A 57,671-nucleotide genomic window follows, 5' to 3' on the forward strand; every position below is an offset into this window, starting at 1 on the left:
TCGGGTAAGTTCCGACCTGCACGAATGGCGTAACGATCTGGGCGCTGTCTCAACGAGGGGCACTGCGAATTTGTGGTACCGGTGAAGACGCCGGTTGCCCGTGGCAAGACGGAAAGACCCCGTGCACCTTTACTACAACTTAGTAGTGAGTGTTGGCGCGTTATGCGCAGGATAGGTGGGAGACTTTGAACCGGGCCTCTTGGGGTCCGGGGAGTCATTGGTGAGATACCACCCTTAGCGCTCCGGCGCTCTAACCTCGGCCTGTTAGCCAGGTCAGGGACACTGCTAGGCGGGTAGTTTGACTGGGGCGGTCGCCTCCTAAACTGTAACGGAGGCGTGCGAAGGTTCGCTCAGGCTGTTTGGAAATCAGCCGTAGAGTGCAAAGGCAGAAGCGAGCTTGACTGCGAGACCTACAAGTCGAGCAGGTGGGAAACCAGGCCTTAGTGATCCGGTGGTTCCGCATGGAAGGGCCATCGCTCAACGGATAAAAGGTACGCCGGGGATAACAGGCTTATCTTGGCCAAGAGTTCATATCGACGCCAAGGTTTGGCACCTCGATGTCGGCTCATCGCATCCTGGAGCTGTAGCAGGTTCCAAGGGTTAGGCTGTTCGCCTATTAAAGCGGTACGTGAGCTGGGTTTAGAACGTCGCGAGACAGTTCGGTCCCTATCTGCCATGGGCGCAGGAAATTTGAGGGGGGCTGTCCCTAGTACGAGAGGACCGGGATGGACGGACCTCTGGTGTACCAGTTGTCGCGCCAGCGGCAGCGCTGGGTAGCTATGTTCGGACGGGAGAAATGCTGAATGCATCTAAGCGTGAAACCCTCCCCAAGATGAGATTTCCCGAGCCGTAAGGCTCCTGAAGGCTCCTGGAAGATTACCAGGTGATAGGCCAGGTGTGTAAGGCCAGCGATGGTCTAAGCTAACTGGTACTAATCAGCCGTGAGGCTTGACCTTTTTACTTTTTTCATGCGACATCTGTGGTTGGGAACACTACCGTTTGTAGGGTATTTGGTTGTCGGTGCAGTGCTACCGTATGTGTAGGCTGCATCACGTTCTTTGATAACGTGCTCGTGCCATGTCCAGTGTTGACGTGCGCTCGACCCGCGACTTCTCATGGGTCGGGTGAGTTCGCGTGACGAGGCCGGCGCGGGTCAAGATTCCCGGTGGTCATAGGAGAGGGGTCACACCCGTTCCCATTCCGAACACGGCAGTTAAGCCCTCTACCGCCGATGGTACTGCGGGGGCAACCTCGTGGGAGAGTAGGTCGCTGCCGGGATTATTCTGCGGGCCGGATGCGAGGGATCGCATTCGGCCTTTCTTTTTCTTCCGACGGTTTAAAGCGCAAGGGCGTGCTGGATAGCATCGATTATGGCCGAAGTAACACTTTCAGTTGGTTACGAGCTGCTTCGAACGCGCTCTCATAATCCTCGAGCCCGAAGGTGCCAGCGATAAGTGGCGTGGTGTCGACACGGCCAGAAGCGAGGTGGTCGATTGCAGGCGGGAACGGTCCACAGCGAGATCCGATGATCTTGAACTCATCGATGACGGTTGGCCAGAGGGACATACTTGTCTCACCGTGAAACGTTGACTTCAGGACGACGGACCCCCTCGGTCTCAAAAGTTTTAAAGCGATTGGGAGCCCGTCTGGTCGACCGGTCGCTTCCACAACAACATCCACTTTCCGACTTCCGTCAAGAGAATCGACATGTACGGCGTTGAGTCCTAATCTTCGTGCGACTTCCAATTTATTTTCATGCTTTCCCGCGATCGTAACTTGGGCGCAGGTGGTCGCTAGTACCTGCCCGATGATGAGACCCATGCGACCGTCGCCGAGCACGATCACGTGGTCACTGCGGGTCATGTCAGTTTGCGTCAAGATTTGACATGCGGCCGCGGTGGGTTCCACGAAAACCGCGGCTGATTCACCGAGCGATTCTGGCAGTACGTGAAGATTGGAAGTGGGTAGCCATAGATATTCTGCAAAGGCTCCAAATCGGCGCCTGATACCGAGCACGGAACGAGCAGGACAGTGCTCTTTGATCCCGTTTTGACACCACCTGCAATTGTCACAGCCAACATTGATTTCGCCAACAACCCGACGCCCGACCAAAGGGCCATCAGCATCACTTGATACATCCTCCACGATGCCAACGAACTCGTGTCCTGGCACGCCTTTAAAAGCGGCGTAGCCGTTTAGGATTTGCAGGTCGGTTCCGCATATGCCCGCTAGAAGCACACGGACCCGGCATTCGTTTGGGCGCGATGGGAGCGGCACATCGCGGAGTTCCATCACACGGTTGATATAAAGAGCCTTCACAGGAGGGCTATGATATGTCGTTGCCTTCGATTCGGAGACCACAATCGGTGTCGGTAGCTCGTGAGGGATGGCACGGGTGGGACGACTATGCACAGTTCTATGACTGGGAGAGTGCACAAACGGTACAACGTCGGGACGTTGGATTTTGGCAGCGGCTGGCCGATCGGATTGGTGGCCCGGTACTAGAACTTGGTTGTGGAACCGGCCGTGTATCCTTGCCGGTAGCACGGACAGTTGAGATGGTTGTCGGCGTGGACCGGTCTAGCGAAATGCTTGACCGGGCACGGAGCAGGCTTCGCCGGTCAAGGTACGGCCCGCGTGTCAAACTAGTACGAGGTGACATTCGGGCGTTGCCGGTTCTTGACTCGGGACCGTTCCGACTAGCTATGGCTCCGTACGGGATCCTGCAATCGCTTCTGCGGGACCGCGATTTGCGAGAGACCCTATGTTCAGTGGCGGGGGTGCTACAACGAGGTGGCACTTTTGGCATTGACCTAGTGCCTGAACTACCCACTTGGGGTGAATATCAACGCCGCGTTAGTCTCCGGGCTCGGCGTGGCGCGCGTGGTGGACAGCTGACGTTGATCGAATCGGTTCGTCAGGACCGAGACCGTGGAATCACGACGTTCGATCAAGAGTTCATCGAACGGAAGGGCGCGCGACGTTCAAGTCACCAGTTTTCGATCGCTTTCAGAACATTGTCGATTCGAAAGATGCGGAACCGGCTTGAGCGAGCGGGGTTCGATATTGAGGCCGTCCTTGGGGATTATCGCGGGCGGGCTTGGGATTCACGCGCCCAGGCTTGGATCATTCTCGCTAGACGACGATGACTATTTAGGTTGCGCAGGTTGATGGAGTCCCGGGTTCTCATTTTCAACCTGCATAACGCGTTCGAGTTTCAGCGATTGACACACCCAGCACACCTCTCTCGTTACTAGTCTCGGGTTCGCCATTCACTATGTAGAGTTCCCTGGAAGCCCTAGATATTGGGAAGAGTAGCCAGATAACTAGGCGGAATAGAGGACCATCCACGCTGGGTGCCGACCCGTTCGATATGCTAAGCTTTGCTTGATTTTCTACTTTGTACTACAAAGGATTCCTGCCATGTCTGGCCATTCTAAGTGGCATTCGATCAAGCACAAGAAGGGTGCGGCCGACGCCAAGCGCGGGAAGGTTTTTACCAAGATTATTAAAGAGTTAACTGTCGCAGCACGGGTTGGTGGCGGTGACCCTGACAGTAACCCGAGATTACGAACGGTTATTGCCGAGGCCAAATCCGTCAATATGCCGGCCGGCAATATAGAACGAGCAATTCGTCGGGGCACTGGAGAAGAACCTGGTGTGTCTTACGAAGAAGCCACATACGAAGGCTACGGTCCCGGAGGCGTGGCATTGATGGTTGACGTACTTACTGACAACAAGAAACGCATTGTCAGTGAGATCCGCCACCTGCTATCGAAGCACGGAGGCAACCTGGGTGAGGCGAACAGCGTGGCCTGGATGTTTACGAAGCAGGGATGCATAGTAGTTGCTAAGGATGCTGTCGAGGAAGAGGCACTGATGGCTGTCGCGCTTGAGGCCGGCGCTGATGACCTTCGGGACGACGAAAGCCACTGGGAAGTTGTGAGCGACCCTGAGACGTTCGATTCTGTGCTCGTTGCGGTCAAGCAGTTGGACGTTGAACTGCTGTCGGCCGAGATTGTCATGATGCCCCAGAACTACGTGAAGCTTGAGGGCAAGGTTGCCCAACAAATGCTCAAACTCATGGAGTCTCTGGAGGACAACGACGACGTGAAGAACGTCTGGTCCAACTATAACATCGAGGAAAAGGAGATCGAGGCTTCGCTGGCGTGAAAATCTTCGGGATTGACCCCGGCTCCAATCGCACCGGTTATGGCTGTATCGACTATTCTGGCAGCCAGCACCGGCTGGTTACGTACGGCGCAATCGCTACTCCGCCACGCGCATCATTCCCCGAGAAGCTCCGTTGCATTCACAGTGAACTTGTGACGCTTCTGGCTACGCACCAACCCGCATGTGTTGCGGTAGAGAGCCTTTTTCACGCGCGTAATGTGCAGAGTGCTCTGAAGTTGGGACATGCGCGCGGCGTGGCCGTCCTGGCCGCGGCGCAGGCCGGAGTCACCCTTGTCGAATACACTCCGAGTGAAATCAAAAGTGCTGTTGTGGGTTATGGCCGTGCTGAAAAGCAGCAAGTTCAGCAAATGATTAAATTGCTTCTCGAGTTGGATGACATACCAACTCCGCACGATGCGGCTGACGCGCTCGCGGTAGCTATATGTCACGCCCACCAACTAACACCGTCGGGCACGGTTAGCGCTGATTCAGTAGCTGGGCGACCGAAACAGCGGAGCTGGCGGAAAGTTAAACCAGAGAATCTTACGACACGGGGGCCGTCGTGATCGCGGCTTTGGAGGGAAGGCTTGCGGAAAAGCACCCCAGTCGTATCGTCGTCGATGTGCAAGGGGTTGGCTATGAGGTGCATGTTCCCTTGTCGACCTTTTACGAGTTAGGTGAACCCGGGTCAGACGTTTCACTACGCATCCACACACACGTTCGTGAGGAAACCTTGGCGCTTTTCGGTTTTTCGTCGACACTCGAGTTACAGCTATTCGAGCGCCTGATTAGTGTCAACGGTATCGGTCCGAGGCTTGCCCTGACAGCATTGTCGGGCATTGAGCCTCCGGAGCTAGTGCGGTCTGTTCGGCAGGGTGATGTGGCCCGACTCACAGGCATACCTGGGGTGGGTAAGAAAACGGCCGAGCGTATGGTCATTGAGTTGAGGGACAATCTACCTAACATCATCTCGGCAGAGGCTGAGTCTGCCTCCTCGGTAAAGGGCGAGGCCGACGATTTGCGCGGGGACGTACTCTCCGCCCTCTTGAACCTTGGATACCATCGGCAGTTGGCCGAAAAGGCAATCAACGCCGCACTTAAAGGCTCGGATGATTTAGTTTTCGAGGATGTTTTGCGGCAAGCTCTGCGCGAACTTGCCCGCTGACCACCAAGACCATTTCTGCACTATGACTGACCCGAGAATCGTGAGTTCGGTGCGCTCGGATGACGAGGCACCGTACGAAGCTGGTCTCCGGCCCAATACGTTGGATAGTTACATTGGACAGGACCGGCTTCGTGAAAACCTCGAAGTGTCGATTGAAGCGGCACGTAAACGGAAGGAGGCGATGGACCATGTGCTGCTGTATGGTCCACCCGGTCTCGGTAAGACGACATTGGCTTACGTTATCGGAAATGAACTTGGGGTCCCTGTGCGTGCGACGGCTGGCCCAGTGCTTGAGAAGCCCGGAGATCTCGCGGCGATTCTGACGAATCTCAAACAGCACGAAGTCCTCTTCATTGACGAAATTCACCGGATGAGCCCTGTGATAGAGGAAATCCTCTATCCGGCCATGGAGGATTACGAACTGGATATTATGATCGGTGAAGGTCCCAGCGCACGTTCGGTCAAGGTGCCGCTCCAGAAATTCACCTTGATCGGGGCGACAACCCGCGCAGGTCTTCTAACGTCACCACTTCGTGCCCGTTTCGGAATTGTGCATCGCCTAGATTTCTATACAGAGATTGATATGCTCGAAATTGTCATTCGTTCCGCGGGGATTCTGAAAGTGCCCGTGCACAGGTCGGCGGTTGAGGAAATCGCGAAACGGTCACGTGGTACCCCTAGGGTAGCGAACCGGTTTTTACGACGGGTGCGTGACTATGCTGAAGTCAGAGCCGACGGTACGATTTCAGAGTCGGTTGCGAATGATGCGTTGGGGCTTCTTGAGGTCGACGAACACGGGCTCGACGAGGTTGACCGCCGACTGTTGTGCGCAGTGATTGAGCAGTTCGGCGGTGGACCAGTCGGTTTGAAGGGCCTCTCAGCCGCTATCGCTGAAGAGAAGGATGCAATTGAAGACATTTATGAACCATTCCTGATTCAAGCTGGGTTTTTGAGCCGTACACCGCGCGGGCGCGTTGCCACGGCCCGTGCATACGAATATTTAGGATTTGACGCACCAATAAAAGATCCGAAGCTGTGGTGAGGACCAAAGATACGATGGGGAAAAATGATCAGCGTTTCGTCAGGCCCGTAAAAGTTGCGGCGCTGGCAACGTATGTGCCGCCGCGGGTGATGACCAATGCGGATCTCGAAAAGCTAGTCGACACGAACGACGAGTGGATTCGTCAACGCACAGGTGTTGTCGAACGGCATGTGGTTGACCCCGGTGTTGGCACATCGGCGCTCGTGGTGCCAGCGGCACAGCAGGCGGTCGCTCAAGCTGGCCTGACGCCAGATGATATTGACCTAATCGTGGTTGGCACAACGACGCCGGACACCGTGTTTCCGAGTACAGCTTGTTTGATTCAACACCAGATCGGTGCATCGAATGCTTGGGGATTTGATCTTGGAGCGGCCTGCTCGGGGTTCACCTACGCGTTGACGACAGCCGCGGAGTTGGTCTCCACGGGTTCTCACCGGCACGCATTGGCTATTGGGGCTGATGTGATGACGAGTATTCTCGATTACCAGGACCGTGCGACCTGTGTTTTGTTTGGTGACGGCGCCGGCGCGGCAGTGGTGTCACCAGCAAATGAAGACGAACCTGCCATCATCGATTTTGCTCACGAGATTGATGGTAGCGGCGGCCCGGCGCTCTGCTTACCTGCAGGCGGTTCTCTCCTCCCAGCATCTCATGAGACTGTGGATCAGCGCCTACACTTCATCCGTCAGGACGGTCAGACGGTCTTTAAATTCGCAGTACGAAAGACCACGGAGATCTGCAAGCGTATCTTGGAGAAGAATGAGATAGACGTGGATCAGTTGGATCTGTTCGTAAGCCATCAAGCGAATAAGCGCATCATCATGTCGGCGGCTGAACGACTGGGATTGGACGAGAAGAAAGTCGTTGTCAACATTGAGCGCTATGGCAATACGACAGGAGCAACGATTCCATTGGCGCTGAACGATTCAATTGCCGACGGACGTTTAAATAAAGGCGACCTGGTTCTCCTGGCATCGGTAGGTGCGGGTTTTACCGTTGGGTCTGTACTGTTGCGTTGGGCATTCTGAAGTCAGTGACTCGGGCGAATGAACGTTGCCGAATTTGACTTTGCCCTGCCGTCCCACCTAATTGCGCAGTCGCCACCCTCCACACGAGAGGATGCCCGCATGCTCGTCCTCGATCGGGATGGTGGCATAAAGGCGCACACTACCGTTGCGGCTCTTCCTGAATGGCTACAATCTAGTGATCTGCTGACCATTAACGACACTAGGGTAGTTCCGGCTCGCCTCTTGGGTAGGCGTGTGCCGAGCGGTGGAGCGGTTGAGTGCCTACTGCTGAACCGGTTAGATGCGGGTCGGTGGGATGCGCTTGTGCACCCTGGGCAAAAGCTCCGCGTTGGTGAGCGGATGCGGTTTGAGAGGCACGGTCGTTTTATTGATGCTGATATTCTCGAGTGCCACTTTTTCGGCCGGCGGGTGGTCCGCTTAATCGCGGATAGACACGGCGACGTTGACGAGGTAATCGACGTGGTGGGCCATGTGCCGTTACCGCCTTATATCAAGCGAAGCGATGAGTCCGTGGACCACGAGCGATACCAAACCGTGTACGCACGAGTACGGGGGTCAGTTGCTGCCCCGACTGCAGGGCTGCACTTGACTGATGGGTTACTGCGTACCCTTGTGACGGGCGGAGTAGAGCGTGTCGATGTGACGTTACACGTTGGTTACGGCACTTTTAAGCCAGTTCGCGCTCATCTTGTGGAGGAGCACACTGTGGATCCGGAGCGTTACGTGATATCCGCACGGGCCGCCGCCGCACTTAACGCTGCGCTCATTGTGGGTCGGCGCATTGTGGCGGTTGGCACAACGACCACGCGGACGCTCGAAAGTGCTTCGCGTCATGGCCGGATTGAGTCCGGGGAAGCAGTCAGCAATTTATTCATACACCCCGGATATCACTTTTCTGCCGTAGGAGGACTACTGACGAACTTTCATCTGCCGCGGTCCTCACTGCTAATGTTGGTTTGTGCCTTCGCTGGTCGTGAGCGGGTATTAGCGGCTTATGCGGAAGCGGTTCGGCTGGGCTATCGCTTTTATAGTTATGGCGATACGATGCTTATCCTCTAGGGGCAGGCGATGAAATTTCCATACGAAGAGTTCGGATTCAACGAAGTTCGCACCTATCCGCTGAAATCACGGCATAGCAAGTCTCGCCTGGATGATTTCGCCAGACCTTTTCAACGTGGAACCGGGATCAGCGGTTTTGTAGACGGCCTACCGAAATTGCTCGCTGGTAAGGATTTCCGCCAGGTCGTTGATGCACTCGTTTGTGCCCATGCTGAGAATGCAGGGATAGTCTGGGGCATTGGCGCTCATGTCATTAAAACCGGTCTCTCACCGACAGTCATCGACCTTATGGAGCGTGGATTTGTCTCCGCTATTGCCACCAATGGTGCGGGCATGATTCACGATTTTGAGATCGCCTTGGCTGGTGCCACCTCAGAGGATGTCAACGAGTCGCTCGAGCCTGGACGTTTCGGTATGGCCGATGAGACCGGTCGATTACTGAACCAAGCGATCAATGATGGAGTCAACGCTGGACTTGGTATTGGGCAGGCGGTCGGAAAGTTTTTGGACTCAATCGCACCACCACATGCCGACGCCAGTATCTTTGCGGCGGCACACCGCCTCAAAGTCCCGGTGACCGTGCACGTTGCCATTGGCACCGACGTTATTCATATGCATCCACAGGTGGAGGGTGCCGCCTTGGGTAAGGGTAGCTTGTGCGATTTCCGTTATTTCGTTTCGAGCGTCGCAAGGCTCGGGCGAGGTGTGTACTTAAATTGTGGCTCGGCCGTGCTACTCCCTGAAGTGTTCTTGAAGGCGGTGGCGCTTGCACGGAACCGCGGCATGGACCTGCACGAACTCACGACCGTCAACCTTGATTTCATCCGCCATTACCGTCCGCAGACTAACGTGGTCGAGCGTCCCACCATGGGTAGCAATCGCGGAGTTTCGCTCGTCGGTCATCATGAACTGCTAATCCCTCTTCTGGCCGCAGCGCTAATCGAGCGGGTCGAGAAACCTTGATATAATCTCTTGCTACTTCTTTAAAGGCCGGCTTCGCAGTGGCTACTACCATTGGCTGCGCTGCCGGATGGGGCAACGGCAGTTCCCACAGAGTTCTGCCGGTGTAGCTCAGTTGGTTAGAGCACGCGGCTCATATCCGCGGCGTCCGGGGTTCAAGTCCCTGCACCGGCACCATCTTTTATTGATCGAGGCAGTTCACATGTTGGGCTCGGGCGCATTGTCTGGGCCACGTTGTTACTCCGATGGCGGTAAGACGCCAATGCTATGCAAGGTATTCTAGACCGCGTCCTACAGACGATTCGGAGACACTCTCTCATTCCACCCAGCGCACGCGTGCTGGTAGCCGTTTCTGGCGGGTCGGATTCAGTCGCGCTCGCCCACTTATTGCACCGGCTTTCGAAAACAGAAGAGTTCAAGGTTAGTGGCATTATTCATCTCCACCACGGGCTGAGAGGCGAAGCGGCTGATGAAGACTCGAAGGCCACACGGGTGCTGGCCGATGACCTGCAGGTGCCGTATCACGAAACGCGTGTAGATGTTCGCGCAATGGCGCGTGAGCGCGGGAACTCGATCGAAGAAGCAGGGCGGGCTGCACGTATCGCGTTCTTTGAGGAGACGGCTAAGCGCGTCGGCGCAGACCGCGTAGCAGTTGGACACCACCAGGATGACCAGGCTGAAACGTTTTTGCTACGGATTCTTCGTGGTGCCGGCACTCGAGGACTTTCTTCAATTTATCCACGCCACGGTGTCATCATTCGTCCACTACTTGAGTTGTCCAAGCGTGCGCTCAGGGACTTCTTGGACGCGGAAAGTATCAAGTTTCGAAACGACGAAACTAACAATGATTTGACTATTCCGCGGAATCGGATTCGGCACCAGCTGCTTCCATACCTACGTGAGAACTTTACCCAGGGTATTAGTGCGGTCCTTGCCCGAGAGGCCCATGTGGCGAGACAGGATGCAGACTGGTTGGACGATGCAGCAGACCAAGCCTCGGCTCGTGTCGTCGAAACGAGAGAGAACGTTGTCACGCTTGATGCTAGGGAATTGCTTGCGCTGCCACCCGCGCTTGCGTGGCGCGTGGTCAGGCGGGCGCTCGGAACGCTCGCTCGCGAGCGGTTTATCAGCCTAGATCATGTTGAGGCGGTGATGGGATTAACTGCTTTTGGTAATAAGCGTTCAGTGTCTTTACCGGGTCAGCGAGCGGAGATGGTTAACGGCTCGGTCCATTTGGAGCCGGCTGATGTAGTCATGACCGCGGAACCGGTCGAGTTTTCTTACATGCTGTCGGTGCCAGGTGAAGTTCTTGTGGAGGAATCTGGGCGGCGGATCAAGGCAACACTTGGGAAGGTGCCAGATCGATCGGGGCTGTGTAACCGCAGCGAGTTGGTGGCAGTGGACGCGGAAAGAATGGTTGGGCCAATGACGGTTCGCGGCCGCCGACCGGGTGACCGACTCCGTCCGCTGGGTTCACCGGGGAAACGATCACTTCAGGACCTCTTCGTTGACCGAAAGGTCAGCCGCGCGAGTCGTGATCAAGTGCCGATTGTCACCGATTCTGATGGGAGGATCGTGTGGATCGTTGGTCTGACAGTTGCGCATCAATTTCGGGTCACGGAGCGCACACAGTCCGTGATATTCTTGGAAAGTAAGAAGTTAGGGGTGGAAGAGTGAATACGACACTGAGAAGCTTGTTGTTCTGGGCGGTACTCGTTGTGGTGGGAGTGCTTATCTGGAACTTCTCGACCGACTTTCAGACCCGCGACTCCGCGCTGCCGTTCAGCGAATTTGTGGTGCACGTTGAACAGGGCCAGGTCGATAGCGTCACGCTGACCGGTAACGAGATCGCCGGCCTGCTCAAGAACGGCGATCGCATTCAAACCTACGCGCCTCCCCAGTACGAAGGCCTTGCGAACACGCTGCTTGAGCGTGATGTGCAAATCACGGCTAAGGAAGCGACTGCTAGTCCATGGGCCACTCTCATGTATTCCTGGGCGCCGGTACTGCTAATCATCGGGTTCTGGATCTTCTTTATGCGCCAGATGCAGAGTGGTGGCAATAAGGCTCTATCGTTTGGCAAGAGCCGCGCCAAGATGTCGTCCAGCACCCAAAAGAAAATGACGTTCAAGGATGTCGCTGGCGTGGATGAAGCGAAGGAAGAACTACAGGAAATCATCGAATTCCTCAAGGAACCGCAGAAGTTCCAGAAACTCGGAGGACGGATACCCAAGGGAGTGCTGCTTATAGGTGCCCCTGGGACTGGTAAGACACTGCTTGCCCGCGCGGTTGCTGGCGAGGCGAGTGTGCCGTTCTACTCAATCAGCGGTTCAGATTTTGTTGAAATGTTCGTTGGTGTTGGTGCATCGCGTGTGCGCGATCTGTTCGAGCAAGGTAAGAAAAACGCACCATGTATCGTGTTCATTGATGAGCTCGATGCTGTGGGCCGGCATCGCGGTGCGGGTCTTGGTGGCGGGCATGACGAGCGGGAACAAACACTAAACCAGTTACTTGTCGAGATGGACGGTTTTGAATCGAATGAAGGTGTCATCCTCGTGGCTGCGACAAACAGGCCGGACGTTCTCGATCCAGCGCTTTTGCGGCCAGGTCGTTTTGATAGGCGTATCATCGTTAATCGGCCAGACGTCAAGGGGCGCGAAGGTGTACTCGCAGTACACACGAAGAAGATTCCACTGTCTGATGACGTCGACATTAGTATCGTGGCCCGTGGAACCTCAGGGTTTTCCGGCGCTGACCTTTCAAATCTTGTGAACGAGGCGGCACTTAATGCTGCTCGGTACAACCAGAAAACAGTACGGATGGCTGACTTCGAGTTCGCTAAGGACAAGGTCCTGATGGGTTCTGAGCGGCGCTCGATGATAATTAGTGACGAGGAGAAAAAGACCACGGCTATTCACGAGGCCGGCCATGCCTTGCTCACTGTCTTGCTGCCCGACGCTGATCCGATACACAAGGTCACTATCATCCCGCGTGGGATGGCGCTTGGTGTAACCCAGCAACTTCCTGTAGATGACAAGCACAGTTACTCGCGTGAATACCTCAATGATCAAATTGCTGTTCTGCTTGGTGGTCGAATAGCTGAGGAAATTACGAATGATAGTGCGACCACGGGAGCTGGTAACGATCTCGAGCGTGTTACTGAGCTTGCCCGCAAGATGATTTGCGAATGGGGTATGAGCGACACGATGGGGCCGTTGACGTTCGGCAAGAAGGAAGAACAGATCTTTCTTGGTCGCGAGATCGCACAGCACCAGGACTATAGTGAGGAAACTGCGATCCGGATTGATCAGGAGGTCAAGCGGGTTGTCATGGACAACTACAAACGATCGCGTGCCCTCCTTGAGGAGAATCACGCGGTGTTAGTCAAGGTGGCGGAGGAGTTGCTCGTGCGCGAAGTGCTGGAGGGTGCGCAGGTCCGGCGTTTGGTGGCTGGGTTGTCACTGGACGACCCGGAAGAGACCCCTGGCGCGTCGGGTAAACCGCCTTCGCCTGAGAAAGCGCCCGAGGAACAGCAGTCGGTGGTACCGCCGCTGCCACCGCTCAACAAGCCACTCCCTCAGGAGTGATGTTACCGGCGTGCCCCGAAGCGGGTTTGAATTCTTCAAAAGACGCGCCGTTGATACCGAGAAAAGCCTACGATGTTCCGCTTGCGAATGAGGGTGTTCTTCGTCTTGGTTCCCGCACGCTAATTATGGGCGTCGTTAACGTGACGCCGGACTCTTTTTCGGGCGACGGTCATACTGACCCTGCTCAGGCGATTGCGAAAGGGCTTGCCTTGGTTGATGCTGGTGCCGATATCTTGGACGTTGGTGGAGAGTCGACTCGGCCGGGTGCAACGCCACTTGACGCGGAGACAGAGGAGCGTCGCGTTGGGCCTGTGATTGAGGCGTTGGTAAACCAAACTAATGTTCCTATTTCAGTTGATACTTACAAAGCGGGTGTAGCGCGGGCTGCCCTGAATTGTGGGGCTTCGCTAGTCAATGACGTTAGTGGGCTAAGGTATGATCCGAACCTAGCTGGGGAAGTGGTGGTGCGACGAGCTGGACTAATTTTGTCCCATACACGGGGTCGTTCGAGCGACATGTACAGCCAAGCCAGCTACAAAGCAGTAGCCGAGGAAATTATTACGGAATTAGAGTGGAGCCTAGAAGCTGCTTCCGATGCAGGAATTCCTAGGGAACACGTGATCGTGGACCCTGGACTCGGTTTCGCCAAGCGCGCCGAGCACAGTATGGCCGTACTTGGCCAACTCGACCGGTTTCGTTTACTTGGTCGTCCGATTCTTGTGGGTCCTTCTAGGAAGTCCTTTTTCACGGCTGTGCTTGGAGACGTCCCGCCGGACGAGAGGGAATGGGGCACAGCTGGCGCTGTTGCAGCGAGTGTGTTGTTGGGAGCCCATGTGGTTCGCGTACACGGTGTTCGTGAAATGGTAGACGTTGTGCGTGTCGCGGACTCGATTCGGATGCATAGGGAAGGCATCGGCTTTACTGCGGCCGATCAATCTTGAAGTCAACTCTGTGAGGAACTTATTCAATGATCGACTCACTGTCAGCGTTGGCGGGGCGGGTGCCGGGTAGCCTATGGGACATTATCGACATAGCGATCGTTGCCTTTCTCATCTATGAATTCCTGAAACTGATCCGGGGCACTCGTGCTGCGCAGATGGCCCTGGGGATCACTTTGATAGTGGCCTTGTTTTACGTTTCCCGCTTGGCTCCGTTGCAAACGGTCAACTGGTTGATTCGCAACATGGTGGGCTATGTGGTGTTCGCTGGAATTGTGCTATTCCAGGCGGATATACGGCGAGCCCTTGCTCACTTCGGGCGCGGACCGTTCTTTCGGCATCTCGCGCGTGACGGCGATGACGACACCATCGAAGAAATTGTTGTTGCAGCGGCGCAATTGGCTGCGCAACGTGTTGGTGCACTTGTAGTGCTGGAGCGCGCCATCGGTTTACGCAGTCACATTGAAAGTGGCATTCGGCTTGACGCGGCGCTGACCTACGATCTCTTAATTAGCATCTTCCAATCGACCTCACCGTTGCATGATGGCGCAGTAGTCATCCAGGAAGATCGCGTTACTGCCGCAGCCTGCTTTTTACCGCTAACGGTCAACCCACGGCTCGGACGAGAACTTGGTACGCGGCATCGGGCAGCAATAGGGGTATCCGAGGAGAGTGACGCTGTTGCGGTTGTTGTTTCCGAGGAGACAGGACAGATTTCGCTTTCGCTCGGAGGTCGGATCGAAAGAGATCTTAGGCCTGATGAACTGCGAAAGCGGCTACAGGCCCTCGTCATGCGCTCGCAATCCGGATGGGAGCCGGTCGCAAATCTGCAATGATTGTAAGAATCTTTCGTTACCTCGGCTTAAAACTAGTGGCCCTAGGCTTGGCAATTCTGCTCTGGTTCGCTGTGGCGGGCGAGCCGTTCGTCGAACGTGGATTACGAGCACCACTAGAATTTCAAAATATTCCCGAAGGCTTTGCGCTGTTGGGGGAGGTGCCGAGTACAGTCGATGTTCGGTTGCGTGGTGCGTCGGCACTACTCGGTGGTTTGAATTCGAGCGACGTAGTTGCTGTAGTGGATCTTGGTTCAGCGAAGTCGGGGCGCCGACTTTTTCACTTATCGCCGGACGAAGTCCGTGTTCCGTTTGGAGTGGAGGTGGCACAAGTCTCACCATCCACGATCCCACTAGCACTCGATCGGACGGGTCGACGCTTCGTTCCGATCGTACCAGTGATTGAGGGAAACCCGGCCCCGGGCTACGTTGTGGGCGAAGTTTCTTCCCTGCCAAAGAGCGCGGAAGTTGTAGGGCCAATGAGCCAGCTGACTGAGCTTGAGGAAATCATCACCGAGCCAGTATTAATTACGGATGCGACTGAAACCATTGAAATCCTAGTCGGCGTGGGGGTTTCAGACGGAGCGTTGTATCTCCCGGAAGCTAGTCCGACCCAAGTGACCGTTGAAATTAGGCCGGCGGATCCGCAACGGGTAAGTCGCCGAGTCACGTTAGTTTTGAGGAACCTAGCCGCCAGCCTGCATGTTAGCCAGGACCCACCGATTGTCACCGTATGGGCCCAGGGACCCCGGGCGGCGCTCGACGGGTTTCGGGGTGAACTAGTTGACGCTTGGGTTGATCTTACCGGTCTCAACGCGGGTCACCACACTCTGCCGGTTCAAGTTGAGCTAGGTCCAGAGCTCGTCGTGGACGAGATCGACCCGGCTGTTGTTCAAATAGAAATTCGTTGATCGGGCAATCTTCCGTAACACCCTTTTTCATGACTCAGCGCTTGTTTGGCACCGACGGTATCCGTGGCGCAGCCGGAAAGTTTCCGCTGGATGGGCCGACGGTGATCCGGATCGGTGCCGCCCTAATGCGTTCTTTAGACCAGAACCATCTGGAAAAATCGGTTGTTATCGGTCGCGATACCCGCGAGTCAAGTCAATGGATTGAGCATGCTCTAGCAGTTGGCGCAGCGGCTGAGGGGGCTCGTGTTACGAGCATCGGTGTTGCACCGACGCCTGCGGTAGCTTTTCTTACAGCGTCAGGCGGATTCGATGCAGGGGTCGTGATTTCAGCCTCCCACAATCCCTATGGAGACAACGGGATAAAGATATTCACGGCGGGCGGTATCAAGCTCAACGAACAGCGTGAAACGGCACTGGCCAAGATCGTCCGCGACGATTCTTGGTCTACCCCTGACGCTGGGAGTGCCCCCGTTGTCGATTCAGAACTTCTTAGTTTGTATCTTCAGCACATCCGTTCAGTGCTGCCTAACCCGACCGGACTTGGGCCGATGCGCTTGGCTGTAGACTGCGCCAACGGTGCTACGGTAGGCGTCGCGCCGCGCTTGTTTGGCGAACTCGGTTTCGAAGTGATCACGACTGGTTGTGAACCGAATGGACGTAACATCAACGACGGATGCGGATCAACGCATCCCGAACACTTGTCACAATTCGTCAAGGCACGAGAATGTCCAATGGGCGTTGCCCTTGATGGTGACGGCGATCGCGCTATTTTTGTTGATGGTCGCGGCCATATCCTTGATGGCGATAAGGTGTTATTTGTCTGCGCGAAACATTTACAGTCTGAAAATCGATTACGGGGCGACGCGGTTGTTGCAACTGAAATGAGCAACGTGGGATTAAAAATCTCCTTGGAAGACTTGGGGATCACCCTTGTCCGTTGTGCGGTCGGTGACAAATACGTCATGGAGACGCTAACGGAGCAGAAGTTAGCACTCGGTGGAGAGCAATCGGGTCACATTATCTTTCCCGATATCCTTCCGACTGGTGACGGACTCCTGACGACGCTGATGATATTGCAAGCGATGACGGCGACTGGACGCGAGCTTGACTCGTTGGCCGAGGAATTGATGGTTTATCCGCAGGTTCTGGTCAACGTTCGCGTGCGCGAGAAGACGAATCTCGAAACACTCCCGGATGTTGCTGGGGTCATCGCTGAGGTTGAACAGCGGGTGGTTGAGCAGAGGGGACGCCTCTTCGTACGGTATTCAGGCACCGAACCAGTGCTGAGGATTATGCTTGAGGGTCGAGACCAGTCCAAGATTAAACACTGGGCTGAGAAAATTGCAGAGGTCGTGGAACGGCGGCTGGGTTAAGGTTCGGTGCGCCTCTACAGTATCATTGGTTTGAAATGCGTTGTTCTGTTGGGTACCAGTTGGGTTGTCGATGAAACGTGAAGCGCTCGTCCTGCTTGCTTCGGGCACTTTGTTCGGATTGATCGTTGGTTGGGTGCTGGGTAGCCAGGAACCGGCTGGGCCCTCAGAGCCACCAGCGGTTGTTACCCAGGCCGAAGGCGCGGGTAGTGCCGTTGAAGGTGCAACCCCTCCTCCCTTGGATGAAGCGCGCGTAAGGGAACTCATGGCCGAAGCAGAGCGTGATCCCCGTGACGTTGTGACCCGGACAATGCTTGCCAACCTCTACTTTGCTACAGATCGATTTCGGGAAGCCATTACGTGGTATGAGGCGTCCCTCGCGCTCAATCCGGACGATGTGAATGTGAGTACCGACCTAGGCGTTAGCTATTACTATACAAACCAGCCTGACCGCGCGCTTGAGCAATTCATGTATTCACTCGAGGTCGAACCAGAGCATGTTAAGACGATCCTGAATCTTGGTATCGTCCGCGCTTTTGGTAAGCAGGATCTAGCTGGGGCGGCCGAGGCTTGGGATCGTGTGATAGCGATTGCGCCAGACAGTCCTGAGGGTCTGGCAGCGCAGCAGGCCTTGGAGAGTCTACGCTCGGCCCACGCCGGTGACGTGGGCACGACTGGATCGTAAATTCTAGGGTAGGCCTACCAAAATTCAGGCCTTCGCGATACCGATGTGGATTGGCTGGTTTCTTAGGATTTTGTTGATCGTTGTGGGGCTCAGGGCTCTTTGGAAGTTCTGCGCAGGTGTTATCGAAGGTGCTCAAGGGAAGCGTCGAACGGTGCACGGAAGCGTCCCCCTCGTTCGTGATCCAGTGTGCGGTACTTACGTCGTCCGTTCACGAGCCGTCGTGCTTCGGCAGGGTGGTCAGATAGAATATTTTTGTTCTAAGACTTGCCAGCGTCGCTTTAGTACTTGAGTCGGTTGTAATGGTTTTTAACCGATTTGGTGCACCTGCTCTGCAATGCCACCTTCAATACTCCTCACAAGCCGCGTGCCATCTTCGGTGCTGACGCGACTTAAGACGGTCGGTCAGGTTGAGTTGGTGACGGATCATCTAACGCCCGCAGCGTTACAGGAGCGCGTGCCAGGAAAGCGTGCGCTTGTATGCGTAACCACCGATCGCATTGACTCAGCAGTCATAAATGCTGGCTGTGACCTCAAGATTATTGCAAACATTGCTGTTGGCTACGACAACATCGACTTAGCGGCGGCAGCAGGCCGAGGTATATCTGTCACGAATACACCGGGGGTGCTAACGGAAGCAGTAGCCGAGCTAACTTGGGGAATGATCCTGTCGGTCACGCGGCGGATGGTTGAAGGGGATAGGCTGATCAGGCAGAAAGCTTGGAAGGGTTGGGCGCTCGATTTCATGCTTGGGATGGAGCTTAGCGGTAAACAGTTAGGGATTATCGGTCCAGGCCGGATCGGTCGCGCAGTGGCGGCGCGAGCCCCAGCATTCGGGATGGAGGTTGTTTTTGCGAGTCGTTCCCGAGAGACTGTTGTAGCGAGCGAAAAGGCTTTGGTGCCGCTTGATGAACTTCTAGTCACATCAGATATTGTTTCGTTGCACGTTCCACTGAAGCCAGAGACTCGACACTTGATCAACCGCCAAACGCTGGCGCGCATGAAGCGGTCTGCCTATCTGATTAACACGGCTCGGGGGCCAGTGGTTGATGAGGAGGCGCTCAATTGGGCTCTCGACGAACGCCTAATTGCCGGCGTTGCACTTGATGTATTTGAAAGAGAGCCCGAGGTGCATCCGGGATTGTTACAGCGTTCGAACGTCGTGTTAGTGCCTCATTTGGGGAGCGCAACCCACGAAACACGCGTGGCGATGGCGGACTTGGCCGCACGAAACGTTGAAGCAGTTCTTCAGGGCCGACCGCCATTAACCCCGGTTGTGCAGGCGGACACTAAGCCGTGAGTAAAGTGCGTCCGGCATCTCGAGCAAAATTACGCCGTCGGTCACCTGTAGCGTCCATACTCCGCCAGTTGGGACAAGCGATTCAACAGCTGGAGGTGCCGGCGATGGAAAAAATTGCTGACGGTAATGTAGACGAGGCGTTTCGGGTCCTTGTCGGAACGATGCTTTCGGCCCAGACGAAGGATGCGGTGACTCTGGCCGCGTCTACCCGACTATTTGAAGTTGCGACGACCCCAACTGTACTTGCTCAATTATCCGTGCACCGGATCGAACGGCTGATTTACCCTGTGAGTTTCTATCGCCATAAAGCCAAGCACGTCAAGGCCACGAGCCGGCTACTTCTGTCACAACACGGTGGCAAGGTTCCGACGACGATGGGAGAGTTGCTCGGCCTGCCAGGTGTTGGACGCAAGACTGCTAATCTGGTGTTGACCTTGGCTTACAAGAGTACTAGCAACATCTGCGTAGATACTCATGTCCACCGGATTTCCAACCGGCTTGGCTGGGTGAAAACCAAGACGCCCGAACAGACCGAACAAGCACTGTATGAAGTTGTCCCTCGGCGGTGGTGGCCACGGGTAAATCAATTCCTAGTCACGTGGGGACAGAACGTGTGTAGACCAGTCTATCCAGTCTGTGAGCGGTGTGCTATCGAAGATGCATGCCCTCGTCTCGGCGTGACACGAATCGGGCGATGAGTTGCAACGTCAGCGCTTCGGATGCCTAGTGCGATGACTTTACGAGATCGGTATAGCGCGCTTTGTCGAACCCGAAGGCGACATGGCGCCCAACGATCAGCACCGGGCGGCGAATGAGTTTTGGGTTGTCAGTCATTAGAGCGATCGCCTCACGTTTCGACTTCGGCAGAGCACGGCGTTTGAACACAGGGCTCCGCCGGCTAACAAAGTCGAGGAAATCTTCGTGATGGACATGCCGCTTCAAGAACACCGATGAGGGCGGAGTGCGCTCGATATCGCGGATGTCAATTGTGGCACCGAGCTATTTCAGAAAACTTCTGGCGTTACGGCAAGTCGTTCATCCTGGCTTCCAGTACATCGTCACGTTGGCCATTAGCTCTCCTACTCCACGCCATTATGCGGATCCAGGGTGGGCTTTCAACTTACAATAGTCAGAACCGCTGGGTCTAGTCCGGGTTCCGATTCGCGGTAAGCTTCTACGTGGTGTGCTGACCGTTAACGAGATTTTCCATTCAATTCAGGGTGAGTCGACGCATGCCGGTCGACCCTGCGTATTCGTTCGTCTCACAGGGTGCGACTTACGCTGTACTTGGTGCGATACTGCCCATGCTTTTTTCGAAGGCCGGAAGATGTCGGTAAATGAGGTCATGTCAGCCATTGAATTGTATCCGTGTCGTCTCGTAGAACTAACCGGGGGCGAACCGCTGTTACAGGACGACGTATATGCGTTGATCGACCGTTTACTCCGCAAGGGATGGAAAGTGCTAGTTGAAACCGGCGGGCACGTCCCATTAGAGCGCGTGCCATCATCCGTTGTTAAGATCGTGGATGTGAAGTGTCCGGGTAGTGGTGAGGACGAACAACACGACTGGAATAATCTCCAATGGTTAACGGAGCACGACCAAGTGAAGTTCGTTTTACGGGATCGAATAGATTACGAATTCGCGCGTAATACGGTTGTTGAACGCGACCTAGTAGCCCACTGTGCCACTGTTTTAATGTCTCCGGTGCATGGTTTGTTGGCTCCGGAGACACTTGCTAAGTGGGTATTGGCTGATGGACTTCAAGTACGCGTTCAACTGCAGGTGCACAAATATATTTGGGGTGCTGATGCTCGGGGAGTCTAACGATACACGATGAATGCGGTTGTGTTATTGAGCGGAGGCCTAGATTCCTATACGGCAGCTGCGATGATCCAGCAGCAGGGATTCAGTCTGCACGCACTAACTGTGCGATATGGGCAGCAGCATGAGCAGGAATTGTCGGCCGCGCGAGCGGTCGCACGTGCCCTTCGCGTAGATCAGCACCGCGAACTTGCCGTTGATCTAGCAGCGTTTGGTGGTTCTTCGTTAACCGGTAACGGCCAGATTCCGAAATCAAACACGACGGCAAGACCTAGCGACCAATCCACTGCAGGTATTCCATCGACCTACGTGCCAGCCAGAAATAGCGTGCTTCTCTCGCTGGCACTGGCGTGGGCCGAGGCAATTGGCGCTCGCGATTTGGTCATCGGTGTGAACGCGGTTGACTATTCTGGCTACCCAGACTGCCGGCAGGTCTTCATTGATGCTTTTGAGCGTTTAGCGGCAGTGGCTACAAAAGCTGGTGTTGAAGGGGAAGCGTTCACTGTGCATGCACCGCTCATTCAACTGTCGAAGGCCAATATCATTCGTCAAGGGATCACATTGAATCTGGATTACGGGCTTACCCATAGTTGCTACGACCCGAAGCTTGATGGGCAGCCGTGCAAAACCTGCGATAGTTGTCTCCTGCGCGCTCGAGGCTTCCGCGAGGTCGGTCTACCCGACCCAGCGTTATCTCTGGGATTAAATGCATGACTGAACGGATCTACTACACCGAACCCACGAAGACCACTTTCGAGGCGCTGGTAGTTGCTGTTGAGTCTAATGGTTCACAGTCAACTGTCGAGCTTGATAAGACGGTGTTCTATCCAAGCTCAGGTGGGCAACCCCATGACACGGGTGTCTTGGGTGGCGCGCGCGTTGTCGATGTACGAGAGCTCGACGCGGGACGCATTGGTCACGTTATTACTGGTGTGGTAAAGGAGAGCCAGGTGGTGACCGGAATGATCGATTGGCCCAGACGTTTTGACCATATGCAGCAGCATTCAGGCCAACACGTTCTGTCAGCCGTGTTCGACCAGCGTCACAGTGCAAGAACGGTCGGATTTCATTTGGGTCAGGAGGTATCAACAATTGATCTCGACCGTCACCTGCCGGTCGAAGCGGTGGCAGAGGCTGAATTGGATGCCAACGAGGCGGTGTGGCGGAACCATCCGGTGAGCATCAGATTTGCCACTGGCTCCGAAGTGGCTGCTTTACCGTTGCGTAAGGAGCCTGTTAGGTCAGGTGATTTAAGACTAATCGAAATTGATGGCGTGGACCTTTCGGCATGCGGGGGAACCCACGTGGATCGCACCGGAACTATTGGGCTTATCGCTATTACAGGGACTGAACGGTTCCGGAACGGACTTAGAGTTTCTTTTGTATGCGGCGGAAGAGTTCTCAAGGAGTTTCGTGCCAGAGGAGTGACGTTAGATGCTAGTGCTCAATTATTTTCCGGAAATGAATCAGACATACCAGACCAGATTGCCACGCTGCAACACACTATGAAAGGTTTACAGCACACGCACCGTACGGCGGAAGCGCGGTTAAGCGTTTACGAAGCTGCTGCGCTGGCCGCTAACGCTGAAGAGATGCCCGCTTGGTCGTCAATCGTCGCGGCTGTGGAAGTATCGGAGGCTGGGGCGCTCAGAATGCTGGTTAACGCGCTGATTGCCGAACCACATCGCGTGGCGGTTCTATTTTCATCGGTGCTGCCGGCGCTGGTTGTTGTGGCCCGGTCGGCCGATGTGGATCTTGATGCGCGAACCATTCTCAGTCAACTGATCGAGCGTTTTGGAGGCCGTGGGGGAGGGAAGTCAGACCTAGCACAGGGCGGTGGACTTTCGGGCGTGCCCTCTGAACTCTTGGATGCGGCGCGCACCATTCTTTCCGAGCATCGATGAGACAGCGTGCCTACGGTAAGTCCTCGTCGTTGTTGCTCAGTGTGGCCACGGCAGTCATGACTTCCTCAAAGACGGCTGTTTCAATGATCGATGCGACTGCGTCTCGGTTAGCTAAAGCGTAAATGATATCAGCGCTTCGGCCGAATGTGACACGTTCCTCCCGTTCCCCATCGAACATGGTCACAGTTGCAGTTGGCGCATCGAGACCTGTGTTCTCGAGGGAAGTGGTGAAGCGCTCAGCACGGAAACTGACTAGACCTGTTAACAGATCAGAGACAGTCCCCTGATCGACCTCGCCGGTTAATGGTTCGAGCCTTTGCCACGCGAATGGAGTCACCTCGCTCTTTGTTATCACCAGTCGGGCTTCAGGTTGCTCAATTTCCAGTCGAGTTGTAGTTGTTGGATTAAAGGTAAACAGTTCTGCCTGTCGGTAATCTTCCGGTGACCGCGTAAGATCATCCACCAGAGAGTTTTCGACTGTAAAGAGTAGTGAGCGAGCCGCGTCTCGTGCGTAGGAGTTCCCACTATCAGCATTCGTTCCTACCAACAAGGTTGCTTCTGTTGATCCGGCGCCGACGACCGCACTAATAAGCGGTGCGGCAAGGCCATAGTCGTCGAGGTTAGCGCCGTCTGTCTCGATCACCGCTTGCATGCGTGCAGTGTCGAGTTTCGTTAAGAGAGCATTAACAGTGTTCGATGCAGCTCGTATCTTCCAGGGTTCTTCGAGATGCCAGACGCCATCAGCGTGGACCAGCTTGACGGTGTGAGCCGGCGTCGTAAGACTGAGGCGGTCGACGTCATCGCGGTCGAACTCTACAATCGCCTTATCACGGAGATCGAAAGTTGTAAGATCGAAACTGCTTTGAAGGTAAGCGTCAACTAGGAATACCCGGGGATCATCTGAGCGCATCGCGTACAGATGGCCACCAGTGGAAGTTTGATTTCCGAGGAGGAGTCGAATGACTCTGTCTTCCCCTTCAGCTTTGAACGCGATTTCGACCGTTGGATCAGCCAAACCAAATCGGTCCAAATCGTCTGCAATATCTTGGACCACTCGCTCGACCTCAAGTGCTGACACGCCGGTGGTGATACCCGAGACCTCGATTCCGTCAGCTTTTGTCCGGACTGGCTCGATGATGTTCCATATGCCGTCGGTCTTACGCAGCACGGTCCGATCCCCGGATGCTGTGACTTCGAGTTCTACGAGGTCTGCCGATTCCATGTTGAATACTCGGTCCTTAGCGTTTTCGGCTTCAATCCGTGAGGGACGATCGGCTTCGATGAAGTAGGCGTAGGCTGCGAGCGTGGCAGCCAAGGTCAAGAGCAGTAACGTGGAACGCATCTCGTCTACTTACGACCGTCGCTGCCACCAAGAGTAAATGCCGGTACCTAGAACAAGGCCAGGCAAAAACACTAGCGATAGCCAGAAGATCCGCCGCTGTTGATTGGCCGTAAGCGTAATGCGCCGATCTTCAGGCTGTCGCGCACGAATCGCGACAAGATTTTCCTGTTGAGCCAGCCAATTCACCGTGTTGAGGAACAAGTCTCGATTGCCTTGTATTCCCAGGGCAAAGTTTGAAGCGAAATCCGAATCACCTATAACCACAACGCGTGTCTCCGTCGCGGTTTGGTTAATGTCCACCCCTGAGTCGACTGGCTCAGGGGTTGTCTCAACCGGTGCCGTGATAGCAAGCCCGATAACGACTGGCCCAGCTACGTCACCCTGAGTCTCATCCAGTTCAACCTCACCGTCGCTGGTTACTAGGTTAATGTTTGACTCAGCCCAGCTGTCCGCGCCAGTTTCCACCAAAGGCTGAGGCATGCGCCCATTAACACCACCTGTTGTAGCCGTGAGTGAACGTGCCAGAGGGAATGCTGTTAGAAAGTTGAATCGCTCGGTAATAGCATGCGGTGGATAGCTGGCGGCGACAGGAACCGACGCGTCGGTTCCAATCAGTTGACCCATAGCGCTCACATCCACAACTATGTCATTTGACAGTTCGACCGCCCAAGCTGAAAGGAGCTGTTCGAGATTGACTAAAGGAAGGGTGTCGGCGGTCACCTGAGGATCAACTAGGAAAAAAGCTTTACCACCATTGCCTAAATAGCGTTCGAGAGCTTTGATTTCCCCGGCAAGCAAATCGTTATCTGGGCCAGCGACGATGACGACTGACGCATCATCAGGAACTTCCTCACGCTGTGCCAGCACCAGAGTCTCAACGGTAAAGTTGTCTCCTTCAAGAGCACTCACTACCGCGTTGTACCCATCTCGTTCAGCGCTCGCGACATTTTTCTCGCCGTGACCTTCGAGGAAGTACACAGTGAGCGACTCACCTTCAATAGCCTTGATCATTGCATTCGTCAGTTCCTGCTCGGTGTCAGCGGTTACTCGCTCAATCCGGTCTCTGTACTCGAATACGACTGTGCCATACGACTGGATTTGGTATTGGCCCGCTTCCATTGGTTCTTTGTCGATATCTATGTAGCGAACAGAGACCTCAGGGCTGACATCTTCGTATTCTACGAGCCGGCTCCGGAAACGATCGAAATCGTCATCGCGCCCGAACACGAGAATCGACATCGGCACATCAAGCGATTCGAGAATACGGATTGTTTGATCCGAAAGTGTGAACTGACGGGCCGCCGTGAGGTCCCAGCGCCAATTTTGTTTAGAGGCGATGTAATTTATCGAGATGAAAATTCCGAGGACAGCGGCAATGCTCAATGCAGCTATTGAGCCGTATCGCGCCTGACGGCGTCTGAAGATCCTAGATGCCTCACGCCAGTGGGCTAACAGGTAGAGCGACACACAGACGAAGCCGGCGACCGCGCACCAATACCAGACGTTCTGCCATTCGGGTCGGAACCACAACAACGCTACAGCAAGGAAGGTCAGCGCGGTACCCACCCATCCGAATCCTAAGATGATCTTGCGTAACATATCTGTATCTTATCGACTGCGGTTAGCCTGACTCAGTTTCTCCACCGTTCGCTGTCAACTGACTTGGCCGTCAGGAACAGCCCGAATGCGATGAAACTCAGGTAGTACACGATGTGCTTTGTATCGAGAACTCCTCGAGAAAAATCCTCGAAGTGTCCGGTAATAGACAAATACGTTAGCACCTCTCGTGTCACTGGACCGGTAGAGTCAGCCATCCAGTTAATAACCCATAGCAGCAGGAAGACCGCGAAGGTGGCCATTCCGGAAACGGCTTGGTTTCTGGTCATGCTTGAAATCAGCAATCCGACCGAAACGAAGCAGCCTCCAAGCAGTAGAAGTCCTAGGTAGCTGATCGCTACAGGCAGCCACTCGGGCTCACCATAGAGAAACAGGAAGCCGATGTGAAAAAGCGTCGCTGCCAGCATCATGCCGTAAAGCGCCATAGCGCCAGCGAACTTTCCAAGGATGATGTGCCAATCGCTCACTGGTGATGTCAGCAGTAGTTCAATAGTGCCGGATCGTTTTTCTTCTGAGTAGCTACGCATTGTTACCATTGGCAAGACAAATAAAATGATCACGGTTGCATTGATCATCAATGGGCGAATCAAGTCTTGATTCACGTTGATTGTGGTGGGGCCGGCAAATCCAAACTGTCCAACCTGCAGACTCTGTCTGAGAAAGAACGATAAGATCGCACTGTAGAAGTATCCGAACAGCAACGCAAAAAGACCGATGATCACGTATGCAATAGGAGAGGCGAAGTACGCCTTCAGTTCCTTCTGAGCAATGGCGAAGATGTTACGCATTGGTTCCTCCTGACTCGGCTTGGTCAGCATTCTTCCCATCAGGATTCTCGTGCTCAGGTTCGACCTCTTCGGTCGTGAGGTCGAGAAAGATTTCTTCAAGACTCATTCGCGTTGACCGCAATTCGAGAAGACCCCAGCCGTGTGTTACGACGGTGCGGGCCAAATCGCGACGCAGGTCTCGTCCTTGGATCGTCTCGACTTCGGCGCTGACCACGCCCGAATCTTGAGAATTCACTGTCACACGTGTGACGCCGTCAAGTGCTAGCAGAGCCGATGCCGGGTTCGCTGAGCCCGCGTCTATCTGTAGGGAAACGGTTTCGGCACCCTGTAGACGGGCAGTCAAATTGTCTGGCGTATCCTCGGCGACGACCCTGCCGCGATTAATGATGACGATGCGTTGGCAGGTCTGGGAGACTTCAGGCAGGATGTGGGTGCTGAGAATGATCGTATGGTCGCCAGCCAGGCTCTTGATAAGCTCCCGAGTTTCGATAATCTGTTTCGGGTCAAGGCCAGCGGTGGGTTCGTCGAGAATTAAAACGTCAGGATTGTACATAATTGCCTGCGCAAGACCAACGCGCTGCCGATAACCCTTCGATAGTTTCCCACAGTGCCGATCGGCTATGTGGTCAACCCGAGTGCGCTCCATTGACGACCCAACCAGGCGCTGACGGTCGTTACTCGACACGCCATTGATCCGAGCGACGAAGGTCAGGTACTCACGAACAGTCATTTCGGGGTAAAGGGGCGGTGTTTCAGGCAAATAACCAGTATGTCGCTTGGCCTCGATCGGTTGTTCGAATACATCAAATCCAGCGACGATAGCTTTTCCTTCTGTAGCCGGAATGTATCCGGTCAACACACGCATTGTTGTGGTCTTCCCAGCGCCGTTAGGTCCTAAAAAACCAAGGATTTCACCTGGCTCGACACGAAAGCTGATGTTATCGACGGCCGTGAGTGCCCCGTAAACCTTTGTGAGATGTTGGACTTCAATCATGAAGTGTTCTCCAAGCTGACAAAATGTTCACGGCTGGAATCGCCTGCGTGACACGCGCCGTCGCCGATAGCTGGCCAGCTGTTTTGGGCCAGTGTTAAGAACGCGAGCCCATTGATTTGACCACTAGACCTAGATCGTACGTCTGCGGAAAAGGGAGTGTCAACCTCGTCTAGCAGGAAGCAATCAGGAAAAGGAGATTAATAATTCGTGAAGTATGGTTTTAGTCGGGCTGGATCAGCAGTTTACGCAGTGGCCGAATCGAAATGTCGATCGAGGAAGCCATCAATAGCTACCTGATCAGCCGCATCAACCCTTTCGAACTGCAGCCCCATTCCGACGCGTTGGTCAGTCCAGACAACGCGTGCATCAGCCTCGATTTCACGTTTAGTTCCTGGTAGCCGAAAGCGGATCCTTGCCTTCGACGACAATTCGAATGAAGTCATAGTACGAATCGCGATACCGCCTTTGCTCAAGTTAAGGGTGGTGGCCGTGCTAAGCGAGTCGCCAACGGCATAGGAGACGGGAATGCCAAGCGACACCCTGGGGCTACTGCGACGGTTGAAGCTGTCAGGAGATAAGTGCGGCGCTAGCATCGGGAGGATCTGCTGGGTGGGACACTGTTCATTGACGTAGCCCACGACGCCAAGATCTGCAAGCTGTCGGGCTTCATTATTCGATGTGACACTGCTGCTAAAGATAAGGACCGGTGGGAAGTGTTCAAATCTTTTTATGGACTGGACGAGCGAAGGTCCCCTGCACGTTCCCAATTGGAGATCGAGAATAACGAGGTCGATCCGATTGCTAGTGTCGACTAGTTGTTCGACCAACGCTTCATACTTCGTTACGACTATTGCACGATGTTCGGCTGAGGTTAGGGCGTCAGCGAATCGTTCCGCGAGAGCGATTTCGCGTGCTGCGATGACTACGGTCTTCACAGTCATGATGGCTGGCTATACCTCAGTTGACCCACATTGTATCGAGGTGAAGGTATTAGCGTTGGTGAAGACCGAGGACTCTGGTCCGAATGTGATTCGTGGCCCGCAGTGACGAACTTTCCCAATTTTAAGTTCAAACTGGTCTTGGATGGCAACCAATGGCGAAGTGCTGAAACCGACCAGGTAGTGTTGGGAACCCAGTTAAGAATAACGCCTCCTCGGAATAGGCTCAGCGGAAGCGCCGCCCCTGTGCGTTGTCCTTCGCCTGTCTAGCGTAAATAGGGCACTATTCGGTCACCAGACCGGTTCCTTTTAGGGCTTGAGACCGGGTTCGGAGTAATTTAATAGTGTGATTGACAGATTTCACCTGAAAAACTAAAGTCGTAGGCTCACCCCGAGGCATTTTTGAGGTCTGGGTGTGTGTGGGACGCCTGACGTAGTCTCTATTTAGGGACGTCGGGTATTGCGAAGAGGAGAAGTTCCATCATGAAGCCTAGTTACCGCGTTATTTCAACCGCTTGCCTCTGCCTAGTTTTGGGTATCGGGGCGTTCGCTTGTGGGCCGCAGCCGCCACCACCGGAGCCGGCTCCGCCCCCGGCAGAGCCGCCACCGCCGCCGCCGCCACCGCCGCCGCCGCCACCACCACCGCCGCCGCCACCACCACCACCGCCTCCTACGGAAGAGGAGTTGTTTGAGGCGATGACTTTGGCGGAGTTGAATGCGCAGGCGCCGCTTGCCAGCGTGCACTTCGATTACGACTCGGCGGAACTACTCGATAGTGCACGTGCAGCGTTGCAGCGAAACGCAGAATGGATGCAACGGTGGACGAGCACGCGCATCATAGTCGAGGGCCATTGCGATGAACGAGGTACGAACGAATACAACCTCGGTCTTGGAGAGAGCCGAGCGAGCGCTGTGGTCGATTACCTTACAGGTCTCGGTATTTCTGCGAACCGGATTGCTATGGTGAGCAAGGGCGAGGAAGAGCCAGTGTGTTCTGACTCGGCTGAAGGTTGCTGGTCGCGGAATCGGCGCGGCAACTTCATTGTCACCGCGAAGTAGTTACGTTCGACACGGGCGTGGCGGGACCTAAAGTTCTGTCACGCCCGTTGTCTGTACGGCAACTGTCTGTAGAGGCGTTCTATTCCTGTTCTAGGATTCTGATCAACTCGCTGCTCTCAATTCTGGCAGTCGCTGATTTTTTCCCGTCGATCACTAAAACGGGAACTTCCTCTCCGTGTCGCCGCTCAAGCTCAATATCACCTGTGATGTCCACAATCTGAAGTTCGATAGCCATGTGCCCTCGCAGCTGATCGATTTGTGCCTTCATCTCGTCGCACAAGTGGCAATCGTGCTTGGTGTAGAGGATCAGGTTGCGCCGCTGGTTCATGGGTCCAAAACCTCGGCCAGCTGCTTCGAAGCGGCTAATGGATCGGGTGCCTCGATGATAGGTCGACCGACGACGAGGAAATTAGCGCCCGCTGCTACAGCGCTTGCTGCGGTGGCGGTCCGCCTTTGATCGTCCGCACCTTGCGCCAAGCTCACGGGTCTGATGCCGGGTGTCACGATTGTGAAGGATGGGCCACAAGCCGCGCGGATTACCTTGATCTCCCTAGGCGAAGCAACAACTCCGTCGACACCGGCCCGTTGGGCGAGTTCGGCCAGCGCGACCACATGATCGGCCAGCGGTCGTTGGGTAATGCCGAGGTGAGAAAGGTCTGCGTCATCCAGGCTAGTCAGCAGGGTGACCGCGACGATGCGAGGTCCTTCATCACCGGCGGCTTCCTTCGCAGCGCGCAGCATGTCGTGACCACCGGAGGCGTGGACTGTGAGCATCCAGACGCCCATCTCAGCAGCTGACCGCACTGCACCAGCAACGGTGTTCGGAATGTCGTGAAACTTCAGATCGAGAAAAACTCGATCACCACATTTACTCAGTGAACGGACGACCTCGGGGCCGGCAACTGTGTAGAGTTGACTTCCGACCTTGAAGCCTCCGACGTGTCCGCGAAGTTTGTCGGCTAGTGTCAGCGCGCGGTCCATCGAGTCGACATCGAGAGCGACTAAGAGCTGTTCCATGCTTGAGTTTCTGTTAGTTCAAGTGTTCCGACCAGGTTCTGTACCCGATCGATTTTGTGACGAGAGAGATATTCTTCAAGGTCCGCTAATAGCTCCGGCCAGAGGTTGGGATTTACGAAGTTTGCCGTCCCCACTTGCACGGCCGTAGCACCGGCAATGATGAATTCGAGTACATCTCTTGCAGTCGTAATGCCGCCCATTCCAATGATTGGGATGGTTACGGCCTGACTACATTCATAGACCATCCGGACTGCGATCGGACGGATGGCTGGTCCGCTTAATCCCCCCACTCCATTTGATAGGGCTGGGCGACGAGTTTCGACGTCGATGGCCATGGCGAGGAAGGTATTTACCAGTGAAACGGCGTCTGCACCGGCTTCCTCCGCTGCCCTCGCGATACCGGCAATGTCAGTAACATTTGGAGTTAATTTAGGGATGATGGGTAGCTTCGTAACACTCCGAACAGCCTGGACCACCTCGCTTGTACCAACAGCACTATTGCCGAAAGTGATTCCACCCGCTTTGATGTTCGGACATGAAATATTAAGCTCGATCGCGTCTACACCGTCAGCATCGGCAAGTATGCGAGTAATTTCAACGTACTCATCGATTGTGCTACCACAGATGTTGACGATGACTGTGGCGCCTTGACTGTATAAGGCTGGTAGCTTCTCCGCAACGAAGCGATGAACACCGATGCCCTGCAGTCCAATTGCGTTAAGCATCCCCGCCGGTGTTTCTACGATCCGCGGAGGGTTGTGGCCTTCACGCTCGGACAGAAACAGTCCTTTTACCGCGATACCCCCGAGTGCCTTCAGGTTGACAATTTCGGCGTATTCCACGCCGTAGCCGAAGCAGCCGCTCGCGGCGATTAACGGGTTCTTGAGGCGAAGCGAACCAATATCGACGTTCAGATCCATGTTGTGCTAAACAAACTCGTTCCTCAGGTTGCGAACTATAAGCAATTCCAGGCGATGGTTTGACTGTCGAAGACCGGCCCTTCGAGGCAAGCACGAACCAAGTGCGTCGGTTCGTGCTCGCTGTTACACACTGGTACGACACAGCTGTAACAGCCTCCCATGCCGCAACCCATAACAGGTTCTAGTGACACCTGGCATGGTCGTTCGTGAGCCTTGGCCATTCCAGCTACAGTTCGCATCATCGGTGTCGGCCCACACGCATAAAGTGTAGGTTTTGCTGCTACCGCCGAGGCTGTGAGAGCACCTTCCAATGGCGCCGTCACCAACCCGGTCTCGCCCCGGCTGCCGTCTTCTGTCGCCAACACGAGTTCCACGCCGAGTTGTGTGAACGCGTCAAGATAGAACAAGTCGACTGAGCGTCGGCCACCGTAAAATAGCGTCGTCGGTGTGCCAGACTGCTGCAAGGCGGACGCCAAGGTGAGAAACGGTGCGAGGCCAACACCACCAGCCACCATCCAGGCTTCTTGTGGTGGGGTGGCGACAGTGAACGGTATGCCAAGAGGGCCGAGGCAGCTGATCTCTTGATCGACTTCTACGGAGTATAGGATTTCTGTGCTGATTCCCACTCGTTTATTCAGGAGCGAGAATCCCGTTGGTGCACCGTTACCGGTCGACAATACCTCGAAGATGGAAAATGGGCGTCGCAGCAGCGGTTCGAATCCGGCAACTGGTTTAACCATAACGAACTGTCCAGGTCGAGCGCCTAAAGCCAGCGATGGCGCATCGAGGCAGACGACGTTGTAGTCGTCCGACAGACGAATGTTGGACACGACCCGAGCGTCTACATCGACTGGCATGCTCGCAGTATACCTTGAAGGTCGGCGCGGACCGCGGGGAGGTCTGAGGCATGGCGATCTGGCGCAATCTCCTGATAATGTTTCGATGGTCCAATAAGTTATCTCTAGGAAATGATGCGCAGGTTGTCCACTATCCATGTATTTTGGGGAACGTTGACAGGGTTTATCACCCACCGCTACAATTGTTTGACTCTTTAAGAAGCGATCCCGTGAGATCAAGAAGAGGCTTGTGGTGAAAAGTAGGGTCCTCCTGTTTCGCGCGTTTGTCTTGAATCCTTCGAAAATCTGCGTAGCAGTGATTTCGGTGGTCCGTGGTGTGTGCAGTCGGACCCTCACTATAGGCGAGGTGCGCACGTGCCTATCGTGATGGATGCCGACCTGATGAGCCGAACGCTCACCCGAATTGCACATGAAGTGAACGAACGGAATCGAGGCGAGCATGAACTTGCGCTCGTTGGTATTCGTACTCGTGGCGCGGTGATCGCTAGACGTCTCGCTGACAAGTTACGAGAAATTCTTGGGTCAGAAGTACCTACCGGCGCACTCGACATCACGCTGTATCGTGACGATCTAATGCGCCAACCGGTCGGTCCGCAGCCGATCGTGCGACGCACCGAAATCCCATTTTCGATTGACAACAAGAGGATCGTCCTTGTCGACGATGTGCTCTACACTGGCCGTACAATTCGAGCGGCATTAGATGCCCTAATTGATTTTGGCCGGCCCCGATCTTTGCAGCTTATCGTTCTGGTTGATCGGGGCCATCGGGAGCTACCGATCAAAGCCGACTACGTTGGTAAGAACCTGCCGACCTCAACTAGCCAGAGCGTTCAAGTGCACATGCACGAAATAGACGGATGCGATGAGGTTGTGATTCAGGAGGACGAGTCACCTGGGAGAAAGTCGTGACGGGTTCAGAGAGCGCGAACCGTGTGACGGTCACTAACGACGCCAACGAAACGTCCATAATGCCTAGGACCACCCTACGATCGCATCATCTTCTCAGCATCGGCGACTTGGATTCTGACGAAATTAACCTGATCCTCGATACAGCCGAAGCGATGAAGGAGATCGGTTCGCGGACGATAAAAAAAGTTCCCGCGCTCCGTGGAAAGACCATCGTCAACCTCTTCTACGAGCCGAGTACTCGCACCCGTACGTCATTCGAAATCGCTGAGAAACGTCTGAGTGCAGACTCGCTCAATATTGCGGTCACTGGCTCGAGCGTCGTTAAAGGTGAGACCCTGTTCGACACAGCCCGTAATCTTGAAGCGATGGCACCGGACATCATCGTTCTGCGCCATGAAGCCTCTGGCGCGCCGCATCAACTCGCTGGTATCTGCCGAGCAGGGGTGATTAACGCAGGTGACGGTATGCATGAGCACCCAACCCAAGCGCTGTTGGACGGGTTTACGATACGTGCCCATAAAGGTCGGATTGAGGGGTTGAAGGTCGTGATTGTTGGGGATCTGCTGCATAGTCGCGTGCTTCGATCAAATATCCTTTTGCTACGAGAGCTTGGTGCTGACATTTGGGTGTGCGGCCCACCTACGCTGATGCCACAGGGTATCGAACACTTTGGTGTTCACGCGACTACGAAACTCGACGAAGCAACTGAGGGTGCAGACGTTATTATGATGTTGCGGCTCCAGCGGGAGAGGATGCAGGGGCATTTTGTGCCGTCGCTTCGTGAATACTTTGCGGTCTACGGGCTGACAGTCGAACGGGTCGAACGCGCGAAGCCAGACGTCATCATTATGCATCCTGGGCCGATAAACCGTGGAGTGGAAATCGCTTCGGAGGTAGCTGACGGTCCATATTCGGTCATGCTGGAGCAAGTGGCCAATGGTGTGGCAGTGCGCATGGCTGTGTTGTATCTGTTGGCTGGGAATCCTGATGAGATGTGAAACGCGACGGATAGGCGTTAGTGACTGATGAAGATACTGTTGAAAGGTGGTCGAGTTGTCGACCCTGCAACAAACCGCGACACCATTTGCGATGTGCTTATCGATGGTGCGGTAATTGAACGGGTTGGCTCAGACCTACCAACTGCCGGCGTAACGGTCGTCGAAGTTCCCACCGGATGTGTGGTATGTCCCGGTTTTATTGACATGCATGTACACCTGCGTGAACCTGGACAGGAGCACAAGGAGACAATCGCGACGGGAACGACTGCTGCTGTGGCTGGGGGTTTCACTGCCGTTGCATGCATGCCTAATACCCAGCCTGTGAATGACCATGCGGGAATCACAGAACTTATTTTGTCCAAGGCTGCGGCCGCAGCACAAGCGAGGGTGTATCCGATCGGTGCCGTTTCACGTGGATCGCAAGGGGAGCAACTCGCAGACCTTGCGGAGTTACGAGCTGCTGGGTGTGTTGCAGTTTCTGATGACGGTCATCCGGTTGCCGACGCACTGCTGATGCGACGGGCGCTCGAATATGCCTCGTCTTTTGGGATGCCTGTCATCGACCACTGCGAAGATCCGGCGCTAAGGGGCGGTGTGGCCCATGAAGGATTTCAGGCGTCCGCGCTGGGACTTCGAGGCCTTCCGGCTATTGCCGAGGAGCTAATCGTTGAACGTGACGTAACGATAGCTGGGTTGATTGGAGCTCCAGTGCACGTCGCCCACATGAGTGTGCAGGGTTCCCTGCGAGCGGTACGTTCGGGGAAGGACCGGGACGTTCCGGTCACCTGCGAAGTCACGCCGCATCATTTCATCTTGACTGACGAAGTTCTGCAGAGCTACGACACGAATACCAAGATGAATCCACCACTGCGCGAAGTTGCTGACCGAGACACAATGTTACAAGGACTCGCCGATGGCTCTATTGATGTCATAGCAACCGACCACGCGCCACACCACTACGACGAGAAGGCGGTAGAGTTCGATCGGGCGCCGTTTGGAATTATAGGGCTTGAAACAGCGGTTTCTCTCTCTCTTGACCGCCTCGTGAAGCGTGGTGTTCTCTCGCTGAACCGGTTGGTGGAACTCTACTCAACGAATCCAGCGAGAATCCTCGGTGTCGCTGGCGGTATACTGGAAACGGGTGCACCCGCTGATTTGACGATAATCGCGCCAGATATTCAGACAACCATTGATACGACCCAGATGCGCTCAAAGGCAAAGAACACTCCCTTTGACGGCTGGGAATTGTGCGGAAGCGTCGCTGCAACCATCGTTGCCGGGCGGGTTCTCTACGTGAGTGACACGGTGGCAGGTGCCAACGTTTTTTCAAAGGAGTGGAAGTAACTACGTGGTGAGTCGGCAGGCCGATATTAGTGAGAGAGCACTGAAAGATTTGCAGCGGCTCCAGGTTCTGATGGTTGATGGCCATTTTGATTACGGTAATGGATACCACGGCCGTGCATACCTAAACGCTCACCAGCTATTCCGTCAGCCATCGACGATATGGCGTTTTGCTCAGGACCTCATCGATGTTCTTCCGTTTGAACTTCTGTCACAGGTCGAAGTGTTTGCCGGACCGGTGACCGGTGGAGCCCTCCTAGCGCACACCATCGCTGGCCTGATGGACGGGAAGCGGAAGTTGACCCATCCGCCCTGCGTGTTTGCACCGTTCAATGTTGGCACTGACCGTGGCCTGTATCTTAGAAGTTTCTATGCCGCTCAAATTGCTGGTAAGCGGGTTTTACTTGCTGACGACGTCCGTAATACGGGTGAGACACTCCATAAGTGTGCGGAGCTCGTCACCGAGGCGGGCGGGACACCAATCGGAACTGTCCAGATTTACGACAGACTCGAAGTCGTTAAGGCCCTCACTGTGCCGAATATAGCGCTTGCCGAGTACCGGGCACCAGACAATTATCCGGCCGAAGCTTGTCCGCTCTGCGCTTCTGGTCAGGCGATTACAGCTTTTTGACGAGCCGTTTTCTGTCACATCGGCACCACTCTGCTGCTTCCCGCGCTCGGTTAAAGATGGGGCTCGAGCGTCTCTTTACTGGCTCCAACATTGTCAAATCGGCCGAGGACCCGATTCAAATCGTTTACCGCTACCCAGAGACTGCAGATAGGGAAATTGTTGCTTTCTGTGCGTCCGCCCTCGCATTTGGGCGAGTGAAAACCGTGATGGCTTCTATCGAAGCACTTGTGGCTTTGATGGGGCCGTCGCCGCTACGTTTCATTACGACGTTTGAACCGGCTGATGCACAACGCCACTTACGCGGATTTAGGCATCGCTGGATTCGCGACGCTGACATCGTAGCGCTACTTTGGATGCTTCGGCAGATGATTGACCAGCATGGGTCGATTGAAAAATTTTTTGCCGAAGGGCGAGGTGAGGTAACGGTATCGGTAGCCTGTCAGCTCGAATCGTTTTGCACACGGGCAATGGCACTCGATATTAGTCGAGCGTACGGGCGCGTTCCACGGACGCCAGGTGTCCGCTATTTCTTTCCGCGTCCCTCGACTGGTAGTGCATGCAAACGCCTGAACTTGTTCCTTCGCTGGATGGTGCGTCGGGACGAACCAGACCCTGGAGGCTGGACGATTCTCGCACCCTCGGTGCTGATCGTCCCACTGGACGTGCATGTGATTCGAGTTAGTCAATGCCTCGGCCTGACGCCTTACCGCTCTTCCGGCTGGCGGATGGCTGCATCAATTACAGATTCCCTCCGTGATCTCGATGCGGATGACCCCATCCGGTACGATTTCGCGATCTGCCATCTAGGGATAGCGGGAGCGTGCGGATTCGAACGCCGGGAGAAGGACTCCCGGTGTCCGCTTCGTGGACTGTGCCGACCGGCACCTCGACGGAAACGGTCGATTCAAGCAATCCGATAGTCGAGGATATCGACCGAAAACCCCAGTGAACCTTAGCGCCGCTGACGTTCCCATAGCTTAGCGAACTTCAAAAATACATAGTAAGCATTCATTGTTGAAATAATGAATCCAGCTACACCGTCCCGAATTCCCCCGCGTAATAGATAGTTTCTAAGGAAGGCTAGGATCGGATGGACGACCAATCTGAGAAAGCTGGTACGCCGTCCTTGGGCTGCCATGTCGTCTGCCGCGAGAGTTGCATAGCGGTCAATCGTATCGAGCTGATGCGAAAGATCTCGATACGTATAATGTTCGAGTTCGTGCTGAAAACGGCCGACCCGTCCAGAAACGGTCACCGATTCGTGAACACTAGGCGTGCTCCAGCGCCCAACACGCCGGTCGTAAAGGCGAAGCTGAAAATCTGGATACCAATCAGTAGAACGGACCCACCTTCCGAGATGGAAAGTGACCCTTGGCACGCGGTAGCCGCGGTGGGCCGGTTCAGTTTCCAGAAGTTGACGGATCTCCTGCGCTAATTGATGAGGGACGCGCTCGTCGGCATCGAGGGAAAAAATCCAATCGTGGCTAGCGATCTCGGCCGCGTAGTTCTTTTGGTCGCCGTACCCAGTCCAAGACCGCACAAAAACATGGTCTGTGAATCGGCGGGCGATGTCAGCCGTGCCATCTTCGCTACCACAGTCAACGACAATAAGCTCATCAGCCCAGGAGACTGACTCAAGGGCGTAGGCAAGGTTCTTCTTTTCGTTTTTTGTGATAACCGTGACCGACAACTTCGGCACAGAACAAGTGTAGCACCATCCCCGGACTGACTCCGACGATGATACGTGGGGTGCGGGGCTAGAACGGTGGACCGGCTCCGCCTGCGAACTGACCACCGACGAGTTGCCCTCCACCAAGCTGGCCACCGCTGGCTTGTACGCCACTGGTCGCTCCAGGTGTAAGTGTGAACGAACCGCCGCCCCCAGTCAGTGAAATCTCTTGCACCGCTTCGAAGTCAACAAGAGCCTGGTTGTAATCGAGCACAGCACCTAATTCGCTGTTACGTGCATCAGCTAGGTCTCGCTGAGCTTGGAACACGAGAAAGCTTGTTGACATACCAACATTGAATTTTTTTTGTTCCGCCTCCAAACGATCTTCGGCCAATTGACGGGCCACCCTGGTCGCATCGACTCGCTTAATGTTGGTGTTGACGTTCCGGCCCGCTCGTCGAACTTCCTGGGCCGCGCGAAGTTCCGCGGTTCGTATTCGAACCTCGGTCTGCGTCCGCTCGAGACGGGACCGTGCTAGGTTGGCATCAGCAGTGCTTGTGCCCAGCGGATAGGACAGTGTCATAGCGAATGTCCAGGTCGGAAAGTCACTGACCAGAGCACTACGCATTACTGAACCAAAACTTGACTCAGTTTGGCTGATTACGTCTCCGCCAAACATTCCTTCCCGCGTCAACTTTGTCCCGCCTGCGGCTGTAGCTGAATAATTCATCTGGAAGTTGAGGTCTGGCAGCCGTTGATTCTCATAATAGCGAATGTTCGTATCGGCATTATCTAGGTTTCGTCTGATCTGTGTGATGTCAGTTCGTTGACTAAGAGCATTGGCGACTGCGGCGTCAATATCAATTTCGCCAGCATGTAAACGCGCGGTGTCGCTTGGCTCCAATCGCACTGACCAGAAATTCGGAGCGGAGGATTCCATAATCAGGGTCCGCAACACGTCTTCGTTCTCCTCAATGAGGGCCTCAGCGACGATGACAGCCTCTTCATTCCTCGCGACTTCAGCCTCAGCTTCAACAATGTCAATCGGGGCCATAGTGCCCACTTCAACCCGAGTCCGATTGTTTCGTAGTGACTCCTCAGCGAGTTCGAGGGATTGTTGCTGCACAGCGAACGTCGCAATAGAAGCCGATAGCTCCCAATAGGCGTTCTTGACCTGACGAATGGTCGACGTGATCGTGTCTCTTAACTGGATGTCAGAGATATCACGGTTGGTCCTGCTGATTTGTAGCCTCTGTCTCACGTTGTCAATCTTGAGATTCCTGAGTAGCGGTTGGACATATTGCACTGACACTGTTGATCGCAGTGCTGGATTGAAGCTGGTGAAGAAGCTTGAGGTCGACTGGCGATTGCCGTCCCAGTTAACGCTGTAGTTTCCGCCCCATGGCGTGAGTTGAGTGATGCCGACAGCATTCTGAAGCGTGTCGGTATTGATCTGTTTCAGGCCGCCTGACAGTTGGCTCGTGGACGGGCTGACCTGAGAGTTATTTTGGAGGGTTGTGTTAAAAGTCGGTGCCCAAGCCGACCGCGCGTCCAAAATGGATATGTCCTGAATTAAAGGACTTAATCGCTGCACTCGAATGTCGAGATTTTGTTCCAAGGCCATTTCGACGGCTTCATCCAGGGAGAGTCTCAAAACCGCCTGATTTCCCATCTGTTCGTCTTCGACCTGCGGTAGAACTAAGCCTTCACTAAGTCGAATTCCTTCGAGCACGGAAGACCGTTCGTATTTGGCCAGTGTCTGACCTGACGCGGACATGACACACAACAAAGAAATCGCCACAACTCCCAGGGCGAACAACCGTTGAAAAACTTCCCCAATCATGACTATCACTCTCCTCTGTGGGCGAATCACTCAGCGGGTCAACAAACTTGGATACCTACAAGAGCTGCGCCGGGCACGTTTCAAGCGTTCCGGCGAGTTGCCTCAGCCTTGTGCCTGTATAGACGTTCAAGACCGAAAGTAAGTTTGAGTCAATTGTATACTAGGGCGACGGTAACGTTTCGAAGGTCAGGGATGGGGGCCCTTAGACGGTTCCGAAGTGACCGTATCGTGGCGGTGTAAAGTTTCGTCCTTTAGGTGCTATCTAGACGATATTCCATTCATTATGAATTCAGATCAAATCCTTGAATTGTTTAGAGACGCTGGAGCCCTCTCGTTTGGTCACTTCCGGCTTTCGTCAGGTCTACACAGTCAGGGATACCTCCAATGTGCGCAGGTGCTTCAGCATCCTTCGCATGCCCGCACCCTTGGCGAAGCCATTGCGGTGCGGGCAGGAGTGTGGGACCCAGTAACGGTGCTTTCCCCTGCAATGGGCGGCGTTGTCATCGGCCATGAGGTTGCACACGGGCTCAACGTTCGGGCTATTTTCGCTGAGAGGACAGCAGGCGACTTGAGCCTGCGAAGGGGATTTGTTCTTGTGCCGGGTGAGCGTGTTCTTGTGGTTGAGGATGTCATCACTACAGGTAAATCAACGCGTGAAACGATCGAACTTGCGCGGCAAGCGGGTGCTGAAGTTGTTGGTGCAGCAGCAATCATCGATCGGGGTTCCGGCACAGAATTGGAGGTGCCATGGTTCGCCTTGGCCAGGGTAGAACTTCCTACCTACGACCCGGGTCGCTGCCCGCTTTGCCAGTCTAAGACTCCAATTGTCAAGCCAGGCTCACGGCCGGATTCAAACCCTCGGTAATCCCTTCACCTGACTGAGTTGGCGCCATATTACTTTCTGTGATGCACAGAACCATCAAGCTTACGATCGCTTACGAAGGTTCTGGATATGTTGGTTGGCAACGGCAACCGAACGGACGGTCGATACAAGGCCTAATCGAGGACTCGTTTAGGCGCATCGAGGGTGCGCCGGTCACAATTATTGGCGCAGGGCGGACTGATGCGGGCGTACACGCGCTTGGGCAAGTAGCGAGTGCACGAATCACTCACGCCATTGGAGTGGCTGACTTAGTCCGCGCGCTCAATGCCATACTGCCTCCTGACATCAGAGTCCTTGAGGCGATCGAGATGCCTAACAGCTTTGATGCTAGGAAGAGTTCTGTGGGCAAGGTGTATCGGTATAGGGTTGTTACCGGTCCCTTTGTGAGTCCGTTTGAGCGTCGTTACGCTTGGCATATCGAGAGACCATTGGATTGCAGGGCTATGCAGGACGGAGGTAAGGCATTTCTTGGCGAGCACGACTTTGCCGGGTTTCAGACAACCGGAAGCGACGTAAAAACTTCCGTTCGCCGGATTAGTCGTCTCGATGTTAATGAGGGCGATCTGGATCGTACTGCTGGAGGTGGCCGGCTCATGACGATCGAAGTGGAGGGAAACGGTTTTCTCCGTCACATGGTTCGAACAATCGTTGGAACCCTCGTTGAGGTTGGTACGCAGCAGCGAGTGCCAGCTGATATTGCTCAGGTGCTAGAGTCGCGAAACCGTGCTAAAGCAGGACCGACGGCCCCTGCTGAAGGCCTGTTTCTTGTGCGGGTCAACTACTAAGACCTGTCGTTACTCGGCGTTTCCTTGAACCGTATCTGGTCAGCCTGTATCATCGTCATTCTAAGGGGTTTCGGTCGGTTCTTCGCTCTCACTTTTCCTCGAGCACCGGCCGGCTGGCAGACGCATGGGCCTGGACGATGTCCTAAGTTGGGTTGAACAAGATTCGGCGGAAGCTGAACTGGCTAGCCAAATCGACTTTGAACGTCTTCCCACCCACGTGGCCATCATAATGGACGGGAATGGACGGTGGGCGGCACAGAGAGGTTTGCCACGTGTCCATGGTCACCGAGCCGGCATCGACTCGGTACGTGATGTGGTCGAGGCATCTGCGCGACTCGGTGTGCAGGTGCTGACGCTCTACGCGTTCTCAGTTGAGAATTGGAAGCGTCCGCCTGGCGAGGTCGCTACGCTGATGACGCTGCTCAAGCGTTACCTGCGTCAGGAATTGAGAACACTCCTAGACAACAACATTCGATTCAATGTCGTTGGGCGTGGAGATGAGCTTACTCCAGATATCCGTGACGAGTTGGCTTTTGCTACTCGACAGACCAAGGCTAACACCTCTATGCAGTTTAACATCGCTCTAAACTACGGCGGGCGAGCGGAGATCGTCGATGCCGCACGGTGTGCGATGGATGCGGGCATTTGCGCAAATGATCTCGACGAAGAGCGCTTTGCAGGCTTTCTTTACACAGCCGGACAGCCTGATCCGGATTTACTTATCCGGACGAGCGGCGAGATGCGAGTCAGCAACTTTCTGTTGTGGCAGATCGCCTACGCGGAAATTTGGGTGACAGAGACCCTCTGGCCGGATTTCCGATGTCGCCATTTGTTCGAAGCGCTTCTTGCTTATCAGAGGCGAGAACGGCGTTACGGTGGAATCAATCGTCCGGTTGTTGCCGGATAGGCGACTACCGTCTTTCTTGGTTCTCGCCCACGATTTTGGAATGAGTTCCTGACAAGGATCTAAGCACATGAAGCGTGTAATCAGCGCTCTAGTCGTATTGGCAGTTCTTGTTGGGACGCTTTGGTGGCTGCCACCCTGGGTAACGTTCGTTCTTGCAGAGATTGTCGTACTGCTTGCCCTGGTCGAGTATGCGAGATTGGCAGAACGGGTAGGCATGGCTGTGCCAACTGGAATTGTTGTGGTAGCCGGACTAGCGATTTGCGCGTCCATCGCTTGGGACTACGCGGTGGCGCCGGTGCTTATGACCGCAATGGTCGCCGTGGGTGCTGCCGCGGTCGGTCGAGGTAGTGTTCAACGTTCGGATGGTTGGTTCTACACCGTTGGACTGTTCGGACCGCTTTACGTGGGTCTTCCAATAGGGACCCTCGCTGCCATTCATTTGAGGCAAGGACCAGAGTTAGTATTTCTATTGCTGTTCGTCATCGTGGCGAGCGACATTTCGCAGATTTACGGAGGTAGAGCGCTAGGCCGTCGTGCACTGGCCCCGACCATAAGTCCGAAGAAGACTGTAGAAGGCGCGATTTGCGGAATCGTGGCAGGTGCTGTGGCGGTGGTATTAGTTGGAAAATGGAGTGGTTTGGATCTTCAACCGTTACAAGCTGGGGCATTCGGTGCTGCATTGGCGGGATTCGGGATTATTGGCGATCTGTTCGAATCGAAGTTAAAGCGCGAGGCTGGTGTGAAAGATACGTCGGGGTTGATCCCAGGCCATGGTGGCATTCTGGATCGCCTCGATAGTTGGCTCTTTGCCATTCCGCTCTTCGACGTTGTGATCAGGGGAATGTGAGCGTGAAAAGTATCGCGATTCTAGGGTCAACTGGTTCCATTGGCACTACTGCACTGGCGGTCGTGGAAGCCAATTCCGACGCGTTACGCGTCGTTGGTCTTGCGGCTGGGGAGAATTCGGCACGCCTCGCTGAACAGGCGGTGCGTTTTAAGCCTAATGTCATCGGGATGGCCACACCCGATGCTTTAACCGAAGTGCGAAGGGCGCTGGGTGTTGATGGCACAAGGGGGGTTGCGTTGCACGCTGGCCCTGAAGGCCTTGCTGCCGTGGCGACACATCCCGAAGCTGACATCGTGCTATGCGCTTCTGCTGGCACCTCTGCACTCGAGGCAGTCCTATTGGCGATCGAGGCAGGAAAGACGATTGCTCTCGCGAATAAAGAGGTGCTGGTGGTAGCTGGGGGTCTTGTGATGGAAGCTGCCCGACGGCGCGGTGTTGCGATTCTTCCCGTCGATAGCGAGCACAACGCGATCCACCAGTGTCTGCACGGTCGACCTGTTTCAGATGTGCGGCGTTTGATTTTAACTGCGTCAGGGGGCCCTTTTCGTGAATGGCCGCCTGAGCGTCTGAAAACCGTTCGGCCTGAGGACGCGCTACGCCATCCGACATGGAACATGGGAGATAAGATCACCGTTGACTCGGCCACGTTGATGAATAAGGGGTTGGAGGTCATTGAAGCGCGCTGGTTGTTTGGCATGACGGCTGATGACATTGACGTTCTCGTGCACCCTCAGTCAGTTGTCCATTCGATGGTCGAACTGTGTGATGGATCAGTCATTGCTCAGTTGGGCATTACCAATATGCGGCTGCCGATTCAGTATGCTTTTTCGTACCCTGACCGATGGAACGCCAGCGTGGAGACGCTGGACCTTTCAAACTGCGGGCCACTAGAGTTCCACCAACCTGACTCTGAGCGTTTTTCTTGCTTGGGACTAGCCTACCGTGCATTGCGGACGGAGGGTGCGCTACCGATTGTCCTAAACGCAGCCAACGAGGTTGCGGTATCTGCTTTTCTCCGAGGTAAGTTGCCCTTCATCGGGATTCCTATGTTGATTGAGCGCGCTCTGAATGCCCGAACCAATATGGAAAACACTCCGATCCGTACACTGGCCGAGGTGCGTGATGTGGATCGCTGGGCACACGAGTTTTCACGTGAACTGCTCCCAGAGGTACAATCAGTGTGAAGCGCGTGGGGTGGTCTGTCGCGCTACGCTTGGCCGACCATCGGTCCGGCTGGTTGAAGACGCGAGGATAGAGTGCTAACGAGTCTGGTGGCGTTTGTTTTCGTACTCGGAGTGCTGGTGTTTGTGCACGAGTTGGGTCATTTCCTGATGGCCCGACGCATCGGCGTACGGGTGTTGACGTTCTCTCTTGGTTTCGGTCCGAAGTTATTAACTGTTCGGCGAGGTGACACGGATTATTGCGTAAGCGCGATTCCGCTGGGAGGTTACGTGAAGATGGCCGGTGAGAGCCCCGATGAGGCCTCCGCCGGACAAGATGACGAGTTTCTATCGAAGACCAAGTGGCAACGCTTCCAGGTCTTGGTCATGGGTCCAACCATGAATATCGTACTCGCCGTCGTCGTCATGGCCATCGTGTTATATCAGGGCGCCGAGGTGCCAGCTTACGAAGAGGAAGCACCGGTCGTTGGTGTTGTTGTTGAGGGCTCCCCTGCCGAAACCAGTGGGATTCTTCCGGGAGACTTGATTCTCAGTGTAGCGGGTGAATCCGTGCCGGACTGGGAAGCGCTCTTCCTTTCCGTAATGTCACGGGCTGGGCGCGAATTGGAAGTTGTTGTTCTTCGGGACGGGCAATCCTTAGTGCTACCCGTGACACCAAGCACGAGAACGGAGTTTGAGGTCGGAGACCTCGGAGTCTTGCCGCAGTTGTATCCCCAGATCCGCGATGTTGTACCAGGCGAGCCAGCTGCCCAGTCTGGTATCAAGTCAGGTGATGTCATTGTGGCGGTTGAGGGAGAACCGGCGACCCGTGACACGCTGATAACGCGGATCAATAGCAACCCAGGTCAATTACTGAAACTCACTGTGTCGCGTGATGGTGTGGAGCAGGACATTACGGTAAGACCTGCGTTGAACGGGGATGTGGGACTGATCGGCGTTAGCCTAAGTCCGTACGAGGTCCGAATAGTTGAGCCGGGACCTCTACAAGCTGTGCAGTTGAGCATCGAACAGAACTACCAGTGGTCGGGTCTGATCTTTCAGACCTTGTGGGGCCTCCTGACCCGCGAGACATCACCAAAACAACTCATGGGACCAGTCGGCATTGCACAGCTGTCGGGTGGTGCTGCCCAGGTCGGATTTGTTGCACTTTTCACGCTGATGGCAATGATTAGCTTAAACTTGGGCATCTTGAACCTCCTACCGATTCCAGTGCTCGATGGTGGTCACATCTTCATTCTCGCGCTTGAGGGTGCTTCGCAGCGTGACTTTAGTGTGCGTGTCAAGGAGAAGATGCTACTGGCTGGCTTCGTCGTCTTAATGATGTTGATGGTGACCGTTATCTATAACGATTTAACACGCATTACTTGGCTCGAAGCACTAATGCCGTGGAGATGATCGCGAGGTATCCATGATTTTCAAGTTAAAGTTCGCGCATTTTGCAGTGCTCCTTACCGTTTGTTTATCGGTCGCCACACAGGCGTTCGATGAGCGTGTCGACACCGTGATTAATTGGAAAATTCGTCGTGAGGCAACGACCAACTCAAGGATTATGAATACGTTGCACCATTTGACTGATGTCTATGGACCACGACTGACCGGATCACCAAATCACGAGGCTTCTGCACGGTGGGCAGTTGAGCAGATGGAGGCGTGGGGCTTGACGAATGGGCATTTAGAGCCATGGGATTTCGGTCATCCGGGCTGGTTGAATGAGCGTATGACGGCACATTTACTGGCGCCGGTGAAGGACCCGCTTGTTGCCGAAGTTTTGGCCTGGACACCTAGTACTGAAGGACCCGTTCGAGCAACCGTGTATCAACTAATTCTGCCTGACCGGCTAGACGAGGCCAAGCTTGTGGCGCACTTGGACGATGTTGCGGACGATGTTGCTGGCAAGATCGTTCTCGTTGGCGAGGCAAATGTAGTGCCTGTGACGATCGATGGTCCACCACGCCGTCGCGATTATGCGGAGTTGAGTGCTCAATACGATCCGAACAACGTTCCGACCTCTCAGCCGCAACGGTCGGCAGGTCCAATGCGTGCTGACGACGGCGTGTTATCGGGTCGTCAGGTCGCGCAGCGCGTCGCGAAGTTTCTAAAAGAAGCGGGTGCGGCGGTGCAAGTAAACGACGCCGGTCGAGACCATGGGCAAATTCGTGCATTCAGTAACCGAACGTATGACGTTGAGGAGGCACCGCCTACTTTAGTAATGCGGAACGAAGATTTTGGTCGGATCGCACGTCTGCTGCGTCACGGTGAAGTGGAGTTAGAGGTTGATATCGTCAACAGCTGGTATCCGGAAGGCGAGATCAGTTTCAACGCGATTGCTGAGATTCCTGGCACCGACAAAGCAGACGAAGTGATCATGCTGGGTGGGCACTTAGATTCATGGCACGCGGCGACCGGTGCGACTGATAACGGTATCGGTGTTACGGTGATGATGGAGGCTGCTCGCATCCTGCAGGCGATCGGTGTTGAACCCAGGCGGACAATCCGCGTTGCATTGTGGGGCGGTGAGGAACAGGGACTGCTGGGTTCACAAGCCTATGTGAAGGAGCATTTCGGTTCGGTGGAGGACCCGAAGCCTGCCCACGCGAAGTTCGGAGGGTATTTCAATATTGACTCAGGGACCGGCCAGGCACGTGCGGCGACGGTATTCGGCCCACGCGAAGCTGCCGAGGTGCTGAGAATGGCGTTGGCACCATTTAGCGATCTTGGTGTAGTCGGTGCAGGCGCCACGATGAGCCGTCGCCGTGGCGGTTCAGACCACACGTCGTTCAACGAAGCGGGACTCCCGGGGATTGGCATGCGCCAGGATCCGATTCAGTATGGAACCTATACTTGGCACACGAGCTTGGACACCTACGAGCGTGTCATTGAGCAGGATGCCATCAAATCGGCCATTGCAATTGCGGCGGCGGTGTACCATCTGGCGATGAGGGACGAATTGCTGCCACGGTTGGGCGAACAAATGCCGTCGTTGCCAGGTTCGTCAACCCAGTAGCGTCCTTCGGTCTCACTGATTCGGCGGCTTGCTTTTGCGTCCGGCCTAAATCGGCCTCAGCCACCATGTGTTCAAACACCGACCAGTCACGGTCGGTGGTGATTGTGTCTGCACCACCGGGCCGATGAATTAAGTGGATCTCGGCTTTCCGCACGAAGTAATTAATGTTCCATGACTAATTTCATCTTATTCAAATTCTTCTCCCACCGCGCACCATGTCCGTGATGCTACAGCGGTGGCTAGGATTACGGCGAGAAGTTGGACCAATGTTGAATCTCGCTGTTCCAGTTGTCGTCGCCGAAATGAGTTGGGTCACGATGGGAACTGTTGACATTCTGATGGTCAGGGCACTTGGGCCATCGGCGATTGGTGCAGTAGGCGTGGGCTCCATGCTGTTTTTGGCTCTGGCGGTCTTTGGGATTGGCGTTCTTCTGGGGCTCGACACTGTCATTGCCCAGTCGTTCGGAGCGGGCCAACGCGATGAATGTCACCGGTGGTTTGTGCACGGTGTCGTCATGAGCGTGATACTCACAATTCCACTGACCTTGGTTGCATGGGTGGCGATTGCCCGTCTCGATCTCTGGGGTTTTGACCTAACCGTGCTAAATCTGACTGAGCCATATTTGCGAATCGTAACCTGGAGTGTCTGGCCGTTGCTTCTGTATACAGCTTTTCGTCGTTACCTCCAGGCGATGGGCGTGGTTAAGCCGACCATGTTTATCCTGCTGATGGCAAACCTTGTGAATGTGTTGGCCAATTGGATGTTGATTCACGGGAATCTCGGAGCGCCCGCCCTCGGCGTAGACGGTGCGGGATGGGCCACCTTCATTTCACGGAGCTATTTGGCGCTTGGTTTACTTTCCGTCGTGGTCTGGCGTGATGCTCGTACCGACTACGGGCTTAGGCGAGTGTCCTGGGTGATTGAGCGCTCACGATTAAGGCAACTGTTATGGCTTGGGCTTCCGGCGGCCATGCAAGTGACGCTGGAAGTTGGAGTGTTCTCGGCCGCTAGCGCACTGGCTGGCCGCTTGGCGCCGGTAGCGCTTGCAGCTCACCAAATTACCCTGAACATGGCCAGCTTTACCTTTATGGTACCGCTGGGCCTAGCGTCGGCTGCTGCGGTGCGTGTTGGCCACGCCGTGGGTCGCCAGGACACATATGGGGCTAATCAAGCGGGATGGACCGCTGTGATGCTGGGAGTGTTCTGCATGGCCTGCGCTTCTGCTATTTTCTTGCTCATCCCTAGCCGACTGATGGGTCTCTTTACAGTCGATTTAACAGTGGTCGATCTTGGGGTCACATTACTTTTCGTAGCTGCAATCTTTCAGATTTTCGATGGACTGCAGGGAGTACTTACCGGGGCCTTGCGAGGACTTGGTGATACCCGAACACCGATGTTCTTGAATCTGGCTGGTCATTGGGCATTTGGTTTGCCGCTCGGTTATACAATCTGCTTCGTGTTGGGCTACGGCGTGGTTGGGTTGTGGATCGGCTTGTCAGCAGGGTTGATTGTTGTGTCGCTATTGCTTCTCATGGTGTGGGGCAGGCGTATGACGCAACTGAGAGAAAATGCTTTCAGTAGGATTATTACCGAATCGTAACAGCCGGTTACTGGTTTCTTTTTAGGGCGTATTTGATGATAGCTTTGGCTAAGCCTTCTTCATCGTTAGTGTCTGTTTGAATCCATCCGGGTTTTTTCAAACCAGGAGTGGCGTTTCCCATCACTACTGGGATGCCGGCGAACTCTAGCATCTCACGATCATTGAGGTTATCGCCGACGGCCATCACTTCGCTGGGTGTCAGGCCTCGTTGCGTGGACCACTCAGCAAGCGTTCGTCCTTTAGAGCGGCCCGGACTAACTACGTCGAGTAGGGAAAAGTTGCGCAGTTGATACTCAGTCAACGCTTGGGAGTACTCAGCAGCCCTCGGAAGAGATGTAAGAAGCTCCGCGAGTTCGCGCATGCTGCTAACGTCGCCTGTGAATCCTAGCTGCAATGGGTCCTCAGTTAGCTCGGTCGCCAGTGACGAGACCTGCGTGATCCATGCGTTGTGTAGCTCGAAGTAATGCCTTCGATGTGGATGCGTCCAATCGATCCGCTCGCAAAGAAATTGTCTGTCATCGTCCCGATCGAATATTGCGGCGGCGCCGTCGCGAACAGAACGTGTTTCCTTCACGATGTAACGTGCCGTCTCTGCCGGCAGAGTATGAGAAGCTAAGGTCGCGCCTGACTGGTCCTTGACGACTGATCCATTGTTCAAGATTAATATCGTTCGTGCGGGCATCTGGAGCGCAAGTTCACGGGTATGATGAAAACTGCGTCCGGTGACTAGGACAATGTCGACACCGTGCCTTGAGGCTTCTTGCAGCACGCTCCGATTGTTTTCTGGCAGTCTGGACGAGCTATCGAGTAGTGTGCCGTCGATGTCGATGGCGATTAGCTTGATCGGCATCGGAGAGTGTCCGTAGGTGCTCAGACAGATTCCCGAGCTGGTTTACGAGGATAATGTTCAGCCACGTAGTCATCAACCAGCGCACGGAAGGCTTCAGCTAGTTCCTCGTAGCTACCCTTAAGCGTTGTAGTGTGGATTCCGTCAATATAGACAGGGCAGAGGGGCGCTTCACCAGTTCCGGGCAGACTAATACCTATGTTGGCCGCTTTTGATTCGCCTGGTCCGTTAACGACGCAGCCCATGACTGCCAAACGCATTTCTTCAACGCCATCGTAATCTTTCTTCCACTCCGGCATCATATCTCGCACATAAGCTTGGATTCGTTCGGCAAGTTCCTGAAACGTGGAGCTCGTTGTCCGCCCACAGCCGGGGCAGGCAGTGACGCTTGGAGCAAAGGACCGCAACCCGAGTGACTGCAGTAATTCGCAGGCCGCTGTCACCTCGTTACGGCGGTCGCCCCCAGGCTGCGGCGTGAGCGAAACCCGGATTGTGTCACCGATCCCTTGGTTAAGCAGTATGCCCATCGCCGTCGAGGACCAGACCATTCCTTTAATACCCATGCCAGCCTCGGTGAGACCAAGGTGGAGCGGCTGGTCAGTCCTAGCTGCTAGTTCGGTGTAAACGGAAATAAGATTATCTGGTTGTGAGACCTTACAAGAGATCACGATCTGTTCTTTGCGCAGCCCGGCCTCGAGCGCCAACTCGGTTGATTGCAGCGCTGACAACACGAGACATTCGTTGATGATTTCTTCTGACGAGCGACCCAGATTGCGGTCTGTATTCTCTTGCATCTTCGCCGTGACTAGGTCCTGATCGAGTGAACCGCCATTTACTCCAATCCGAATCGGTGTTTCATGATCGCGAGCGATCTTGCAGATCGTAGTGAATTGCTCGTCCCGACGATCGCCAGTTCCGACGTTGCCAGGATTGATCCGGAACTTATCGAGTATCCGCGCGCAGTCAGGGTGTCGCATTAACAGTTGATGCCCGTTGTAATGGAAATCGCCTACAAGCGGTACGACAAGGCCTTGATCGTTGAGGCGTTGCCGAATTTCAGGGACCGCGTTGGCTGCTTCAGGGACGTTGACTGTGATTCGTACCAATTCCGACCCAGCCTTAGCTAGCTCAGCACACTGTTCTGCGGTGGCCGCTGCATCGGCTGTGTCGGTCATCGTCATCGACTGCACGACCACCGGCGCACCGCCCCCAATCTGAACATTGCCGACTCTTACCCCGACCGTTCGGTGCATCTTCAACTTAGCCACCACTCCGATAATAGCATCTGGGTTGACGTCCAGATTTGTTTACCAATCACCCCCACCACTCTACTTCTTTGGTGTGGTCAGGAATGACGTTCACTAGAGACCGGTGTTGTCATAGGGTGTGTGAAGTGTCGAGTTCACGTTTCACGTCTATCGAAATAGCGGCGCTTAACTCACCAGATATAACTTCAGAACGAAGCAGGTGAGTGACCTTGTAGTTCACTCCGGTGGGGTCCGCGGTGGTGCTGGTGCAGGCACGTCATCTCTCACGAGATTCAATTCCTTGATATCCGGATCCCAGTGGAGATCGCCGAGTAAGTGTTCCACGAAATACTCTGCACGTAACCAGAACCAGTAGTCTCCCATGTCTCCATAGCTATGGCGTTGGCCTGGAAACATGAAGAAGTCGAAGCGTTTATTAGCCCTGATCAACGCTTCTGCCATTCTCAACGTCCCTACTGGGTGGACGTTGTTGTCGATGTCACCCGTTGTGAGTAATAGATGCCCCTGCAGGTTTTGTGCAAGGTCCGAGTTCTTGTCGATGTCATACTCAAAACTCACCTCACCATCTTCACTCAAGACTTCTTTGATGCCGTGATGTTTCTCTGACCAAAAGCTGTTGTAGACATCATTGTTGTGATTACCAGATGACGACACGGCGACCTTGAACAAGTCAGGGTAGACGAGCATAGCGGCTGTCGACATGAATCCTCCACCTGAATGTCCATAAATACCCACGCGGTCTTGGTCAATGAACTCGTGTCGGTCTACCAGTTGTTCAATCGCGACTTTCTTGTCGGCGAGGCCATAGTCACGAAGGTCCCCGTAGCCATAGTTGTGGTACCACTTCGAGCGAGCCGGGTGCCCCCCCCGGTTGCCCACGGTGACCACTATGAAGCCGAACTGTGAAAGTGCTGTTTCGTAGCGGTTAGTTGAAAATGACTTTGACACCGATTCCGTCTGGGGTCCAGGATAAACATATTCAATAATCGGATATTTTTTCGTTGGATCGAAATCAAACGGTTTATACATGACGCCGTACAAGTCGGTGATGCGGTCCTCAGCCTTGACACTGTAGGGTTCGGGAAACTCGTATCCAGCAGCCATGAGCTGTGAGAAGTCAGCCTCTTCTAGGTCCAGGACCCTCTTCCCGTCGACGCTAACGAGTGCTGTGCTGGGACGCGTATTTACTCGCGAGTAGTTGTCGACAAAGAATCGATTTGACTCGCCAATATAGACTCGGTGGTCGAAGTTTCCAGGGTAAAGTAGCTCGACTCCAGTGCCGTCAAGGTTTACTCGGTACAGGTGCTGATAGTACGGATCCTCCTCGGGCTGGCGGGCGTTTGCCATGACGTAGGCAACACCCGCAGCCTCGTCAATGCCGACGATTCGTCGGACGGACCAAGCACCCTCGGTTAATTGACGCTTGGGCATACCATCTTGACCATAGCGGTACAAATGTGCCCAGCCATCGCGTTCTGACCACCAGAGTAAGTCGCCGGATGCCAGCCGCTCGAGCGGTTGAGTTTCCACGTAGGTATTAAGTTCCTCTTCGAACAGAACGCGTACCTCTCCCGTAACGGTGTCAGCGACGCAAACTTCGACCTTGTGTCGGTCTCGACTTTGACGCCAGAAGTGCAATTCACTCGACGCATCCGATAACCAGAGATCACGCTCTGGCTCATCGCTGTCGGGATATTCGAACCTCCGATCGTTCCAGATGCCGACCTGCTGGTCCTTGAACCTGTCGGCGCCCACTGTAATCATCCGCTTCAATTCAAGGTCATAAATCCGAATTTCACGCTGCGCGATCTTCTCTTCCCCGGCCATGTCGTATTTATATGTTTCGAGTTCTGGGCGTCTGTTTCCCACGGAGTGGATTACCCATAGGTCGCCTGTCTGGCGCTGGTCGAGCCGAACGATCGCAAAGTACCGAGAGTCATGGGCCCACGAGATGCTAGCGTGCTTGCGCTTCTCCCTGTTCTTCGCCTTCTCCGTATCAGTATCACCACGATCACGATCGGCGTAGCTGTAATGTTCTTCTCCATCTGTTGAGAGTTGAGTTTCACTTACCTCAACGCCTTCTTCAGCTTCGTTGGCTTCGTCCTCGTCCTTCCCGCGTCGAGCCTCAAGAATTTGTTGGTAGGCCTCACCGGTCATCGCGTACAAATTGTGGTTTCGTGCAAACACAACCGTGTTGCCATCAGGTGATACGCTAGCCCACGCTGGATGGTTGTCAGGGCCCTCCCAGTTCTCGAGCTGCCGAAGTGTTCTGGTAGTCACGTCGTACTCGAAGTGGAAGACCCGCTTCTTGCTGGCCTTGACTCCGTTGCTATCGTTCTGATCTTCTTGGTCCTGCTCTTCCTCGGTTCGGTTCCCAACCTCATCACGCTCTTCATCCTGTGACGATTGAACCTCAAACTGGAGTGTGTCTTGGTCAATAAATCTGATTCCCCGAATCGGCAAGTGTTGTCCGTCCCAAGGGTCCTTCGTTAGCCTGGTTAATTCAGCAGCAATTCGGTCGTTGTCGAAGACGGCTGTTTTAGTGCCTTGTGCTGGGTCGACCAAATAGAATGACTTGCCGTTTGAGGTTTCCCACTCATACCAGAACCGGTCACTCCCCTCGATCCAATGAGGCGTGACCGTGGTGCTGTAAATAAGCCTGTTTAATTTGTAAGGAGCAAAACGGGCTGCTAGTTGGTAGTTTGCGGTGGCCACACGGTTGTCTTCTTGGCCAATCAGAGGCGTCGTGGTGAGACTCAACGTGAGAAGGAAGCAAAACCACGCATGACGTGTCATAGTGTCCTCTTAGTTTAAAGAAGGTGAAGCGATCGCTCCGAAAATAGGCTTGACAGTCGAGACGAGCGTGCTGTGGTGAGATCTTTTTGTCACGGATGGTGTGGAATTATAACTCTACATCGGTGGCTGACCGGTAGTTACACACGGGGCGGTTTGTGAAGAGGGGTGTCACCATCGAACCGAAACCGTTGACACGCAGTGGGACTCCGGCTTCAGAGGCCACCTCAGCCAGTCCCTCGGCAAGCTGATCACCTAACTTGGCCAGTTGGTGATACAGCCGTTCCGACAACCTTGAAAGTGTCTAGGTTCCAGCAGTCATCGCCAGCGGATTACCCGATAAGGTGCCCGCCTGATATACAGGCCCATCGGACGCGATATGGGTCATGAGATCTTCGCGGCCACCATAGGCGCCAACTGGTAATCCGCCCCCGATGATCTTTCCGAGGCAAGTTAGGTCAGGCTTGACGCCAAAGATGGTCTGGGCACCACCTAATGCCACTCGGAAACCAGAGATAACCTCGTCAAAGATGAGTAGAACTCCACTTTGGTCGCACAAGAATCATCCGCTAGCTTACGGTGAGGTGGGTGCGTAATAGCCGAGCTTTGTTCTCGCGGTTGTACCTGGTCGGTTTGTCTGCACGATGATCTGGCGCCACCCTCCGTCATGAACAGGATTCTTAGAAGCGTAGCCGATGGTGTACTGACTTGAGAGCTCATCCGCGATTTGACTGTAAATACTGGTTAGTTCACTGATTGAATCAGGGAAAAACGCCCGTCCTCCAGTTTCTCGAGACAATTGTCGAAGCACGTACCCCGCCTCCTGGAATCCCCGGCCTCTGCTGTTCTCCTGTGTGCGGAGTCCAATGGCGTATGTTGCCGTCTCCGAACGTTTTGCCAGTTCCAGCACCTCGTCGAATGCCACTAGGCTAGAGGTGTCCTCGCCATCAGACAAGACAACGATCGACTGCCGACGAATCTCATCGGGTGTTCGTGCGCGCACCTTACTCAGTTCCTTGAGTGAAATATATACAGCGTTATGTAGCGAGGTTGAGCCACCAGCGGCGGTACGTCGGATCGCACGCTCGAGGCGTGCTCCGTCATTCGTAAAGTCCTCGAGGATATTGACGCGACTGTCAAAATCGATGACAGATGCAAGATCCTGCGGGCGGAGTCGATATGCAAACCCAATAGCAGCCTCTTGGGCCGTCTGCATCCGACGCTCCATACTGGCGCTGGTGTCGATGAGGAGCGCGAGCGCGATCGGGAGTTGTGATCGTGTGAAGAAGTTAAGTTCTTGCAGTATTCGATCCTCGTAAACTGCGAAATCATCCTGTTCGAGGTTGGTAACATAACGACCGGAGGCATCGGTAACCGTGACGGTTACCGACACAATATCCACACCAGTTCTGAAGGACGGTACTTGAGACTGGGCCGACAGCGTCTGTATTTCTGGAGGCTCTGCACTCGCTGCTACTAGAACTACCACCGCTAGTAAGAGTGTGAGATCACGTCGACGGCGATGTCGAGTCATTGCAATGGTCCCACGGACCGGCCTCGGACAGTCAACGAAGGGAGGGTTGTTGACAGCGCGATCTCTTCAGGCGGTACCAACGTGTCTGGGCGGGCATAGACCAGCAAGTACTGTGACAGAAGTTCTTCCGCTATCTCGTTTAGGGCCTCACGAAAGAATTGTCCCCGCAACAAGTCAATTCGGCGCCCCCCGGTCCGTTCTGTGCCTCGGTCGAGCACCATGTCTCGGTATCGTGAGCCTGTGTCGAATGAAGCACCATCCGTCGTCATCACCACGGTATGGAATGTTGCGCCAGCACTCTCTATAAGGCGGAGCACGGCTTGATAGGGGCGGTTGCTGTATTCAATACCTGCGGCTGTTACCGCGACGATTACCGGGCGCGTTGCCTCGCGTCTCTCCAGTCCTTGGGCGGCGCTGTAGATCGCATCAAGCAAAAGTGAGCCGCTGCTAGGCCGCGGGAATATCCTACCCACGGCCTGCTGTAGCTCAGTGGCGTCCCACGTGTAGTCTTTGACGATGGTGGGCCGATCCCCGAACGTGATCACCGCCACCTGATGATCTCCGGAAATCTGTTTAACGAACTCGCCGAGGCCATCACGAAGATCGCGAAGATATGGAGCGGCCGCGGAACTGTTGTCGACAAGCAGGGCCACCTGCATTGGTTCGGTAGCTCGTTGCACCCGGAGCACTTCACGGAGGATGCCGTCCTCACGCACAACAAAGTCGCTAACTGTGAGGTCAACGACTGGGTGGTCGTTTTCGTCTTGTACGCTGACATACATGCGCTGTTCCTGCGCTTGGGTCGCTTCGGAAAGCACAGAAACGGCGAAGCCAACGGTGAACACGGCACCTACAATGACAAAACGAATCATTAATCGGGCATTCATGAACTTGTCCTAGGTCAGTTTGACTGCGTCAATTGAGCGACGGTCATCTCGGCAGTATAGGTCTCGCGGTTTCACAAGGTCAAGGTCGACGAACGGGCGAAACTCCTTGGAAAAGAAGAGGTTGTCGAGATCGCTCACGGACCCCTGTTCGGCCCCTGTTTCTTGACACCCCCAAGTACGCATGCTATAAACAGCGGGTTTTACTCGGCGCAGTTTTCGTGTTTCTTTGTGGCTAACCGGAGTTGCGTTTGAGTGTCCCGTAGTGCAATCGTGTCGTGCGAAACTCCATTAGATCATTCGATAGTTGTGGTCTGGTCGGGTAGAGTCGACTGAGTTAGTACTAGGTATCAGACTCTCCGACCTAGCTAGGTTCGTCTAAGGGCATCATGCTCGAAGCCTACATTCCGATTCTCCTCTTCGTCCTCGTCGCCATTGGCTTTGCGATTTTTACCCTGCTTCTTTCTGGTTTGTTGCATCCCGAGCGACATAGCAAGGTGAAGCTCGAGCCCTACGAGTGCGGGATTGAGCCTGAGACTGACGCACGAGACCGGTACAGTATCCGCTTTTACCTCGTGGCAATGTTGTTCGTCATCTTTGATGTGGAGACCGTCTTCATGTTCCCGTGGGCGGTGATGATGGATGAGTTGGCCCTGTTCGGGCTAATCGAGATGATCGTGTTTCTGTTCATTCTCGTCGTGGGTTATGTCTACGCCTGGCGTAAGGGTGCGTTGGAGTGGGTGTAGCGGCCTGAACACAGAGGATTTGATGTCTGACGAATCAAAGTCAGAAAAACCAACCAACCCGCCGCCATCGGCTGGGCCCCAAAAGGTTTCACCGGTGCCGTCGACCTCGACCCCGAAGCCTGAGCCTAAGGCTCCGCCTGCCGCGCCGACGGGTCCCGCGGATCCAGCACCTCCCGAGGATGTAAGCGAGCCAGACTTTTTGACCCAACTCCGTACCGCTCACGGAACTGCTATTCAGAAAGTGAGCTACTGGGTGGGCGACTGGTCTGTGATTGTATCTTTGTCTTCTCTTCTCGATGTAGTTAAGTATCTGCGCGACGCGCCTGACGCTGCATTTGACTATTGTTCGGATGTAACAGCAACAGACTGGCCGCCGCGAGACCAGCGGTTTGATGTCATTTACTGCCTGTACTCAACACGACATCGTCATCGGGTGCGAATCAAAGTGCACGCTGCTGAGGATGAGCCTGTGCCCTCGGTGACGGACATCTGGCCTGCGGCTAACTGGCTGGAGCGGGAAGTCTACGACTTGTTTGGCGTGAATTTCGTCGGGCATCCGGACCGACGTCGCCTGTTGATGCCTGATGAGTGGCAGGGGCACCCTCAGCGTAAGGACTACCCCCTTGAAGGCCCTGGTGAATTACTTATGGAGAATCCTCAGGACTGGTTACGTCTGAAAAATATACGTGATGAG

55 protein-coding genes, 1 tRNA gene and 2 rRNA genes (1 of these 58 running past the window's edge) are annotated in these 57,671 nt (G+C 54.7%); 39 read left to right on the plus strand and 19 right to left on the minus strand.

Translation table 11 applies throughout. From position 1 onward, the window contains the following. Nucleotides 1–956 (plus strand): 23S ribosomal RNA (locus QGH09_00110); the annotation flags it as partial. A 205-nt stretch (nt 957–1,161) separates the two neighbouring features. Beyond that, nucleotides 1,162–1,278, plus strand: a 5S ribosomal RNA gene (rrf, locus tag QGH09_00115). A 90-nt stretch (nt 1,279–1,368) separates the two neighbouring features. Here the strand turns inward: rrf and QGH09_00120 are convergent. Next, nucleotides 1,369–2,319 (minus strand): alcohol dehydrogenase catalytic domain-containing protein, encoded by a 951-nt coding sequence (locus QGH09_00120; GenBank protein ID HJO16593.1) that lies wholly within the window; start codon nt 2,317–2,319, stop codon nt 1,369–1,371. A gap of 14 nt (nt 2,320–2,333) precedes the next feature. On the opposite strand from QGH09_00120, the gene QGH09_00125 reads away from it, so the two are divergent. From QGH09_00125 to nth, 18 genes are all read left to right on the plus strand, one after another. Next, nucleotides 2,334–3,149, plus strand: a complete 816-nt coding sequence (locus tag QGH09_00125) for a class I SAM-dependent methyltransferase (GenBank protein HJO16594.1) — start codon at nt 2,334–2,336, stop codon at nt 3,147–3,149. Between the two features lie 274 nt (nt 3,150–3,423). Further along, nucleotides 3,424–4,173, plus strand: a complete 750-nt coding sequence (locus tag QGH09_00130) for a YebC/PmpR family DNA-binding transcriptional regulator (protein HJO16595.1) — start codon at nt 3,424–3,426, stop codon at nt 4,171–4,173. Beyond that, entirely contained in the window at nt 4,170–4,739 is a 570-nt protein-coding gene (gene ruvC / locus QGH09_00135; GenBank protein ID HJO16596.1) for a crossover junction endodeoxyribonuclease RuvC, read from the plus strand. The genes QGH09_00130 and ruvC overlap by 4 nt, the downstream gene beginning before the upstream one ends. Beyond that, nucleotides 4,736–5,338 (plus strand): Holliday junction branch migration protein RuvA, encoded by a 603-nt coding sequence (gene ruvA, locus QGH09_00140; protein HJO16597.1) that lies wholly within the window; start codon nt 4,736–4,738, stop codon nt 5,336–5,338. The genes ruvC and ruvA overlap by 4 nt, the downstream gene beginning before the upstream one ends. A gap of 22 nt (nt 5,339–5,360) precedes the next feature. Further along, nucleotides 5,361–6,380 (plus strand): Holliday junction branch migration DNA helicase RuvB, encoded by a 1,020-nt coding sequence (ruvB, locus tag QGH09_00145; protein HJO16598.1) that lies wholly within the window; start codon nt 5,361–5,363, stop codon nt 6,378–6,380. Between the two features lie 14 nt (nt 6,381–6,394). Beyond that, nucleotides 6,395–7,408 carry a beta-ketoacyl-ACP synthase III gene (locus tag QGH09_00150; protein ID HJO16599.1) on the plus strand — a complete coding sequence of 338 codons (1,014 nt, stop codon included), beginning with the start codon at nt 6,395–6,397 and terminating at the stop codon, nt 7,406–7,408. A gap of 18 nt (nt 7,409–7,426) precedes the next feature. Continuing rightward, nucleotides 7,427–8,467 (plus strand): tRNA preQ1(34) S-adenosylmethionine ribosyltransferase-isomerase QueA, encoded by a 1,041-nt coding sequence (gene queA, locus QGH09_00155; protein ID HJO16600.1) that lies wholly within the window; start codon nt 7,427–7,429, stop codon nt 8,465–8,467. Between the two features lie 9 nt (nt 8,468–8,476). After that, nucleotides 8,477–9,430, plus strand: a complete 954-nt coding sequence (locus QGH09_00160) for a hypothetical protein (protein HJO16601.1) — start codon at nt 8,477–8,479, stop codon at nt 9,428–9,430. A gap of 97 nt (nt 9,431–9,527) precedes the next feature. Further along, nucleotides 9,528–9,604: transfer RNA gene (locus QGH09_00165), tRNA-Met, on the plus strand. Between the two features lie 90 nt (nt 9,605–9,694). Then, a complete protein-coding gene (gene tilS / locus QGH09_00170) occupies nt 9,695–11,104 on the plus strand; it encodes a tRNA lysidine(34) synthetase TilS (GenBank protein HJO16602.1) in 1,410 nt (469 codons plus the stop codon). Next, nucleotides 11,101–13,014, plus strand: coding sequence for an ATP-dependent zinc metalloprotease FtsH (gene ftsH / locus QGH09_00175; protein ID HJO16603.1), 1,914 nt, complete (start codon nt 11,101–11,103; stop codon nt 13,012–13,014). The genes tilS and ftsH overlap by 4 nt, the downstream gene beginning before the upstream one ends. A gap of 26 nt (nt 13,015–13,040) precedes the next feature. Next, on the plus strand, nt 13,041–13,955 hold the full coding sequence (gene folP, locus QGH09_00180; protein ID HJO16604.1) for a dihydropteroate synthase: 915 nt from the start codon (nt 13,041–13,043) through the stop codon (nt 13,953–13,955). 26 nt (nt 13,956–13,981) lie between these two features. After that, nucleotides 13,982–14,788, plus strand: coding sequence for a diadenylate cyclase CdaA (gene cdaA / locus QGH09_00185; GenBank protein HJO16605.1), 807 nt, complete (start codon nt 13,982–13,984; stop codon nt 14,786–14,788). Continuing rightward, the gene (locus tag QGH09_00190) at nt 14,785–15,696 is read left to right on the plus strand and encodes a CdaR family protein (GenBank protein HJO16606.1); all 912 of its coding nucleotides are present in this window, start codon (nt 14,785–14,787) and stop codon (nt 15,694–15,696) included. The genes cdaA and QGH09_00190 overlap by 4 nt, the downstream gene beginning before the upstream one ends. Before the next feature lie 29 nt (nt 15,697–15,725). Further along, a complete protein-coding gene (gene glmM, locus QGH09_00195; GenBank protein HJO16607.1) occupies nt 15,726–17,069 on the plus strand; it encodes a phosphoglucosamine mutase in 1,344 nt (447 codons plus the stop codon). Between the two features lie 70 nt (nt 17,070–17,139). Next, the gene (locus tag QGH09_00200) at nt 17,140–17,751 is read left to right on the plus strand and encodes a tetratricopeptide repeat protein (protein ID HJO16608.1); all 612 of its coding nucleotides are present in this window, start codon (nt 17,140–17,142) and stop codon (nt 17,749–17,751) included. Nucleotides 17,752–18,085: 334 nt separating this feature from the next. Continuing rightward, a complete protein-coding gene (locus tag QGH09_00205; GenBank protein ID HJO16609.1) occupies nt 18,086–19,048 on the plus strand; it encodes a D-glycerate dehydrogenase in 963 nt (320 codons plus the stop codon). After that, on the plus strand, nt 19,045–19,746 hold the full coding sequence (gene nth, locus QGH09_00210) for an endonuclease III (protein HJO16610.1): 702 nt from the start codon (nt 19,045–19,047) through the stop codon (nt 19,744–19,746). Before QGH09_00205 ends, nth begins: the two co-directional genes overlap by 4 nt. 25 nt (nt 19,747–19,771) lie before the next feature. Here the strand turns inward: nth and QGH09_00215 are convergent, their stop codons facing one another. Then, nucleotides 19,772–19,933 (minus strand): ArsC/Spx/MgsR family protein, encoded by a 162-nt coding sequence (locus tag QGH09_00215; protein ID HJO16611.1) that lies wholly within the window; start codon nt 19,931–19,933, stop codon nt 19,772–19,774. Nucleotides 19,934–20,231: 298 nt separating this feature from the next. Here QGH09_00215 and QGH09_00220 point away from each other — a divergent pair, with 298 nt between their 5' ends. From QGH09_00220 to QGH09_00230, 3 genes are read left to right on the plus strand one after another with little or no spacing between them, the layout of a single operon-like run. Continuing rightward, nucleotides 20,232–20,873, plus strand: a complete 642-nt coding sequence (locus tag QGH09_00220) for a radical SAM protein (GenBank protein HJO16612.1) — start codon at nt 20,232–20,234, stop codon at nt 20,871–20,873. A gap of 9 nt (nt 20,874–20,882) precedes the next feature. Then, nucleotides 20,883–21,584 carry a 7-cyano-7-deazaguanine synthase QueC gene (queC, locus tag QGH09_00225; protein HJO16613.1) on the plus strand — a complete coding sequence of 234 codons (702 nt, stop codon included), beginning with the start codon at nt 20,883–20,885 and terminating at the stop codon, nt 21,582–21,584. Further along, nucleotides 21,581–22,774, plus strand: coding sequence for a DHHA1 domain-containing protein (locus QGH09_00230; protein HJO16614.1), 1,194 nt, complete (start codon nt 21,581–21,583; stop codon nt 22,772–22,774). The genes queC and QGH09_00230 overlap by 4 nt, the downstream gene beginning before the upstream one ends. 10 nt (nt 22,775–22,784) lie before the next feature. Here the strand turns inward: QGH09_00230 and QGH09_00235 are convergent, their stop codons facing one another. The 5 genes from QGH09_00235 to QGH09_00255 all read right to left on the minus strand — a co-directional run bounded on the left by QGH09_00235 (nt 22,785) and on the right by QGH09_00255 (nt 28,456). After that, entirely contained in the window at nt 22,785–24,116 is a 1,332-nt protein-coding gene (locus tag QGH09_00235) for a DUF4340 domain-containing protein (protein HJO16615.1), read from the minus strand. A gap of 9 nt (nt 24,117–24,125) precedes the next feature. Beyond that, nucleotides 24,126–25,715, minus strand: coding sequence for a Gldg family protein (locus tag QGH09_00240; protein HJO16616.1), 1,590 nt, complete (start codon nt 25,713–25,715; stop codon nt 24,126–24,128). 32 nt (nt 25,716–25,747) lie between these two features. After that, nucleotides 25,748–26,521 carry an ABC transporter permease subunit gene (locus QGH09_00245; GenBank protein ID HJO16617.1) on the minus strand — a complete coding sequence of 258 codons (774 nt, stop codon included), beginning with the start codon at nt 26,519–26,521 and terminating at the stop codon, nt 25,748–25,750. Beyond that, complete coding sequence (locus QGH09_00250; protein HJO16618.1) at nt 26,514–27,515, minus strand: ATP-binding cassette domain-containing protein; 1,002 nt, start codon at nt 27,513–27,515, stop codon at nt 26,514–26,516. The genes QGH09_00245 and QGH09_00250 overlap by 8 nt, the downstream gene beginning before the upstream one ends. Nucleotides 27,516–27,757: 242 nt before the next feature. After that, nucleotides 27,758–28,456 carry a PilZ domain-containing protein gene (locus QGH09_00255; protein HJO16619.1) on the minus strand — a complete coding sequence of 233 codons (699 nt, stop codon included), beginning with the start codon at nt 28,454–28,456 and terminating at the stop codon, nt 27,758–27,760. A 480-nt stretch (nt 28,457–28,936) separates the two neighbouring features. Between QGH09_00255 and QGH09_00260 the strand changes: the two genes are divergently transcribed. Next, the gene (locus QGH09_00260) at nt 28,937–29,512 is read left to right on the plus strand and encodes an OmpA family protein (protein ID HJO16620.1); all 576 of its coding nucleotides are present in this window, start codon (nt 28,937–28,939) and stop codon (nt 29,510–29,512) included. A gap of 79 nt (nt 29,513–29,591) precedes the next feature. Here QGH09_00260 and QGH09_00265 read toward each other — a convergent pair whose 3' ends face one another. From QGH09_00265 to QGH09_00280, 4 genes are read right to left on the minus strand one after another with little or no spacing between them, the layout of a single operon-like run. After that, nucleotides 29,592–29,840: a glutaredoxin family protein gene (locus tag QGH09_00265; GenBank protein HJO16621.1), complete on the minus strand. Its 249-nt coding sequence runs from the start codon at nt 29,838–29,840 to the stop codon at nt 29,592–29,594. Then, nucleotides 29,837–30,529, minus strand: coding sequence for an orotidine-5'-phosphate decarboxylase (gene pyrF / locus QGH09_00270; GenBank protein HJO16622.1), 693 nt, complete (start codon nt 30,527–30,529; stop codon nt 29,837–29,839). The genes QGH09_00265 and pyrF overlap by 4 nt, the downstream gene beginning before the upstream one ends. Beyond that, nucleotides 30,514–31,449 (minus strand): dihydroorotate dehydrogenase, encoded by a 936-nt coding sequence (locus QGH09_00275; protein ID HJO16623.1) that lies wholly within the window; start codon nt 31,447–31,449, stop codon nt 30,514–30,516. The genes pyrF and QGH09_00275 overlap by 16 nt, the downstream gene beginning before the upstream one ends. Before the next feature lie 35 nt (nt 31,450–31,484). Beyond that, nucleotides 31,485–32,306 (minus strand): dihydroorotate dehydrogenase electron transfer subunit, encoded by an 822-nt coding sequence (locus tag QGH09_00280; GenBank protein ID HJO16624.1) that lies wholly within the window; start codon nt 32,304–32,306, stop codon nt 31,485–31,487. Between the two features lie 354 nt (nt 32,307–32,660). Between QGH09_00280 and pyrR the strand changes: the two genes are divergently transcribed. From pyrR to QGH09_00305, 5 genes are read left to right on the plus strand one after another with little or no spacing between them, the layout of a single operon-like run. Next, nucleotides 32,661–33,215 (plus strand): bifunctional pyr operon transcriptional regulator/uracil phosphoribosyltransferase PyrR, encoded by a 555-nt coding sequence (pyrR, locus tag QGH09_00285; GenBank protein HJO16625.1) that lies wholly within the window; start codon nt 32,661–32,663, stop codon nt 33,213–33,215. Then, entirely contained in the window at nt 33,212–34,213 is a 1,002-nt protein-coding gene (locus tag QGH09_00290) for an aspartate carbamoyltransferase catalytic subunit (GenBank protein HJO16626.1), read from the plus strand. The genes pyrR and QGH09_00290 overlap by 4 nt, the downstream gene beginning before the upstream one ends. A 27-nt stretch (nt 34,214–34,240) precedes the next feature. Next, nucleotides 34,241–35,557, plus strand: coding sequence for a dihydroorotase (locus tag QGH09_00295; protein ID HJO16627.1), 1,317 nt, complete (start codon nt 34,241–34,243; stop codon nt 35,555–35,557). A gap of 4 nt (nt 35,558–35,561) precedes the next feature. Beyond that, a complete protein-coding gene (locus tag QGH09_00300) occupies nt 35,562–36,185 on the plus strand; it encodes a phosphoribosyltransferase family protein (GenBank protein HJO16628.1) in 624 nt (207 codons plus the stop codon). A 56-nt stretch (nt 36,186–36,241) separates the two neighbouring features. Then, a complete protein-coding gene (locus QGH09_00305) occupies nt 36,242–37,105 on the plus strand; it encodes a TIGR02757 family protein (protein ID HJO16629.1) in 864 nt (287 codons plus the stop codon). Nucleotides 37,106–37,137: 32 nt separating this feature from the next. Here QGH09_00305 and QGH09_00310 read toward each other — a convergent pair whose 3' ends face one another. Beyond that, a complete protein-coding gene (locus QGH09_00310; GenBank protein HJO16630.1) occupies nt 37,138–37,884 on the minus strand; it encodes a glycosyltransferase family 2 protein in 747 nt (248 codons plus the stop codon). A gap of 58 nt (nt 37,885–37,942) precedes the next feature. Beyond that, nucleotides 37,943–39,697: a TolC family protein gene (locus QGH09_00315; protein ID HJO16631.1), complete on the minus strand. Its 1,755-nt coding sequence runs from the start codon at nt 39,695–39,697 to the stop codon at nt 37,943–37,945. Between the two features lie 283 nt (nt 39,698–39,980). Between QGH09_00315 and pyrE the strand changes: the two genes are divergently transcribed. The 8 genes from pyrE to QGH09_00355 all read left to right on the plus strand — a co-directional run bounded on the left by pyrE (nt 39,981) and on the right by QGH09_00355 (nt 48,905). Continuing rightward, nucleotides 39,981–40,562: an orotate phosphoribosyltransferase gene (gene pyrE / locus QGH09_00320; GenBank protein HJO16632.1), complete on the plus strand. Its 582-nt coding sequence runs from the start codon at nt 39,981–39,983 to the stop codon at nt 40,560–40,562. 41 nt (nt 40,563–40,603) lie between these two features. Continuing rightward, on the plus strand, nt 40,604–41,365 hold the full coding sequence (gene truA / locus QGH09_00325) for a tRNA pseudouridine(38-40) synthase TruA (GenBank protein ID HJO16633.1): 762 nt from the start codon (nt 40,604–40,606) through the stop codon (nt 41,363–41,365). A 124-nt stretch (nt 41,366–41,489) separates the two neighbouring features. Further along, nucleotides 41,490–42,272 (plus strand): isoprenyl transferase, encoded by a 783-nt coding sequence (locus QGH09_00330; protein ID HJO16634.1) that lies wholly within the window; start codon nt 41,490–41,492, stop codon nt 42,270–42,272. A gap of 67 nt (nt 42,273–42,339) precedes the next feature. Next, nucleotides 42,340–43,119 (plus strand): phosphatidate cytidylyltransferase, encoded by a 780-nt coding sequence (locus QGH09_00335; GenBank protein ID HJO16635.1) that lies wholly within the window; start codon nt 42,340–42,342, stop codon nt 43,117–43,119. A gap of 2 nt (nt 43,120–43,121) precedes the next feature. After that, on the plus strand, nt 43,122–44,303 hold the full coding sequence (locus QGH09_00340) for a 1-deoxy-D-xylulose-5-phosphate reductoisomerase (protein HJO16636.1): 1,182 nt from the start codon (nt 43,122–43,124) through the stop codon (nt 44,301–44,303). A 72-nt stretch (nt 44,304–44,375) separates the two neighbouring features. Beyond that, on the plus strand, nt 44,376–45,695 hold the full coding sequence (gene rseP, locus QGH09_00345; protein ID HJO16637.1) for an RIP metalloprotease RseP: 1,320 nt from the start codon (nt 44,376–44,378) through the stop codon (nt 45,693–45,695). A 13-nt stretch (nt 45,696–45,708) separates the two neighbouring features. Beyond that, complete coding sequence (locus tag QGH09_00350; GenBank protein HJO16638.1) at nt 45,709–47,304, plus strand: M20/M25/M40 family metallo-hydrolase; 1,596 nt, start codon at nt 45,709–45,711, stop codon at nt 47,302–47,304. 266 nt (nt 47,305–47,570) lie between these two features. Beyond that, nucleotides 47,571–48,905, plus strand: coding sequence for an MATE family efflux transporter (locus QGH09_00355; GenBank protein ID HJO16639.1), 1,335 nt, complete (start codon nt 47,571–47,573; stop codon nt 48,903–48,905). Nucleotides 48,906–48,912: 7 nt separating this feature from the next. On the opposite strand, the gene QGH09_00360 is transcribed toward QGH09_00355, so the two are convergent. From QGH09_00360 to QGH09_00385, 6 genes are all read right to left on the minus strand, one after another. Continuing rightward, nucleotides 48,913–49,755: a Cof-type HAD-IIB family hydrolase gene (locus tag QGH09_00360; GenBank protein ID HJO16640.1), complete on the minus strand. Its 843-nt coding sequence runs from the start codon at nt 49,753–49,755 to the stop codon at nt 48,913–48,915. 20 nt (nt 49,756–49,775) lie between these two features. Further along, nucleotides 49,776–51,020 carry a flavodoxin-dependent (E)-4-hydroxy-3-methylbut-2-enyl-diphosphate synthase gene (gene ispG / locus QGH09_00365; GenBank protein ID HJO16641.1) on the minus strand — a complete coding sequence of 415 codons (1,245 nt, stop codon included), beginning with the start codon at nt 51,018–51,020 and terminating at the stop codon, nt 49,776–49,778. Between the two features lie 216 nt (nt 51,021–51,236). After that, complete coding sequence (locus QGH09_00370) at nt 51,237–53,816, minus strand: DPP IV N-terminal domain-containing protein (GenBank protein ID HJO16642.1); 2,580 nt, start codon at nt 53,814–53,816, stop codon at nt 51,237–51,239. A gap of 301 nt (nt 53,817–54,117) precedes the next feature. After that, entirely contained in the window at nt 54,118–54,372 is a 255-nt protein-coding gene (locus QGH09_00375; GenBank protein ID HJO16643.1) for an aminotransferase class III-fold pyridoxal phosphate-dependent enzyme, read from the minus strand. 15 nt (nt 54,373–54,387) lie between these two features. Beyond that, the gene (locus QGH09_00380; protein ID HJO16644.1) at nt 54,388–55,347 is read right to left on the minus strand and encodes a VWA domain-containing protein; all 960 of its coding nucleotides are present in this window, start codon (nt 55,345–55,347) and stop codon (nt 54,388–54,390) included. Beyond that, a complete protein-coding gene (locus tag QGH09_00385) occupies nt 55,344–56,234 on the minus strand; it encodes a VWA domain-containing protein (GenBank protein HJO16645.1) in 891 nt (296 codons plus the stop codon). Before QGH09_00385 ends, QGH09_00380 begins: the two co-directional genes overlap by 4 nt. A gap of 386 nt (nt 56,235–56,620) precedes the next feature. Between QGH09_00385 and ndhC the strand changes: the two genes are divergently transcribed. Continuing rightward, nucleotides 56,621–56,977 (plus strand): NADH-quinone oxidoreductase subunit A, encoded by a 357-nt coding sequence (ndhC, locus tag QGH09_00390; GenBank protein HJO16646.1) that lies wholly within the window; start codon nt 56,621–56,623, stop codon nt 56,975–56,977. A 22-nt stretch (nt 56,978–56,999) separates the two neighbouring features. Then, a protein-coding gene (locus QGH09_00395; GenBank protein HJO16647.1) for an NADH-quinone oxidoreductase subunit C crosses the window boundary here: on the plus strand, nt 57,000–57,671 show its 5' portion. It continues 15 nt past the right edge of the window; only the first 672 of its 687 coding nucleotides appear in the window; the start codon lies at nt 57,000–57,002; its stop codon lies beyond the right edge, outside the window.

The organism is Vicinamibacterales bacterium (assembly GCA_036012125.1).
Classification (GTDB): domain Bacteria; phylum Acidobacteriota; class Vicinamibacteria; order Vicinamibacterales; family UBA823; genus UBA11600.

What these genes read in the sequence shown, in the direction of transcription:
- QGH09_00125 (HJO16594.1), top strand. Translation starts at nt 2,334, where the DNA reads ATGTCGTTGCCTTCGATTCGGAGACCACAATCGGTGTCGGTAGCTCGT.
- QGH09_00130 (HJO16595.1), top strand. Translation starts at nt 3,424, where the DNA reads ATGTCTGGCCATTCTAAGTGGCATTCGATCAAGCACAAGAAGGGTGCG.
- ruvB (HJO16598.1), top strand. Translation starts at nt 5,361, where the DNA reads ATGACTGACCCGAGAATCGTGAGTTCGGTGCGCTCGGATGACGAGGCA.
- QGH09_00150 (HJO16599.1), top strand. Translation starts at nt 6,395, where the DNA reads ATGGGGAAAAATGATCAGCGTTTCGTCAGGCCCGTAAAAGTTGCGGCG.
- queA (HJO16600.1), top strand. Translation starts at nt 7,427, where the DNA reads ATGAACGTTGCCGAATTTGACTTTGCCCTGCCGTCCCACCTAATTGCG.
- QGH09_00160 (HJO16601.1), top strand. Translation starts at nt 8,477, where the DNA reads ATGAAATTTCCATACGAAGAGTTCGGATTCAACGAAGTTCGCACCTAT.
- tilS (HJO16602.1), top strand. Translation starts at nt 9,695, where the DNA reads ATGCAAGGTATTCTAGACCGCGTCCTACAGACGATTCGGAGACACTCT.
- cdaA (HJO16605.1), top strand. Translation starts at nt 13,982, where the DNA reads ATGATCGACTCACTGTCAGCGTTGGCGGGGCGGGTGCCGGGTAGCCTA.
- QGH09_00190 (HJO16606.1), top strand. Translation starts at nt 14,785, where the DNA reads ATGATTGTAAGAATCTTTCGTTACCTCGGCTTAAAACTAGTGGCCCTA.
- glmM (HJO16607.1), top strand. Translation starts at nt 15,726, where the DNA reads ATGACTCAGCGCTTGTTTGGCACCGACGGTATCCGTGGCGCAGCCGGA.
- QGH09_00200 (HJO16608.1), top strand. Translation starts at nt 17,140, where the DNA reads ATGAAACGTGAAGCGCTCGTCCTGCTTGCTTCGGGCACTTTGTTCGGA.
- QGH09_00205 (HJO16609.1), top strand. Translation starts at nt 18,086, where the DNA reads ATGCCACCTTCAATACTCCTCACAAGCCGCGTGCCATCTTCGGTGCTG.
- queC (HJO16613.1), top strand. Translation starts at nt 20,883, where the DNA reads ATGAATGCGGTTGTGTTATTGAGCGGAGGCCTAGATTCCTATACGGCA.
- QGH09_00230 (HJO16614.1), top strand. Translation starts at nt 21,581, where the DNA reads ATGACTGAACGGATCTACTACACCGAACCCACGAAGACCACTTTCGAG.
- QGH09_00235 (HJO16615.1), bottom strand. Translation starts at nt 24,116, where the DNA reads ATGCGTTCCACGTTACTGCTCTTGACCTTGGCTGCCACGCTCGCAGCC.
- QGH09_00240 (HJO16616.1), bottom strand. Translation starts at nt 25,715, where the DNA reads ATGTTACGCAAGATCATCTTAGGATTCGGATGGGTGGGTACCGCGCTG.
- QGH09_00245 (HJO16617.1), bottom strand. Translation starts at nt 26,521, where the DNA reads ATGCGTAACATCTTCGCCATTGCTCAGAAGGAACTGAAGGCGTACTTC.
- QGH09_00250 (HJO16618.1), bottom strand. Translation starts at nt 27,515, where the DNA reads ATGATTGAAGTCCAACATCTCACAAAGGTTTACGGGGCACTCACGGCC.
- QGH09_00255 (HJO16619.1), bottom strand. Translation starts at nt 28,456, where the DNA reads ATGACTGTGAAGACCGTAGTCATCGCAGCACGCGAAATCGCTCTCGCG.
- QGH09_00260 (HJO16620.1), top strand. Translation starts at nt 28,937, where the DNA reads ATGAAGCCTAGTTACCGCGTTATTTCAACCGCTTGCCTCTGCCTAGTT.
- QGH09_00265 (HJO16621.1), bottom strand. Translation starts at nt 29,840, where the DNA reads ATGAACCAGCGGCGCAACCTGATCCTCTACACCAAGCACGATTGCCAC.
- pyrF (HJO16622.1), bottom strand. Translation starts at nt 30,529, where the DNA reads ATGGAACAGCTCTTAGTCGCTCTCGATGTCGACTCGATGGACCGCGCG.
- QGH09_00275 (HJO16623.1), bottom strand. Translation starts at nt 31,449, where the DNA reads ATGGATCTGAACGTCGATATTGGTTCGCTTCGCCTCAAGAACCCGTTA.
- QGH09_00280 (HJO16624.1), bottom strand. Translation starts at nt 32,306, where the DNA reads ATGCCAGTCGATGTAGACGCTCGGGTCGTGTCCAACATTCGTCTGTCG.
- QGH09_00295 (HJO16627.1), top strand. Translation starts at nt 34,241, where the DNA reads ATGAAGATACTGTTGAAAGGTGGTCGAGTTGTCGACCCTGCAACAAAC.
- QGH09_00305 (HJO16629.1), top strand. Translation starts at nt 36,242, where the DNA reads ATGGGGCTCGAGCGTCTCTTTACTGGCTCCAACATTGTCAAATCGGCC.
- QGH09_00315 (HJO16631.1), bottom strand. Translation starts at nt 39,697, where the DNA reads ATGATTGGGGAAGTTTTTCAACGGTTGTTCGCCCTGGGAGTTGTGGCG.
- pyrE (HJO16632.1), top strand. Translation starts at nt 39,981, where the DNA reads ATGAATTCAGATCAAATCCTTGAATTGTTTAGAGACGCTGGAGCCCTC.
- truA (HJO16633.1), top strand. Translation starts at nt 40,604, where the DNA reads ATGCACAGAACCATCAAGCTTACGATCGCTTACGAAGGTTCTGGATAT.
- QGH09_00330 (HJO16634.1), top strand. Translation starts at nt 41,490, where the DNA reads ATGGGCCTGGACGATGTCCTAAGTTGGGTTGAACAAGATTCGGCGGAA.
- QGH09_00335 (HJO16635.1), top strand. Translation starts at nt 42,340, where the DNA reads ATGAAGCGTGTAATCAGCGCTCTAGTCGTATTGGCAGTTCTTGTTGGG.
- QGH09_00350 (HJO16638.1), top strand. Translation starts at nt 45,709, where the DNA reads ATGATTTTCAAGTTAAAGTTCGCGCATTTTGCAGTGCTCCTTACCGTT.
- QGH09_00355 (HJO16639.1), top strand. Translation starts at nt 47,571, where the DNA reads ATGTTGAATCTCGCTGTTCCAGTTGTCGTCGCCGAAATGAGTTGGGTC.
- QGH09_00360 (HJO16640.1), bottom strand. Translation starts at nt 49,755, where the DNA reads ATGCCGATCAAGCTAATCGCCATCGACATCGACGGCACACTACTCGAT.
- QGH09_00370 (HJO16642.1), bottom strand. Translation starts at nt 53,816, where the DNA reads ATGACACGTCATGCGTGGTTTTGCTTCCTTCTCACGTTGAGTCTCACC.
- QGH09_00380 (HJO16644.1), bottom strand. Translation starts at nt 55,347, where the DNA reads ATGACTCGACATCGCCGTCGACGTGATCTCACACTCTTACTAGCGGTG.
- QGH09_00385 (HJO16645.1), bottom strand. Translation starts at nt 56,234, where the DNA reads ATGAATGCCCGATTAATGATTCGTTTTGTCATTGTAGGTGCCGTGTTC.
- ndhC (HJO16646.1), top strand. Translation starts at nt 56,621, where the DNA reads ATGCTCGAAGCCTACATTCCGATTCTCCTCTTCGTCCTCGTCGCCATT.